This is a genomic window from Pseudovibrio sp. JE062 (assembly GCF_000156235.1).
Lineage (GTDB): Bacteria > Pseudomonadota > Alphaproteobacteria > Rhizobiales > Stappiaceae > Pseudovibrio.
The window spans coordinates 397047-452207 of the sequence record NZ_DS996810.1 but is presented as its reverse complement, the minus strand read 5'-3'; the positions used below and the strand labels follow the sequence as shown (position 1 = coordinate 452207).

Here is a 55161-nt window from a genome sequence, read left to right as displayed (position 1 = left end):
AAAGGCACTCACCAATACGAGAAGCTGGTTCGCCCGAAAGAGCTGGAAGCACCACTCAACGAAGCAGGCATGAGCATCTACGAGCGCTGCGGTGTCAGCTTCAATCCGCTAACCGACAGTTGGTCCAGAACGACCGACCTGGATGTAAACTACATGGTAATAGCTCGGAAGCCAGAGTAGCAGCTGGCATCCAATCAAAAAGGAGAATGAAAATGCCAGACACAGCAACAGCAGAAACTGTCGTTTTCATTCCCGGCCTGACCAGCACTGGCGCTTTGTTCGGACCTCAAATCAACTCTCTGAAAGAGCGCCCGATCATCATAGCCGAAACCTGCGGCATGGATTCCATTGAAGCCATGGCAAAGAGATTGCTGGACCATACACCCGAAAAGTTCGCTCTCCTCGGCATGTCCATGGGCGGTTACGTCGCCCTGGAGGTGATTCGACAGGCACCTGAACGTGTCAGCCGCCTTGCGCTGGTCAACACAAACGCCAGAGACGACACCGCGGCTCAAACGCAGCTTCGCCATACACAAATGGAAATTGCAAAAAAGGGAGGCTTTCACAAGATCGCCTCCATGCAATACCCGCAGCTCGTCCACCCTGCCCGCCATGACGACACCGCCCTTAGACAAGTGGTTTTCGATATGGCTGCTGAGATCGGTCCTGAGGATTTCCTGAAGCAGCAAACCGCCATCATCAATCGCCCCGATCAAAGGCCAAACCTCCCGGCAATCCAATGCCCGACCATGATCATCGCTGGCGAAGAGGACAGCCTGCTCCCGCTCGATAGATGCCGCGAAATGCATGACGCAATCGCAAACAGCAAACTGCACATCATCCCGGATTGCGGCCACATGTCGACACTGGAACACCCGGTTCATACAAGCGAGCTCGTACAGGACTGGTTGGCATCATAGCAGCTCCGCAAGGTTAACGAGTCCTTCAGAAAAAAGCCGCTGAAATCCCTTAGAATCCAGAATATCCTTTTGCCAATATTAGCGCCTATAAACAGGAGGGTGTACGCGGCGTAAGTTACCGGCAAACGAGCTTCTTCCAAAAACCCTGATCGCTCGAAATTTATTGTCTCAAAACCTAAATCGCCGCCCGAGAACTTGATCGGAGTCCGGAGGAGACACGATGCTGAACATGGACAAAGAGATGAAGGAAGCAATGGACCGCTGGACCGTTGCTACAGATGGAATGCCTTGGCAAGGCTGGTTCTGGGCGCAGGGTGGAGATCAACTATCCAATACGGCTTTGGAGCATGCAATCTCCAACAACAAAGCCATGCTTGAAAGCTATCAGGCAATCATGGCTGCCAACATCGCTTTCTTCAACAAGCGCATGAAAGCCAACACCGATTTCATTCAGGAGATCTGGGACTGCCCAACTGGCATTGAGCTTTCAAAACTTACCAGCGACTTCATGCAGCAAGCTTTCGAAGATTGCCGCCAGGAAGGCGCCCGCCAGATGAACCAGATGTCCTCAACGATGAAGGGCACGGTCTCCAAAACTCAAAAGGCAACCTCGGAAGCGCTCACCAGCATTGATGATCTCAAGGCAATGGCTCAGGCTGCTCCAACAAAGGTACCAGCTAAACCACGTCGTCGAGTGCCTCGCAAATCCACCAGCACCCGGACACGCGCAAAGAATGCGGACAAACCTTCCGCATCCCGAGCCCCGGGCAAAAAAGGCGTTTCAGCCTGATTAAGCGAGAAATAAAAAAGGCGCCCTAAACGAGGCGCCTTTCGTTTATCTGCAATACAGTCTGCAGCCAATCAGTTGCGATCTTCAGGCAAAACAGGAAGCGGCATCAGCTCAATGCCCTCTTCCAAAAGCTCTTTCGCGTCGTCCGGTGTCGTTTCACCGTAAATCCCGCGCTCTTCGCTCTCGCCATAGTGGATCTTGCGTGCCTCTTCAGCAAACTTGTCGCCAACATACTCAGAGTTGGAAACCACCTGCTTACGGAATTCCCGCAGAGCCTCCACCAGCTCCTTTGCTTTTTCAGGAACTTTCTGCAGATCAACATTGGATGCCGACGTCGCTACAGCCTGCTCTGAACTCGCAGGAGCGGCGGCAGCCGGTTGCTGTTCTTTCGCGACCGCAGCGTCCGATGCTTTCGCCTGAGCTGCTGCAACAGCTTTCGCAGCCTGATGTTCAACCTGCGCCTTCTTCTGGCTTCGCGAGGTCGACACATTTGGCGCCATTAAGCGTTTATGGACTTCTGAACTGTCACAGAACGGGCACGTGACCAGCCCCATTTCTTTCTGCTTGTCATAGTCGCCAGAATTCCGAAACCATCCATCAAACTCATGCCCATTGTCACAGGCGAGAGAGTAATTAATCACCTGACCATCTCCCCACTCAGGGAAACCGTGGCCACGGAAAAATCTCGTGCATTCTCAATTGCTGGAATACGGCGACGGGCTTCATCAACTTTTGCCATATCAAGCTCACCAAGCAACACACCTGGTTCATCATGATCCAGTTCTGCAATCACACGGCCCCACGGATCCACCATCAGGCTGTGCCCGTAGGTTTGACGATCATCTTCGTGCGTCCCACCTTGTGCAGCAGTCACAACAAAAGCACCATTTTCAATAGCACGTGATCTTTGCAATACATGCCAATGCGCCTCACCTGTTTGCTTGGTAAAGGCAGCAGGTCCAGTCAACACTTGAGCACCGGCTTTGGACTGCTCACGGAACAGGGCTGGCTGACGAATATCATAGCAGATAGCCATACCAACCTTGGCAACACCAAGATCAACTACTGGAGACACACTGCCAGCACTATAGCTTTCAGATTCACGCCAGCTTTCACCGTTCGGCAAGTCCACATCGAACATATGGATCTTGTCATAACGCGCTACGACCTCACCTCGCGGGGAAATCATAAAACCACGATTGGCCAGCTTGTCATCTTCAAGTCGAATAGCCAGAGACCCGATATGAACCCAGATACTCAACTCATTCGCCAAAATACCCAGACGCTTCAGGAAGGGATCAGCTTCTTCAAAACAGGAGGCAGCAAGTTGTGCTTTGCGGCTACGTTCCAACACATTGGTCATCTCAGGCGTTTGCACATAAACCGCGCCTTCAGCAGCAGCTTCTCTAACCAACGCCTCACAGACATCAAGATTTTCGAGCAGGTCTCGTCCCGTTCTCATCTGGATACATGCAGCCACAAAACTTGTCATCAAATCTCACTTTCAAAGCGTAGTGTGTAATACGCTTCCTAAGCTTCTTTAAATATCAGCACTCAGCAGACCATCCAAGTGGCCACGACGCTCCAGCGCAAACAGGTCATCACAACCACCAATATGCTCGGATCCAATGAAGATCTGCGGGAAGGTGTTCGCACCGTTCGCCTTGGAAATCATTTCCTTACGGATTGTAGGATCTTCGCTGTAGTTGAATTCTTTATAGTCAACACCCTTCTCATCAAGAAGTCTTTTTGCACGAGCACAGTAACCGCACATGTCACGGGTGTAGATAGTAACTTGAGCCATATTTTTGTCCTTTGGATACACAGCGAAGGCCAATAAAATTCAGCCATCAAAACTGAAGTCTATATGGCTCACAGCCAATTAAACCGCAAGTCCACCTCAACTCAAGTTGATCACTTGGTTATATCAAGCATACAAAACGCCGTTTCAACAGCAGCTAAGCATTATAGTCAGACAGATTTTCAGGATCTACCAGCGCAAAAACCAGTACATCAACTTGCTTTGCACCCGCTGCTTTCAAAACACGCGTGCACTCTTCAACAGTTGCACCGGTTGTCAGCACATCATCAACCAACACCACATGCGCACCGGAAACCTTCGCAAGAAAATGCTCTGAAACTTCAAAGGCTCCTTTCACATTCGCTGTCCGTGCTCCCCGCTTAAGCCCCACCTGCTGATTGGTCTTGCGCGTGCGCACCAACCCATCCAGCAAACTCTGCCCATTAAGATGCTTCTGTATCTCGCGAGTAAGCAATGCAGACTGGTTATAAGTCCGCTCTCGTAATCGTGAGCTGTGTAATGGAACAGGGACTAGAAAACTCTCAGCTGAGACCAGTTCTGCCCCTGGGTTCAGCATACAGCCCGCAAGAAACTTGGATAATCGGATCTCACCATAAAACTTGAAGCGCTTCACCAACTCTTGTGCCGGCCCATTATACAAAGCCGCAGCCCGTGCCCGCTCATAATCAGGTGGGTTCACAAGCGCGGCGGCACTCCAAGCATTCGGGCCAAGTTCATAATGTAAAGGCACCCCGAGCCGCTCGCAATATGGCGCCGAAATCAAATCAAGCTTCTGCCAACACGACAGGCACAAGCCTCCCTCGCCCTGCACTAGCTCGCTACAGACCGGACAGCAATGAGGAAACAACGCATCCAAAACAAAACTGAGGCTACGCTTCAAATAAGGAAGCAGCTTGAGATCTTTCAATCTGTGCTTGTCAGGCAGCTCTGCTCTTTCCACTGCATCAGGCAACCATTCTAAAGAAGAAAACTTGTCGCCCATCTATGCTCACCGTATATATCTGCAGATGAATTAGGCTAACAAAGCCTTCCATGGACATCACCCCATGTTCAATGGGGATATAACTTCCAATAGTGCGCACTGCACACTCTGGCCAAAGGCGCCCTCATGAGCGAACATACTCTCTTTGATCGTAACCTCATCGCAAAACGGCGCATGACTGCGTTAAAGAGAGCGCAAGACGGCGCAGACTTTCTAATGAAAGCAGCTGCTACAGATCTTCAGGACCGCCTGGACTTCATCAGCAGAGAGTTTGAAACCGGTATCGACCTAGGTGGACATACCGGACATGTGTTTGAGGTCTTGAAGAGTTCCGGAAAGGTAAAACACCTTCTCCGCGCAGATCTCTTCGCTGCAGACCCGAACCTTTCAGAACCAGACATGATCGTGGATGACGCAGTTCTGCCATTTGCACCAGAAAGCGTGGACCTGATTGTCTCCACTTTGAACCTGCAGATGCTCGACGATCTGCCAGGTACACTCATTCAGATTAAACGAGCCTTGAAGCCTGACGGTCTTTTCCTCGGTCTTCTGTTAGGAACAGATACTCTGGCTGAACTCCGGGACTGCCTCATGCGCGCTGAAATGGAAGTAAGCGAAGGCGTCTCTCCACGCGTGATCCCATTTGCAGATACCAGAGATCTGGGCGGCCTCCTCCAACGCGCAGGCTTCGCCCTTCCGGTGAGCGATGTTGATCGTCTCACAGTTAGATACGACACCATGTTCGACCTGATCAGAGATCTGCGCGCAATGGGTGCAACAAACCCTCTCAAAGAACGCCTGAAGACCCTAACAAGCAAGAAGGTGTTTATGAGAGCTGCGGAGATCTACGCTCAGGATTACTCAGACGCTGACGGCCGCATCCGCGCCACCTTCACCTTCGCATCCCTCTCCGGCTGGGCTCCACACGAATCCCAACAAAAACCATTAAAGCCAGGCTCTGCAAAACACAGCCTGGCCGAAGCATTGGGAACGAAAGAGATAAAGTCCTGATTAGTTAGAAACAACTGAGGCGATTGTATCGGCCACAAACTGGAAGTTATCCGTAATAGTTGCTCCAATAGCAGTCACGGCTGCAACAATTGCAAGAACAATCAAGCCAGCAAGAATGGCGTATTCAACAGCAGCGGCACCGCGCTCGTCTTCGGTCATATGAGCAATCGTAAAACCACATTTCTGATTGTGATACGCTTTCTCACTCAACGCCATTACTGCCTCTTGTTCTCCGTGATCTCCCGCTAATAAGACACAAGGTCGATTAGATGCGGGATCAGCGGCTCATCTGCTGGTGGCATGTCATAATCACGTAAACGAACTGCCCGTACCCATTTCAGGTTCTGCCCCTCTGCCCCATGAGGTGTGCCCGACCATCGCCTACAAACGTAAAGTGGCATCAGCAGATGAAAATCTTCGTAAGTGTGGCTAGCGAAACTAAGGGGAGCAAGGCACTCTTTTTTAACCGTAATTCCGAGCTCCTCGGATAATTCACGGATCAGACAATCCTCTGGCGTTTCCTTGCTTTCAATCTTACCGCCCGGAAACTCCCAGAATCCCGCCATTGATTTCCCTTCGGGACGTTGAGCAAGCAGAATGCGGTTGTCTTCATCAATGAGGGCACACGCCGCGACCATCACAATTTTCATTTATTTTCCCGTTTCACATAGGACCACCCTGAAAACCTTTTGGAAACCATACCAAAGATCCCGAGTGAAATTTTACTGATTTTCTTAAGGCTGGGCGTCGCGGCAGTAGTGATAGGCGTAGGCTTCCCGATATCCAAGGGAATCGTAGAGCTCTACTGCAGGCGCATTCTCAGCAACCACTTGCAGCCACGCTGTCTCTGCCCCGCGTTCGGCTCCAAGACGCTGCACTTCACACATCAACGCATAAGCCAATCCTTGCCGACGGTAGGCTTCTGCTGTGGCAACGCTAAAGATGCCAAGCATATCACCGTCGACAACACCAAGAAGGACTGCTGCGGGAATGCCATCATCAGTTTCCACGATCAGCGCAACCAGCTCAACAGCAACTCTGGAAAGCACATCATGGAGCGCTTGCACCGTAGCATCGAGAGGTGCACCCGGCTGAGCGCCACCAACCAGTGCATACTTCCTGACCCACTCATCAAGAGAGACTTGGCTGAGCTTGTAGCCCTTAGGCACATCAGTATCGCCAAGAACCCAAATGGACCGAGACAGCACAAGCGTTTCATCAAGCCGCGTGTAGTTTTGCTCAGTCAGAACCTGATCCACATCCGCTGGAACCAACGGCGTCCATCGCACATGAAAAGCCACATCACGCTTTTTAAAACGTTGACGAGCGGCAACAAGGCGCTCTTCAGCTTCATCGCCATCGTTAACGTCATAAAAGTTCAGCGAGTTATTGCGGCGAGCACTCCCACCAGGTGAGAGCCGGGAAATCCAGCTCCCATCATGATGTGTCATTAGGCTTGGAAAGCAGTTCAGGTTCGCCTGCTCCAGCTTCAAAACTGTTTCCAGATCGCAGTTTGGTTGGCGAGGTTGAACCCGCTTAGCTTCTGTAGTCACCATTGATTGCCACATACTCCTTGGTGAGATCGCATGTCCACACAGTCGCGCTGCCATTTCCAATGCCAAGATCAACCTTCAGGACGATCTCATCTTCTTTCATGACGGCGGAAGCTTCATCTTCGCTGTAGTCTGGATCTCGTTCACCATCAACTGCTACGCGGATGTCACCAAACCAGATCGCCAATCGATCACGATCTGCAGGTTCGCCAGCTTTACCAACAGCCATAACGACGCGGCCCCAGTTTGCATCCTCACCAGCAAAAGCAGTCTTCATCAATGGAGAGTTTGCAATCGCCATCGCGATCCGTTTGGCAGAAACGTCGCTCTCAGCACCCTCCACCTTCACTTCAACAAACTTGGTTGCCCCTTCCCCGTCACGAACGATCATCTGTGCCAGCTCAAGCATCATGCTGGAGAGAGCCGCGCGGAACTCAGCAAGACGAGGATCCGCAGTATCTTCAATCCACTCATCACCAGCAGAACCAGTCGCCGCTAGCAGCACGGTGTCTGAAGTGGACGTATCACTATCAACCGTAATGGAGTTAAAGGAGCCACCGACACACTCAGAAAGCAAGCTCTGCAAGGCAGGTGCTTTGATTGGGGCGTCAGTGAACAGGAAGCCAAGCATGGTCGCCATATCAGGCGCGATCATACCCGCACCTTTCGCGATACCATTCAAGGTCACAGTCGCCTCACCCAGCTTAACACTCCGGGTGCTCAGCTTTGGATAGGTGTCTGTGGTCATGATCGCTTTAGCAGCATCCATCCACTTGTCGGCAATGGCATCGGCCACAAGGCTATCTGTAACATCTGCAAACTTCTCAGCCGGAAGAGGCTCACCAATCACACCAGTAGAGGCAAGGTACAACTCATCGGCAGCAAAGCCCGTCGCCTTAGACAGGATATCTGCAGACAGCTGAACAGAGGCCAGCCCCTTCTTCCCAGTAAACGCATTCGCATTACCGGAGTTGACCATAATCGCACGAGCAACACCCTTGGAGAGGTTCTGCTTACACCAGTCCACCGGCGCACTGGTACATTTGGATTTTGTGAACACACCGGCAATCTGAGCAGGCTCATCAAACACTGCGAGAAGAACATCAGTACGTCCTTCGTACTTCAAACCAGCTGCAGCCGTCGCCATTCGAACGCCCTTAACTTCCGGAAGCTCAGGATAAGACTTGGGTGCGAGTGGAGAAATAGTCGCGGACATGAAAACCTCCCGAAGATAACAATGCCAATGCATCAAAAAAGTAGCCCCGGAAGGCCTAAGCCATCCGGGGCTACAAAAACAAGATGTTTTATTTCAATAATCAGCAGAGCTAATAAGCAGATGCCTATTACTTGCTTTCTTCAGCCTTCGCTTCATCAGCATCTGCGCCAATGATTTCCACAGTGTTCTTGGCTTTCAGCTCTTCAAGCACTTCACGGAATTTCGCGAGAACCAGCTCCTGACGGATCTGACCTTCAGCAGCTTCCAGAGTTGGCGCTGGCTGAGTGCGGGCTTCCTTGTTCAAAATGACGTGGTAACCGAACTGTGTTTGCACAGGCTCTTTTGTGAACTCACCCGGTTTCAGAGCAAAAGCAGCGGTTTCAAACTCAGGAACCATCTGGCCTTTACCGAAGAAGCCAAGGTCACCACCGTTCGGGCCGGAAGGACCAGTAGACTTCTCTTTTGCAAGCTCAGCAAAGTCCGCACCACCTTCAAGCTGCTTGATGATGTCCTTTGCTTCATCTTCCTTTTCTACAAGGATATGAGCTGCATTGATCTCAGGCGCGCCTTGGTAGTTGGCGTACTCAGCGTCGTAAGCAGCCTTGACTTCGTCTTCAGTAACCGCGCTCTGAATGTACTTCTGGAAGTATGCATTACGCAGCGCACGAGTACGTTCAAATGCCATGAGGCGTTTAAAGTCGTCAGTTTCTGCGAGTTTTTCTTCCTCACCAGCCTCAGCAAGCAGTTTCATCTCCACCAGCACGTCGGTCAAAACCTTGCGCCATTCTGTTGGAGGAACACGCTGCAGCTGCTGCGCATAGTCCTGCGCTGCATAAGCAAGATCTGCTTCGGTAATAACGCTGTTTCCGACCTTGGCAACTGGCTTGTCCAGATCAGGTGCAGTTTCTGCATCCTGTGCCTGAGCAACATTCAGGCTAATGGCCAGTGCAGCAACTGCAACTGAGCTGCCGAGGATCCCTGTAAATTTACGAAGCATAAGATCTCTTTCTTTCCTGTTTATGGAGAGTTTAAAAAGAGTTGCAAAACAACAAAGCTTTATGTTGCGACGGCAACTGCCGTTGACAACCCTTGAGCCCACTCTTATCTCTCTGTCGCCTGCTTTTTTACGCGCAGGTGCTTAATATGCTGTGACTCATGTCAGAACCACAGAGTTTTGACTGGATAGATCACGAATGTGAAGTTTTTTAGGGCCCGGCCGCGACGTGAAACAACCGGCGCGCCCAACAGAGGAAGGACCGCCACATGGTGGGGCTCGGCGCACTCGCTCGAAAAATATTTGGTTCTGCTAACGACCGTCGGATCAAGACACTCAAGCCTAAAGTAGCTGCTATCAATGCTTTAGAGCCAGAAATGGAAGCTCTGACGGATGATCAGCTGAAAGCCAAAACAGACGAGTTCCGTGAGCAGCTTGCAAATGGCGCAAAGCTGGATGATCTCCTCGTCCCTGCTTTTGCTGTTGTGCGTGAAGCGTCTCGCCGTGTTCTTGGCCTTCGTCAGTACGATGTTCAGCTCATCGGCGGCATGGTTCTCCATGCTGGTGAAATCACCGAAATGCGTACCGGTGAAGGTAAAACCCTTGTGGCAACCGCACCAGTATACCTTAACGCATTGAGCGGTAAGGGTGTTCACGTTGTAACCGTGAACGATTACCTCGCCTCTCGTGACGTTGAGTGGATGGGTCAGATCTACCGCTTCCTCGGCCTGACAACAGGTCTCATCGTTCACGGCATTTCCGATGAAGAACGTAAAGCAGCTTATGCCGCTGACGTGACTTACGGTACCAACAACGAATTCGGCTTCGATTACCTTCGTGACAACATGAAGTATGATCGTGAGTCCATGGTGCAGCGTCCGCACCACTTTGCAATCGTGGATGAGGTGGACTCCATTCTCGTCGACGAAGCACGTACACCGCTGATCATCTCCGGTCCTCTGGAAGACCGCACCGATTTCTATAATGCCATCGATGCTTTCATTCCTAAGCTTGTAGATGAAGACTTCGAGATTGATGAGAAAGCTCGCTCCGCTACCTTCACCGAAGCAGGTAACGAGAAGCTGGAGCAACTCTTGTCTGAAGCTGACCTCCTGAAGGGTGATTCGCTTTATGATGTGGAAAACGTCACTGCGGTACACCACCTGCAGCAGGGCCTGAAAGCTCACAAACTGTTCCAGCGCGATAAAGACTACATCGTACGCAACGACGAAGTCGTCATCATTGACGAGTTCACCGGTCGTATGATGCCAGGTCGTCGTTTCTCTGAAGGTCTTCACCAGGCTCTGGAAGCAAAAGAAAAAGTTGCGATCCAGCCAGAGAACCAGACCCTCGCATCCATTACATTCCAGAACTACTTCCGCATGTACGACAAGCTTGCCGGCATGACTGGTACAGCGATGACCGAAGCGGAAGAATTCATGGACATCTACAGCCTGGATGTTGTTGACATTCCAACCAACGTTCCTGTGCAGCGTATTGACGACGACGATGAGGTCTACCGCACCGTCGCTGAGAAATACAACGCGATCATGGAGCTGGTTGACGACTGTCACGAACGCGGTCAGCCGGTTCTGGTTGGCACCACATCCATCGAAAAGTCTGAACTGTTGGCTGAGCTTCTCATGAAGCATGGGTACAAGCAGATCGACGTTTCTGATCCAAAGGCACTTGCTGACTACGCAAAGTCTGCTGGCAAGCAGAAAGTCTTTGCAGTTCTGAACGCGCGCTACCATGAGCAGGAAGCAAGCATCATCGCACAGGCAGGTGTGCCGGGCGCCGTGACCATCGCAACCAACATGGCAGGCCGTGGTACCGACATTCAGCTCGGTGGTAACGTTGAAATGCGCGTTGCGAACGAGCTTGGTGACATGCCTGAAGGCGCAGAGCGCACCGCTAAAGAAGAAGCCATCAAGAAAGAAGTTGAAGAGCTGAAGCAAAAAGCTCTTGAAGCTGGTGGCCTTTACGTTGTTGCAACTGAGCGCCACGAAAGCCGCCGTATCGACAACCAGCTGCGTGGTCGTTCCGGTCGTCAGGGTGACCCTGGACACTCCAAGTTCTTCCTGTCTCTGCAGGATGATCTGATGCGCATCTTCGGTTCTGAACGCATGGACTCCATGCTTCAGAAGCTTGGTCTGCAGGAAGGCGAGGCAATCGTTCACCCTTGGATCAACAAAGCGCTCGAAAAAGCTCAGCAGAAAGTGGAAGCACGCAACTTCGACATTCGTAAGAACCTGCTGAAATTCGATGATGTGATGAACGATCAGCGTAAGGTTGTCTTCGATCAGCGTCTCGAAATGATGGATCCTGAAGTCACTCAGGAAGCAGTTGCGGAAATGCGCGAAGAGTTCGTTGAAGATCTCGTTGCTGCACACATTCCAGAACGTGCCTACCCAGAACAGTGGGATACGGAAGGCCTGAAGGAAGAAGTCCGCACCAAGCTGAACCTCGATCTGCCAATCGTTGATTGGGCAAACGAGGAAGGCATCGCGGACGAAGAAGTGACCACGCGCCTGAAGAAAGAAGCCAACGAAGTGATGGCTGCAAAGGCTGCAAACTACGGTCCTGACATCATGCGTCAGATCGAGCGTGCAGTTCTGCTTCAGACCATTGATAACCTGTGGCGTGAGCATCTGGCGAACCTTGACCATCTGCGTTCAGCAGTTGGCCTGCGCGGTTACGCTCAGCGTGATCCTCTTCAGGAATACAAAACTGAGTCCTTCACTCTCTTCGAAAACATGCTGAGCACTCTGCGCCAGACCACAACAAGCCAGCTGATGCATGTTGAACTGGTTCAGCAGCAAGCACCTGAAACACCTCAGATGCCAGCTCACATGGAAGCACATCACACCAATCCACTGACTGGTGAAGATGAAATGGCTGAAGCTGATCGCCAACTGGCAGAAGCACGCGCCGCATCTGCGCCAGAAGGCCGTGACTCAGACGACCCTGAAACATGGGGCCGCGTGGGCCGCAATGAGCCTTGCCCATGTGGTTCTGGCAAAAAATACAAGCATTGCCACGGCGCACTCGTCTGACCCGGCAATCAATGATTTGAGAAAGGGCTGCTTCGGCGGCCCTTTTTTGTTACCTCAAGCCACTCAATCTTGCTCCAAGGAAATCCGCACCAGAAAGGCGGGAGTATTCCAAAAGCCTGAGAATGCTAATCTACGCGCCTCTCAGCACCAACTTGCAAGATGCGGCAACCATGAACACCACAAGCACGCTCGCCTTTAACAAGGTCCTCCGTCAGCTCACTCCCAAAACCAAACTGGAAAAGACACGAGCATCGGTAGAGGAGCACCTGGGGCAACGTATTGAAGCGTTCTATGCGCCAGCCAAGAATAGCTATCTGGCTCAGCTTTGTGATGTCTACGGCAGCGACAAAGGCACCAACTGTCCGGAAACCACCCAGTTCAACTGGGAGCCTCACACCTACACCGACTTTTACAGCATGATCTTTGACCATTGCCGCGACAAGATCACGAATGTGCTGGAGTGCGGCATCGGCACCAACGACACCAGCTGCCTGTCCAACATGGGCAAAGAAGGAAAACCCGGCGCATCCCTCCGTGTCTGGCGAGATTACTTCCCTAACGCCGAGATCACTGGTGTCGATATCGATGAGAAATGCCTGTTCACCGACAGTCGCATTCAGACCTATCAGGTAGATCAAACCAGTCCCGAAAGCATCGCCAGCTTCAAAAGCAATGCAAAGCCGGAACCTTTTGACCTGATCATCGATGACGGCCTGCATCATTTTGAGGCCGGGATTATCTTCTTTGAGAACATCATAGACCTGCTCGCAAGCAACGGTGTCTATATGATTGAAGATGTGAACCGGCACGACATCCATCGCTATGCTGAGTACTTCCAAAAGCGAGAGAACGAGTTCAACTGCCGCTGCCTCCTCCTCTACCGCCAACACGTAAGCCTCCGCGACAACATGCTGGTTATGGTCACCCGCAAGCACTAACAGCTTCCATCCAGCCAAGTCTCAAAAGCCAAAGATTGACAACTCGGGCGCATATATTCTAGTACTAGAATATAATCTTATTCTAAGGCTAGAATAGTATGTCTGAGAGCCTCACTGACAGCGAACTTCTCGTCCTCGGTCTTGTCTCCGAAATGCCTCGCCACGGCTATGAGCTGGAACAGATTATCGAGCAACGCGGCATGCGCGAATGGACGCAAATCGGCTTCTCTTCCATCTACTTCGTTCTCGGCAAACTGGAAAAGAAAGGCCTCGTCACTGCTGAAAAACCAGCTGGTATGAAAGCGAAGAAAAGCTACCTAATGACAGAGGCTGGCCAACAAGCCCTCATCACCCAAACGCTCTCAGCTCTCACAACGGTCCGTCCAACATACTCATCCCTACTCATGGGCATGATCCACTGGCCTGCCCTACAACGCGAGCAAGCTCTCGATGCCCTAAACCAGCGCGGTAAGGCAATCCAGAAAGAAATCACCCGAATGGAAGGCATCCAACTAGACCAACAACCCTTGCCCGACCACGTCGATGCCCTCTTCGACTACTCCATCGCTCAGCTCAAATCAGAAGCCGACTGGCTTCAAAAAACTCTGGACTACATGACCTGCAAACCATGGAACACATGAGGACACAGCTATGACGACAACCGATTTCAGAGACAGGCTCTATGAACTATATCGCCCACCAAGCGACCATTTTACGTTTGTCGATGTCCCCGACATGCAGTTCGCTGTGATTGATGGCGATGGCAACCCTGAAGGCGAGGTCTATGCCAAGGCAATCAAATGGCTTTTCACCACGATCTATCCCATCAAACAAGATGCAAAGAAGCGGATGGGGAAACGCTTCGCGGAACCACCCTTAGAATGCCTGTGGTGGGCTGATGATATGTCCGACCTGATCAACGGCAATAAAGATAAACTGAAATGGCGTTTGATGATCGTCTTGCCTCACTGGACAGATGACGCCCTCTTCACACAAGGCATTGAAACCGCAATCGGGAGACTGGGAGAAAAGCCCACAACACTGCGCAGAGAAATCATGACAGAAGGTCGCTCAGTCCAAATCCTTCACAAAGGCCCCTATGAGGAACTGGAAGAAATCAACGCCAAGCTCTACCGGGACTTCCTGCCAGAACATGATCTGAAACCCAACGGCTTCCATCATCAGATCTATCTGGACGACCCAACTCGAACCGCCTCACAAATGAGAAAGACCATTATCAGACAACCAGTAGCTTGAGGCACAAGCTCAGTGCAAAATAGAAAACAACCACTCAACCTCCCCTAAGAGCTTCAGTAGAACCGCACAACTCAACTTAAGACTTCCTAGGCGAAACTTTGCTAGGCTCCTGCGAAAACAAAAGAATGGCAGCGCTCCCAACCGCAGCCATCAGGAGCAAGAGATGGCCTCAACTGTCTTGAAAAATGCATCCCGTCAGCTTCTAACACTTATGTTAGTGAGTGGGTTTTCAATAAGCGCACTCACCCTATCGGCTGCAGCTCAATCAGATACGTCGGATGAGCAGGATCAAGCACCTTCTTCCGACACAAGCTCAGACCAGTCCGGCACCGACCAATCCCAACAGGTCCATCCCGGCTACTACAGCCAGGTCGACCAAAGCCTCGGTGCCCTGCTCTCCATCTACGATGCGCCCTCTGAAGAAGCAGCAGTCATCGTACAGTTGCCCGGCGATACGATCCTGAACTCCAGTGGTGAGGAAAAACAGATTGACGACACACGCTGGCAGCATGTCAGCATCGGAGAGATTGAAGGCTGGGTTCATGCAGACAAACTGAAAGCCGCGGTCCCTGTTCCATTCTCAGGCACAGATCTACCTGTTCTTGGCGTATGCGGCGGGACAGAACCATCCTGGAGCATCGAGTGGAACTCTAATGTCGTAACCTACTCCAACATCATCGGCCTGCTCCACCGCGTGCCCTTCCAGTCTGTCACTGCGGAAAATGACAAGAACGCAACGCTTTTAAAAGCAGGCGACAAAGGCATCGAGCTTCAGATGACCATCACCGAAAAGCAGTGCACCTTCACACCATTGGACTCATTCGTCTGGGGCGAAGCCGTTGCCACTGTTACACAGCCGGGACAAAAACCAGTCACTCTTCAAGGCTGCTGTCGCCCCGTTTCAGATGGTTACAAGTAACTGAACCAACCAGCCCAACAAAAAACCCGGGTCGCCCCGGGTTTCATTCGCTTCACATGTCACTCGTGATCAGTTCACGATAACCTTAGCGCCAATGTCCACCTGTTCATACAGGTAGGAAACATCTTCGTTGAACATACGGATGCAGCCTGAAGATACCGCATGGCCGATGCTCCAATCTTCGGTAGTACCATGAATACGATAGATCGTAGCACCTAGATAAAGCGCACGTGCACCCAGCGGATTCTCCGGACCACCCTTCATGTAACGCGGCAGAATGCGACCCTTTTTCGCTTCACGACGGCGCATTTCTTCTGGTGGAGTCCAGCCCGGCCACTTCGCTTTACGGGTGATACGCTCAGTACCATTCCACTCAAAACCTTCACGACCAACGCCGATGCCATAACGCATCGCTTTGCCGTTGTCCTGTACGTGGTAGAGGTAGCGCTTATCGGTATCAATAATGATGGTACCTGGCTTCTCATTTGTGCGGTAGGTAATCAGCTTGCGCTTATATTTACGGCGTGCAGAGCTGGATGCCATGGCAGGAGTATCCGGGAAGATGTCCCATTGGCGTGTATCCGGATTCCACAGCTTGCCTGCGCTTGCTGGTGCCACGAATACAAAGCTAACCAACGTACAAATGACAGCAAATATTCCTTTGCGAAGATGTCCTCGCATCGTCACCCCCTGAAATTGGCAGTAGTCCCTGACCCTGCGGGACTTGTCGAATTTTAAAAATGAATCAGCACCGAGAAAGAATAAACTCTACCAAAAATTTTCTCGGCCCTCTGAGCTTCCATATGTTTCAAACTGAGACTGATTATCAACATCTGATAATCGATATCCAAGCAAAACCTCATTTCCGCGGGTCAATTGTTTCACTTTTTTGAAATTTCGCGAGGCCGAGCAAAATTTTCATCCAAATTCATCAGTCCTTATGCTGATAAAAAAATCCTGCCTTAGCCTAAGTCACAGGTAAACCTCCGAATGAAAGGGGCATATAATACGCTTAATGGGAGGCCTTATATGAATATCGATAGTATCCAAGATGTAACCTGCCTGCCTTTCACGGCCTTTGGTCCTGAAAGCGCAGAACCAATTATTTTCATCCATGGCTTTGGCGGTGACGCCAGCACATGGCGCAATATTCAAGTCCAATTAGAAAACAAACGCCGCACGATAGCCTTCGATCTGCCGGCCCACGGTCGCGCACTTGCAGACTTTGAGCCATGCAACGCTGTTGGTTCTGCCAAAGCGGTCGTGAAGTCTCTTGATGCATTGAAGCTCGATCGTGTCCATTTGGTCGGCCATAGCATGGGCGGCGCAATCGCTGCGCTGATTGCTATGCGCAGTCCAGAACGCATCGCAAGCCTCACTCTACTGGCCCCTGGTGGTTTCGGTCCGGAAATCAACGCCAAGCTCCTGCGCCGCTACGCAGTCGGTCAAACCGAAGCTGAGCAGCAAGTGTTGCTGGAACAGTTCGTTGGTCTGGAGTTCGAGCTTCCTAGAAAACTGGCCGATTACGTTGCCACCCAACGTTCAACTCCAGGCGCAGCTGAGGCCTTGAAAGCGGTTTCCGGGCTTATTCTGGAAGGTGAAAGCCAGGGCGTGCTGCCAACAGACAAGTTGGGCGAACTACCCATGCCGATCAAAGTGGTGTGGGGCACACAGGACAAGATCCTGCCAACGCGCCAATGCCACAAACTGCCGGGCCCAATCGCCTGCCACGTCTTCGATCGTGTTGGCCACATGGTCCATATGGAGATCCCACAGGAAGTTATCCGGCTTATTCTGGAAAACACGCGCTAACAAAAAGCCCCCATCAAAGATGGAGGCTTCGCTCATCAATCAGCGTGCCAGAAAATCTCTGGCACGCTTTTCTATTTCTGAAATTATGCAGGCGGAAGCAGACCTTCCTTCCACTCCTGCCCAATCACACGACGTGCCATCATATGTGAGCGCGGGTGATTGATGCTATCAACTGCGATCAGCTTGCCTTTCTCCAGATACGCCACATAGAAGCTGTCAGCACTGGTATCGCCAACCAGCACAGCCTCATCATAACCATTGGAGAGACCAGCAATCTGCAGCTTGATGTGATGTTGATCGGACCAGAACCACGGCAGTGGATCATAATCATGGCTGTGGTCATTTGCAGGATCCGTCAGGGCAACAGCAACAGCCTTCGCCTGATCAATCGCATTCTGCACGCTCTCCAGTCGAATGCTTCTGCCATAACGCTCTGAGAAGAAGCGCACACAGTCACCGCATGCATAAACATCTTCATGAGATGTCTGCCCTGCCCCATCAACAAGAATGCCATCATCCACATCAAGGCCAGCGGCAGCAGCAAGTTCAGAGTTTGGCACAGCACCAACGGCAGAAAGCACCAGATCACATGGCAGCTCGGTACCATCAGCAAGCTTCACACCTGTAACCTTGCCATCTTCGCCTTCAATGCTGGTCACACCAGTTCCGCAATGCAGTTCAGCGCCACGGCCAGCATGCAAATTATGGAAGAACGAGGATACATCTGGTGAAACCACACGCTTCAACAAACGCTCTTGCGCTTCCAGCACAACAACATCCAGCCCCATGCCTTTTGCAACAGCAGTCACTTCAAGGCCGATGTAACCACCGCCAATAACAACCAGTTTCTTGCCAGGAACAAACAGCTTCTTGATCAGCTCAACATCACCGATGGAGCGCAGCGTCACAACGCCTTCCAGATCAGCGCCCGGCAGCGGCAGATCACGGGCGCGGGTTCCGGTTGCCAGCAGCAGCTTATCCCAGGTTACCGCCTCACCATTTGCCAGAGTGACGCTCTTGTTTTCCAGATCAATACGATCAACTTGTGCATTCAGCTTCAGGTCAATGTTGTTCAGCTCATAAAACGCTTCCGGGCGAATGAACAGAGCATCAGGCTCCACTTCGCCACTCAGAAACTTCTTGGAAAGCGGCGGGCGTTGATAAGGTGGCTGCGGCTCGTTGCCGAGCATCACGAGCTCACCTTCATATCCCTTTTGTCGAAGAGTTTGCGCAGCCTGCACACCTGCCTGTCCAGCGCCCACCACAACAATCTTATTTATCATTCTCAAAACCCGTATTAGCCGCAGAAAGACAGCACCTCACAGCCGTGCCGTCTGCTTTGCTCAACAAACCCGTACCGCAAAAGCAATGTGGCGCTTAGCTCCGGTAAACACCAGAGGCAAGCGCCACATTTAAAATGATAATTTGTGAAGATCTTTAGGCAGCACGCACTTTTTCAAGGAATGCACCAACAGTGTTGTTGATGTGGTCCGCCTGACGAGAAAGCGCATCCGCCAGATCAGAGACCGTACCGCCGGTACTGCGTGCGTTATCAGAGGCATTTTCAACCATCTGCATCGCATTGGCACCCTGCTGAGAGCTCTGTGTCGCATTCGCCACGTTTTCCGTGATCGCTTGAATAGCCGCATTCTGCTGTTCAACTGAAGCAGCAACGGCAGAAGCAATCTGGCTCATCTCGTGAATAACATCGCTCACATCACCAATTGCCCCAACAGCCTCCGCAGAAGCTTCCTGAATGGAGCCCACTTGCTGCGCAATCTCTTCTGTTGCCTGAGATGTTTGATTTGCCAGCATCTTCACTTCAGAGGCCACCACCGCAAAGCCCTTGCCATGTTCACCTGCACGCGCCGCTTCAATGGTCGCATTAAGCGCGAGAAGGTTGGTCTGGTTTGCAATGTCACGAATAAGGCCAACTGCCTCACCAATACGGTTGGCCGCATCACTCAGCAGACTCATAGTCTCAGCAGTTGCCTTGGAACCTTCAACAGCACGGTCAGCAACACGCGTGGACTGCTCGGCCTGCCCAGCAATCTCGTTGATGGACATAGCCAGTTCTTCAGTCGCAGCAGATGCACTGGAAACATTCTCCGCCGCATTCTCAACCGCACGGCCAGCAGATTCAGCTTCCTTCGAAACATTGTCCGCAGCAGATCCCACATCATTGGAAGCTTCACCCAGACCATCAGCAGCGCTGTGCAAGCTGTTCAGGGCCTCAGCAACGGTCTGTTCAAAGCCCATAATGAGCGTATCAACCTGCTCGGCACGTGCCTGCTTCTCAGAGTTTTCGTGATCCTGCTGCTCACGCAGTTTACGGCGCTCTTCAATGTTGTCGCGAAACACTTGCAGCGTCTGCGCCATAGCAGAGATTTCTTTGCCACCTTTATTGAGGGGAATGACTGCAGAAAGGTCGTTCTTCGCCAACAACGCCATGGCATTACGCAGCGCATTCAGATTGCGTAGAATGCCGAAAATCAGCAGCGATCCGAGAATAAACAGCGTCAGCGCAATACCACCAACGGCAAGGCCCAGATAAAGGTTGGTCTGCTGGGTCGTCGCGGTCAAACGCGCCTGCGCATCACTGGCGCCCTGTACAGCAGAGTTCTTCAAATCATTCAAGCGGGGCGGCAGAAGATCGAACAGGTTCGCCAACAGCTCTGAGCTGGTTGCCCGCTTGTCATAAGCCTTGGTGTAAGCCTCAAACGCCTTTTTATAAGCCGCCATGTTGGTTTTGACCTTCTCGGCCACAGCCGGGTCAATCTGTGCTCGGGGAATGGTGCGCTCATAGCGGGAGAACGCCACTTCAAAAGCGCCCTGAGAGTTCTGGCTCCCAGTGATCGTATAATCCAGCTGCGCACGCGCCAGATCACTAAACGTATGCATCAACTTCAGCGTATTGGGGTCTTTGCTGCGTCGATGCTTCTGTTTAACCGCGGCTTCTGCCTGCGAAAGGCTAGCGGAAAGTTCCTTTTGCAAACCTCGGTCTGCGTCGTAACCAAGCGTGGACTGATAACCGTGCAGCATCTCAAATGCGCCACTGATCGCATCAATCGTGTCGCGTGCGTCAGAAATTTCCAGGAAGTAATCCATGGCAACAGGAAGCGCATTCAGCTCCTGCAGTTCCTTCTGCGCTTCGCCAACAAGCTCGTCGAATCGGCTCTTCAGGCTATCGCTCGGCACATTTTCATAATCTTTTTGGGTGGATTGCAGGACGCCCGCCGTAATGGCAATTGCCTGACTCAACTCAGCAAGCTCGGTGTAATCCTTGGACTGCTGGAAGGCGGCTTCCGTTTGCTGCTGGCCCCAAAGATAAACCAGCCCAACACCACCGAAACCGATAAGTGTCAGAATACCCAGAGTAATTGCCCGAAACCGAATACTTGCATTCCGGGTGGACGAGAAAAATCTATTTCCCGTAGATGAAATAGCCCGCTTCCAATCTACTCGCATCGGAGACCCCTGTACCGATAAAATTACTAATAGTATTTTTAATTATTACTCACAGGTATAGGTTCAAATCGTTTAAAGATTACAAATAATGCATCGCACAAATGATTTTGTTGCTCATCCCACCCAGCGTCATGTGCCAAAGACGCTTAAAAATAAGACACACCATTGCTCTCATTCACTAAACTAGTTCCCATTATTTTCGTTTTGCTCTGGTCGACAGGTTTCATCGGCGCGCGCCTTGGCGCTCCATATTCTGAGCCCTTCGCCTTTCTCAGCATGCGCTTTTTGTTGGTTTTACCGTTGATGGGCATCATCGTCTGGCTCTCCGGCAGAAGCTTCGCCCTCACCCGCAGCCAGATAATCCACGCAGTAATCACCGGCATGTTGGTGCACGGCGCATATCTCTCAGGCGTGTTCTGGGCCATCGACAATGGCATGCCAGCAGGCGTCACAGCACTGATCACCGGCCTGCAACCTTTCATCACCGGCACCCTCGCCTATTTTCTGCTGAAGGAAAATGTCACCCCACGCCAATGGGCAGGCCTCGCCGCTGGTTTTGTTGGCATCGTGCTCGTTATCCTGCCAAAGTTGGGAAGCGGCGTCGCGCAAATCCCTCTCTGGACGGTTCCTGCAGCCTTCGCTGCAACTCTCGGCATTGCCTTCGGCACCACATGGCAGAAGCGCCAGCCTATGAACACCGACTTGGTCACAGGCACTTTCTACCAATACTTCGGTGCACTTCTCGTCACGCTTCCGCTTTCCATGACAGAGAGCTGGGAAATCACGTGGTCCGGAGATCTTATCTTCGCGCTGGCCTGGTTGGTGATTGTGCTTTCAGTCGGGGCAGTACTGTTGCTCATGTACCTGCTCCAGCATGGTGCAGCCTCCACCACCGCAACGCTGTTCTATCTCACGCCTGTTGCAGCGGCTATCGAGAGCTACTTCCTCTTCGGTGAAACGCTCAACGCAATCCAGTTGGTAGGCATGGCAATCGTTGTGATCGCAATCGCGGTGTGCCGGCCAAAGCAGAAAGCTTAGTTCTCGTCTTCAGCCTCTAAGCAAGGACCACCCTCAACGCGCTGGTTCACGCGGCGCACTCGCATCAAAGCCGCGTTGAACTCACCGCCCAAGATAAAGATGACGGCTGTCAGATACATGAAGATGATAGCCGTCATGATACCGGCCAGGCCCGCATACAAAGACACGTAGTTCGCCCACCGCGCCAGATAAGCACCGAACGCCGTACCTGCTACAATCCAGAGGATCATCGTCAAGGCAATCCCCGGCAACACTTCAAGGAAGCGGCGACGACCAGCTGGCAGATACATATGCGCAGCCAGCAAGGCAAACAGCAGCAGCAAAGATGTAATGCCATAGCGAACGATATTCGCCTTGTAGCTGAACTTCTCCATCACCGGCGCCAGATGCACCGCCCATTCCCAAGCCAGAGGCCCGAAGACGATCAGGAAGGTGGAAACCATCAGAACCGCCGTTCCAATCAGCACCGCGAGGATGGATTGCGTCCGGCAGAAAAACCAGCTGCGGTTATCTCGTACACGATAGGCACGGTTCAACCCAACCCGCATAGCCTCAACGCCATTGGACGAGAACCACAATGTGACAACCACACCAAAAGTCAGCAAGTCACCGCGCGGCTGAGTCAGAACAGCTTTAATCTCACCAGATACCGGCCCTGCCACGCGCTCGGGCCACACATCAAAGATCAGCTCTGTCGCACTTTGCGCAACTGAGTTCAATCCAAGAAAGCCGGAGAATGCGGCAACAAAAATCAGGAAGGGAAACAGAGCCATCAGAGATGACAGAGCCACATGGCTGGCGACAGCATAGCCATCATCAGAGTTGAAATGCCCGAGAGCATCTGCAAGCACCTGATACGATTTTCCCCAAAGGCCGCGTTTCTTCATAAAACTGATCTGGTCTGTCTCTTCGTGAGTTTCAAGTTAGATAATAGGCCCGACTTCAAGAAATATTCATGAAGAAAGCTCCCACCTTTAGGGCATTGCACAAATACACATCCCATTTAAGTTTGCAGTGCACAATGACCGAATGGATTGAGGGAGGCAAGCTGTGTCGGAAACGGTGAATACACTAGAACAAGCAGACGCACCATCTAAAGAAACCCGTGCTCTGGCGCTTAAATCACTTGAAGCCCTGCTGGGTATCGCACGCAAAAATGTAAAACAGCGCGTACTCAAAGATGGAAGAATTGCCTCCGCACTCATGGAGCAGGAACAGCGCGCCACTCACGGTCTGGCATGGCTCGCAACCTACGTTGAAGCGCTCAAGCAGCTCAACGCCTATGGAGAGCGACTGGCAACGGAGGGCACCTTCGGCGAAGTAGAAAGCCTGATCCTGCGCATCGGCTTTGCAGAGTACACCGCTCAAGTCTTCGGCGGCCTGCCAATGAGCCAGGGCGAGATCCTGCGTTTGTCAGACCTCGGCATCAGCCGACAAGAAGCCAACAGTCATCACACAGATGCAGTGGAAGCCGTAATCGCAGATGGCTCACAGCCAGCCCTGCGCACGCGTCTTGCAGAGCTCATGCAGCATGCAGAAGGCAAGTCCACCATCGGAGCAACCGGTCTGGATGAGACCTACGAGCAAATTCGCGAAGAAATGCGCAAGTTTGCTGAAGCAAAGGTCACCCCGTTTGCGCACGAATGGCATCTGAAAAACGAATATATCCCGCTCGAGATCATCAGCGAAATGGCTGAGATGGGCGTGTTCGGTCTCACAATTCCTGAAGAGTTCGGCGGCATGGGCCTAGGCAAAGAGTCTATGTGCGTGGTCTCTGAGGAACTTTCCCGCGCCTACATCGGCGTCGGCTCTCTCGGCACCCGCTCCGAAATCGCAGCAGAACTCATTCTCGGTGGTGGCACCGAGGACCAAAAAGCCAAGTGGCTCCCTCGCATTGCATCCGGTGAAACCCTGCCGACAGCTGTGTTCACGGAACCGAACACTGGCTCCGACTTGGCGTCACTGAAAACCCGTGCCGTGAAAGAAGGCGACACGTGGAAGGTCTACGGCAACAAAACCTGGATCACCCACCCGGTCCGCGCCGACATTATGACCCTGCTCACCCGCACGAAACCAGAAGAACCGGGCTACAAAGGCCTGTCTATGTTCATCGCGGAAAAGCCACGTGGATCAGACGAAGAGCCATTCCCGGCAGAAGGCATGTCTGGCGGTGAAATCGAAGTCCTCGGTTATCGTGGCATGAAGGAATACGAAATCGCTTTCGACGGATTTGAAGTCAAAGATGAAAACCTGCTGGGTCAGGTAGAAGGTCAGGGCTTCAAACAGCTCATGCAGACTTTCGAGTCCGCCCGCATTCAGACAGCTGCTCGCGCAATCGGCGTTGCTCAGTGCGCTTTGGATCTCGGCCTGCGATACGCTCAGGAACGTATCCAGTTCGGCAAGTCTCTGATCAACTTCCCGCGCGTATCTGATAAGCTGGCCATCATCGCCTGCGAAACCATGATCGCTCGCCAGCTCACCTACTTCTCTGCTTGGGAGAAAGACAGTGGTCGCCGTTGTGATCTGGAAGCAGGCATGGCGAAACTACTCGGCGCACGCGTAGCTTGGGCAGCAGCGGACAACGCCCTGCAAATCCACGGCGGTAACGGCTTTGCGCAGGAGTATCCGATTTCTCGCGTACTCTGCGATGCACGTATTCTCTCAATCTTTGAGGGTGCAGCTGAAATTCAGGCGCAGGTCATTGCTCGTCGTCTGCTGGACGAAACTGAGCTGTAAGACCTGCTCTAACCAAATAAGGAAGCGCGATTACTTGCGTCGCGCTTCTTCATAAACTGAAAGTTCAAGGCGCTTATCCATGAGCGCCTTTCTTATTTCAAAACGCTCGTCACTTTTGGTCGTGGTTTTAAGCTGGTCTTCCAATGTGGAGATCTCACGGCGCAGCGTCAATTCTCCCTGAATGCTACCACCAGCCCCATTCACAACACTCATTTGCGCACTACGAGCAAAGTTTGTCCCGGACCTTCTGGGGATTGGTTTTCCCTCACCTTCAAGGTGATCCATAGAACCATTCATCTGTGATCGGCGTATTTGTTGCTCGATTAGTCGATCTATTCCCATAAAACAGACCTCTATCCTTTGTTTTTATTAGAGCATTCTGTCCGAACACTATGGCTGCAAAGTGGTCATTTGCAATTTTTCTTAATTTTATCGATGAATGCAATTAACTCACAGTCGCACTAAATTATCGATTTTAACTTTATGGTAACAATTACACCATCCACAGTTGCATTATGCAATTTACACGCTACATTTTAGTTAAATTTTTATTTAATTTATATCGAAATGGAGAACGCGATGTTGCGGCCTCTTATTGTTGCAAGTTGTTTCTTAGGGTCAGCATTGGTTTTAGCTGGCAGCACCTGGGCACTCACACAGACCCGTGCCACCGGTCCTGGCCTTACGCAAATCAGCGCTCCTTCTAAAAATGCATTGAAGCCAATTACGGGCGATAGCAAACTAAAGCCCTACCCGGCCAAGTCTGCTCTGAAGCCACTGAAAGCTAAATCCAAGCTCGTGCGTTATGAGCCAAAATCCAAGCTCATCCGCTATCCAGTCAAAACAGCTAGTAAGACCATTCCACCTCAGCCAAAATCACTGACTTACGCGCATGTGACAGGTGTTCTCAGCTATATTCCACGCGAGGAACTGGACGAGCTTCTCGCTTTCCTCAACAAGGACATCTACCAGCTCACAGAAACACACTCAGCAGCAGGGCTGGTGCATCAGACCTCGTGGCGGCTAGAGCAGCAAGGCGACCAGATGATGGAGAAGGTCTCCTCCTACCTGCCATAAGCAGCTCATTTTGCAGAGGCGAGCAACACAAGCACGCCTCTTTACACTCGCACCAGCTGCATCAAGCAGCCAACGGATAGCTCTCCTCCACCAGATACGGCCCGCCACCCACTGCCGCTTTCGCGGAATAGAGCACAAACCGCCCAGCGGTAAACGCAGGCGCAGAAAACTCACCACGCATCTCAAGCCAATGCGCCAATTCTCCGGATGAAGTTCCCCTCAATCGAGCCAGAGTGACATGCGGTGTATATTTGCGACGTTCCGCTTGTAGGCCGAGACGTTGCAAAATGCGCTCTTGCTCGGCTTGCAATTCCGCAAGTTCTTGAGTCGGCTCTACGCGCGCCCAAAGCGCATGAGGCTTGCTTCCCCCAAACGTTCCAAGCCCGGTCAGCTTGATCGTCAGCGGTGCACGATGAACTCGCGCCAGCTCATAGGCAACTTCATCAGCAATGCGATCATCAATGTCGCCAATAAATCGCAATGTGATGTGGTAGTTTTCGGGGTCGACCCAACGAGCGCCGCGCAGTCCTCCGCGCATGAGGCTCAACATCATCCCGGTGCTCGATGGCAGCTCAAGGCCAGTAAAAAGGCGAGGCATATCAGGACCCTCCGCTAATGCAGATGATAAATTAGCTCACGTTTAGCGCCAGAGTACAAGCAGAAAATCACAGCTCTACGAACATCAGGGGATTTTCTATCCAACCCCATTCACAAAAAAGCCGAAGCCCCTCACAGGCTCCGGCTTCCTATTAGTCGTCAGAGAGCGAAAACAGTTGCCTTGTCCATTATGGACAAGGGTTAGTGTACTGCAGGTGGATCTCGTTGATCCGCTTTTCCATCTCTTCTGTGATTTCAAAATCAGCAGCACCAATGTCTGTCGCCAGCTGTTCCATGTTGGTCGCACCGATGATTACGGAGGTCACGAAGGAACGGGAATGCGCAAACGCCAGCGCCATCACGGAAGGATCAATGCCCAGTTCCGCTGCCAGATCGCAATACGCATCAATCGCCTGCTGACCAAAAGCATTCTCATAACGGCCAAGGCGTTTGAACAAGGTCTTGCGCGCACCAGCAGGCAGAGCACCATTGCGGTACTTACCAGTCAGATAACCCTGTGCCAGTGAGGAGTAAGCCAGCAGGCCAACATTCTCACGATGGGCAATCTCAGCGCCACCCACTTCAAACAGGCGGTTCACCAAAGAATATGCATTTTGGATGGACTGAACGCGCGGAAGACCACGAGCTTCAGATTCCTGCACAAACTTCATGGTGCCCCATGGGCTTTCGTTAGAAAGACCGATGTGACGAACCTTACCGGCTTGCACCAGCTCCTGCAGAACCTCAAGGGTTTCATGGATCGCGTTTTCATCTTCAGCCGGTTCCACAGCCTGCCAGATGTTGCTGACAGAACCGAAACCGGAAACATTACGGTCTGGCCAGTGCAGCTGGTACAGGTCGATGTAGTCTGTCTGCAAACGCTTCAGGCTGCCATCAACCGCTTCCATGATCTGCGCGCGGGACAGCTGGCTGGTGGAACCATCCTTACGGTGCCAGTCCTGCACAGAACGGCCAACAACCTTGGTTGCCAGAACGACTTTGTCACGGTTGCCGGATTTCTTGAACCAGGTACCGATAATCTCTTCTGTACGACCCTTTGTCTCCGGCTTAGGCGGAACAGCATAAAGCTCTGCGGTGTCAAAGAAATTGATGCCCTTCTCCAGAGCATAATCCATCTGAGCGTGACCTTCAGCTTCGGTGTTCTGTTCACCCCATGTCATCGTACCAAGACAGATACTGGAGACGTTGAGGTCTGTACGCCCCAATCTACGAAATTCCATATATTCCCCGTTTGCAGCCCAAGGCCGCTTCTTGTTTTTCACGCCCCTCTGCCGGGCGTAGAGGACACTGATCCCGCCTCGTCCAAAGACAAGAGATCACGCCCCGAATTCGCTGCTGAATCTGCCATTGGATGGAGGTCGGCAGAGAAAGAGGCTCAGCGATCATCACCAAGCGCTCTTTGAAAAGTAGGCAGTGTTTTTCCGACAAGAAGGCGCAGTAAGTCAATACTTTAAAGCAGACTCTGCGTACCAGCATTAAGTCGGAGTGCTCTCAGCCTCTCAAGATTTAGTCTGTTCGATGAGCATTTCAACGGAAGGCAGGATCTTTTCGACAATGATCGAAACGCCCTCACCCGTCGGGTGCATGCCATCCCCAAGATTCAGCTTTGGCTCCGCTGCCACACCATCCAGAAAGAACGGATAAAGCAGCGCATCATGCTTTTCAGCCAGATCACCGTAAATGGAGTTGAACTCCTGACCATACCGATCCCCCAGATTTGGCGGTGCCATCATACCGGCAAGCAACACCGGAATATCGCGGGAACTCAAGCGAGCCAGCATTGCATCAAGGTTTTTGCGGGTTGTTGAAGGATCCAGACCACGCAGCGCATCATTGGCACCCAGCTCAAGGATCACACCATCAACATCATCACCGATAGACCAGTCCAACCGGGAAAGGCCGCCTGAGGTGGTATCACCAGAAACACCAGCATTCACAATCGTGATGTTGTAGCCCCGCTCTTGCAGGGCTTTTTCCAGTTTGACAGGAAAGGCATCTTCGGGCGGTAACTGATAGCCAGCGGTCAGACTATCTCCAAACGCAACCAGCTTCACCGGCTCAGCTCCATCCTGCGCCATTCCGGCAGAAGCACTCGTAAGAGCAAGGCCCAGCGCAACAACGGCACCACTGAAAAAACGTAGCACACCAGATTTAGCTTCAACTTTTCGTGATCCAGACATTCAAATACCTTAGATTTTTTAAAACCGAGCTGGACGATGCAATCCACCCTACCCATATGCTTCCCAAGTGCGGCTGCGACAAGAGCAGCCAAGCAATTTATTATAAGATGTAATTCAGGGATTTGCATCGCCTGCACATCAAGGTGGAAGAATGACAGGTAATCCGGCACTAGACTTAAACGGCGTTCATCTTAGCCTGGGCCACGGCGCAGGCCGCACCCATATTCTTAAAGGCATTGATCTTTCTATCAACACTGGCGAAAGCGTTGGCCTCGTCGGCCCATCCGGCTCAGGCAAATCTACCCTGCTTATGGTCATGGCAGGCCTCGAACGAGCTGACAAAGGCACCGTAAAGGCCGCCGGACAAGAACTCGGCGCTATGAGCGAAGACGAGCTTGCCCGCTTCCGTGGCCAGAACGTTGGCATCATCTTCCAGTCCTTCCACCTAGTCCCGAACATGACCGCTCTGGAAAATGTTGCTGTTCCGCTTGAGCTTTCCGGCGACCCCAAAGCCTTTGAGCGTGCGAAAGAAGAGCTTGAAGCTGTTGGCCTTGGTCACCGCCTCAACCACTATCCAACCCAGCTATCAGGTGGTGAGCAGCAGCGCGTCGCCGTTGCCCGCGCTCTCGTCACCAACCCGGAAATCCTCATCGCCGATGAACCAACCGGCAACCTGGACGAAACAACAGGTGAACAGATCATCGAGCTGATGTTCAACGCGCAGGAACGCAAGAACACCACGCTGGTCCTCGTCACCCACGATCCATCTCTGGCAGACCGCTGCCAGCGTAAGATCCGCGTGCATTCCGGCACCATCGATGAAGAAACACCAGCCGTGCGAGAGGTGCGTGCGCGATGAGCCAAACCACCTCCAACGGCTATCAACCCGGCTTTGGCCTTGCAGCCCGCTTCGCCCTGCGCGAAATGCGGGGTGGCCTCAAAGGGTTCTACGTCTTCATCGCCTGTATCGCACTGGGTGTTGCCGCCATCGCTGGCGTTGCCTCCTTCTCCCGTGCATTGACGGAAGGCATCTCCGCAGAAGGTCAGGCTATTCTGGGCGGTGATCTCTCCTTCTCTCTGATCCACCGCGAAGCCACACCAGATCAGCTGGCTCACCTGAACAGACTGGGCACCACCTCCCAGATCTCTAGCCTGCGCGCCATGGCTCGCACAGATTCAGCGGGTAACCAGACTCTTGTAGAACTGAAGGCGGTTGATAATCCCTACCCTCTTATCGGCAATTTTGAGCTCACCTCCGGCAAAGAACTGCAAGAAACCATCAATGGCAGAACCGAGGGCCTGCGCAACGCAGTGGCAGAAGTTGCCCTCCTCGCACGCCTTGGTCTTGAAGTTGGCGACGAGATCTCCGTCGGCAAAACCAACTTCCGCATCGCCGACACCATTGAGCTGGAACCGGACAAACTCTCTTCCGGCATGACGGTAGGCCCACGCCTCCTCATCTCACAGGAAGCTTTGCAGGATACCGGCCTGGTCCAGCCCGGCTCGCTGATCCGCTATATCTACCGCGTCCGCATGGGCTACAACGTGCCAGAAGCGCAGTTGCAGCAAGCCATTGATCAGACAAACACTCTGTTCCCAGATGCAGGCTGGCGCATCCGCTCCAAACTGGAAGCAGCTCCAAGCCTGCAGCGAAACATCCAACGCTTTGCTCAGTTCCTCACACTCATCGGCATCACCTCCCTTGTGGTTGGCGGTGTTGGCGTCGCGAATGCTGTACGCAGCTACATGGACACCCGCCGTGAAGTCATCGCCAGCTTCAAATGCCTTGGCGCCTCAGGCGGATTTGTCTTCAAGGTTTACGTCATCCAGATGATGGTCCTCGCCACCATCGGCATTGTGGTTGGAATGGCGCTGGGAGCCCTGATCCCACTCGTCGCCATGGCAGCCTTGCAATCCATCTTGCCTATCAACGCAGTGCAGGCAGTTTACCCGCTCCAACTGCTGCTTGGCATGGCATACGGTTACCTGACTGCCCTCGCCTTCGCGCTCTGGCCACTTGGCAGAGCCCACGACATCGCGCCGACAGTTCTGTTCCGCGATGAAGTGAGCACCCGTAGCCGCTATCCAAAGCCGCTCTACATCGCAGGGGCTGCGGTCACGCTGGTTCTGCTGGCAGGCCTTGCGCTCGTCATGGCCTACGACAAAACCATCGCCCTCATCTTCATCGGTGCATGTACAGGCACTTATCTATTGTTGCTGGTAGTTGCCCGCCTCATCATGGCAGCAGCCCGCAAAGTGCCAACAGTTCGCTCAACCGAGCTGCGTCTGGCAATCACCAACATCTACCGCCCCGGTGCGTTGACACCTTCGGTCGTGCTCTCTCTCGGCCTTGGCCTGTCTCTGCTCGTTGCACTTGCCCTCATTGATGGCAACCTGCGCCGCGAGCTCAATCAGGCTGCACAGGAACAGGCACCGAGCTTCTTCTTCGTAGACATCCAGAACCACGAAAAAGACGCCTTCCAGTCTCTAATCGCAGAAAAGGCAGCTGGCACAGAGTTCAACGCTGTCCCAATGCTCCGTGGCCACATCGTTTCGCTGAAAGGCATTCCGGCTGCGGACTACCCAGCTCCACCTGAAGCAGAATGGATCCTGCGCGGCGACCGCGGCATTACTTACTCCGAGACGCTGCCAGAAAACTCAGTCATCACGGCTGGTGAATGGTGGCCGAAGGATTATACCGGCGAACCGCTGGTTTCCTTCTCTGATGACAATGCTCGCGAACTGGGCCTGAAGGTCGGCGATACGGTCACTGTGAACGTCCTCGGACGCCAGATCACAGCAAAGATCGCCAACTTCCGCACGGTGGACTGGGAAAGCATGTCCATCAACTTCGTGATGATCTTCTCGCCCAACACCTTTGCAGGCGCACCGCACACCCATCTGGCAACCGTCGGCTGGCCGGGCGAAGCCACCCTGCAACAGGAGCTGGATCTGCTGAAGGAAGTCACACAAGCCTTCCCAACCATCACTTCGATCCGGGTGAAAGACGCCATCGCACAGGTGAATGAGCTTGTTGGTCAGTTGGCATGGGCCATCCGCGGCGCCTCCTCCATCACGCTTCTTGCAAGTGTGCTTGTACTGGCTGGTGCATTGGCCGCAGGACACCAGAGCCGCATCTATGATGCTGTCATCCTGAAAACACTGGGTGCCACACGTGGCCGTCTCATCAAGGCATATATTCTCGAATATCTGATCCTTGGTGGAACCACCGCTATTTTCGCCCTGTTTGCGGGTTCTCTGGCCGCTTACTTCATCATCACCGGCGTGATGGAAGGCACTTTCACCCTGCTGCCGATCACCGCAATTGCGGCCATCATCGGTGCTCTCATCTTCACAGTTGGCTTCGGTCTGCTGGGCACCTGGAGAGTGTTGGGAGAAAAACCTGCACCCGTTTTACGAAATCTGTAAAACTCCGTGGACTGCATCAAGTAAAAAAACGTTGATCGACGCAGATGCAGTCCACATCTCTCAGAATTATTTATTAACAGACCAACTCTTCTATTTTCCGGCTAAGGTCTTGCAGCACCTGCAACATTACAATCGGTTAATAATAGGGTCCGGTTTTACCAAGTTTATACCAAAAGACCTTGTCGTGAGGGCCAATTCTACAAAAATCAGTAGGGTGCACCCTTGTCTTACGCCCTTTTTCCTACCATATTTGCTGATATGTAACTCGGGTCAGTCACCCGTGCTGTTTGGTGCGTCCAACAGCGAATATGTGTTTAACAAGAGAGAGGATCCACATGGCGACCTTCGACCGCAATAATTCTACGCGGTATGGAATGGCTGGCTCTCATGCCAATGCAGCCGCATTTGACGCTGGTCTGCGCGCCTACATGCTTCGCGTTTACAACTACATGGCGATCGGTATCGCAATTACCGGCGTTGTAGCTTATGCAGCCTTCCAGATGGCTGTTTCTAACGGAGCACTGACAGAATTCGGTGTATTGCTGTTCACCAGCCCTCTGCGCTGGGTAGTAATGCTTGCTCCTCTTGGCTTCGTGTTCTTCTTGAGCGCACGTATCCATAAGATGAGCGCATCAGGTGCACAGCTTGCATTCTGGCTCTTTGCTGGCGCGATGGGTCTGTCCTTGTCGTCGATCTTCCTCGTCTACACTGGTAACTCCATTGCTCGTGTATTCTTCATCACCGCAGCTTCCTTTGGCGCGCTGAGCCTGTTCGGCTACACCACCAAGAAAGACCTCTCCGCATGGGGCTCCTTCTTGTTCATGGGCCTGATCGGCATCATCATCGCGTCTCTGGTCAACCTGTTCCTTGCTTCTTCTGCTCTTCAGTTCGCGATCTCCGTGGTTGGCGTTCTGGTGTTCGCAGGCCTCACCGCTTACGACACTCAGCAGATCAAGGAAATGTATGCTGCTGTTGATGACAGCGAAGTAGCAGGCAAGAAAGCCATTATGGGCGCCCTGCGTCTGTACCTGGACTTCATCAACCTGTTCATCATGCTTCTGTCCTTGTTCGGCAACCGCGAGTAATCGCAGCCGCTATCAGGCGTACACTTCAAAGAAAGCCCGAGGCACCCGCCCCGGGCTTTTTTCTTGGCCAAGGACCAACGCAGATATAGGCTTCAACCACACGCCCTCCGATGCCCCACGCAGCAGGACACCAAATGTACGGACCGCTCTCACTCTTCTATTGGTATGAACGCAAAGTCTTCCAGTTCAGAGACTTCCACAAAGCCGACACGACCATCGCCGAGCGCTACTACATGATCGTGGGAATTCTGACCGCCATCGCAGCTATCGCAATCGCCTTCGTTATGCCCGTCATGCTGTTTCTTGCAGGAATTGCCTATGTCCTGCTGCAACCATTTAGCTACATAATCAATCGGGCCAAACAGAAACAAAACAGCGTTTACAACTCAGCTTTCCCGCGGAAGCGGTGGTACGGTGCAGCAAATCAATGGAAACCTAACACTGTGCAATCCGCCTTGGTAAAAGCCGTATTCCCTGATTTATAGCCAGTAAAATGCAGCCAACACGCACAGATAACCACAACGTAACCGCTTAGTTTTCAGGGGTACAACCAAATTTCACTAGCCAAGATCAGTAAGAAGATTTATTTTCTTAACGTAGCGTATCATATGTTTTTCTAAGCAATTTTCTGCTTGTTCCAACAGCATTTGTAGGGGCAAAAAATGCCAAGACATTCGCCTTGTGCCATCGCCAATGAATTTTTAAGACGTCGTGGTAGTCCTACCTACCCTTCCCAGATGTACATTCAAAAGCTGGTGGCGATCGCGAACGGATGGAACCTCGCAATCAACGGCGAGCCTCTAGTCAGCGAAGCACCGCAAGCATGGGTCAACGGCCCGGTCTTCAGGCAGATATGGGACTTTGTGAAGGAAGGCGGCTTCAAGGGGCCAAACAGCGAAATCGTTGACCCCATCACAGGCCAGATCATCACCTCAAAAATAAGCGGCAATGAGGAAGAAATCCTCGATCACGTTTGGAAGAAGTACCGCAACTACACACCACAGCAACTGTCAGATCTCACCCATCAGGCGAATTCTCCATGGGCCTATGCCTATTTTGAAAAGGGGAGAAACGCAGAAATCGATACAGAACGCACCCGGCAATACTACATCAAACTCGCCTTAGCGGGCCGCTCCAATGCAGAACAGGAGCAGGCCCTACAAACAGCGGGTCGGATCAATGCCGCCTAACGACACTTTCGACGACACGCTCGACAAACCTCTCACCGTTGATGACATCGACGCTGCAGCCCTCAAGCTGCCCATAGAGGTCGACCCTCCAGCCAAGATCGGCATGGAGCAGCTGCTGAAAGACCGGCAGGCCCTTTCTGACGACAACACCCAGCTGCAGAACGAGCTCATGGAGCTCAAATCCAAACTCGCCACCAAACGCGAGCTGGACGCTCTTATCAAACCCTACGCAGGCAAAGCCTACTGGTTCATGTGCGTCTATTGCGGCACCGTAGCGCTCATCCTCGTGCTCGCAGGCTTCAAGAACGTCTACGGCAACTCGTTCATTCTGGCAGACAGCGTGCTGGAGTTCCTCGTAGGAAGCACAGCAACCACTGTCATCGGCCTTGTCGGCATGGTCCTCACCGGCATCTTTGTCGGCGCCAGAAAGTAGCGCATCTCCACCAATCAGTGACCGGAAAGCACCAGCACCTTCACAGGGAAGGCAAGCGCCTGGAAGCGTAGGATCAGCGCATGCATGATCGAGGTGGCATCCACCATGTGATAGTAGAGCCCACCCCAGAAGCCGAACTCACCCGCCGCAATCTGCTCACCATAATTGCTGTAAGCATTGGCAATGCACTTACTGCCCGGAGGGATACCCTTCGTATCATCCTCATAAAGCGGCTCCATGATCACCAACAGCGTACCGGGGCGCGAAACATCCTGCGCATCCACCAGCTGATCTGTCGGGCGGAACTGACCGGAGGAGATAAAGTCCTGCGTATCAACCACCACCATGGGGATGACCTCAAAGGGTCGCGACGCACAGGTGATCTCTGCCGCCATCCCAACTTTGATCACAGAGGCCGTAATCTGACCAAACCCAGCCTGAAACCGCCCACGCCCTGTTGAATCCGGCACAAGGATACCAGCTGGGCGCAGAATAGGACTGACAATATCCCCCGGTTGCAGAATGAACTGGGTCACCACACCATCAACACCGGCATACACAAACTTCTTGTGATAGGCCGACTCCGCCTGATGCAGTCTGGCAATCGCACTTGTCCGCTGCGCTGGCAGGCTCACGGTAATTTTCGTCTGCACGATGTCCCGGTTAGCAACAGCCGCATCCAGCTGCCCTTTGCGCACCACCACCTGGTTTTCACGCGTATCAATTTCTTTCTGCGTCACCACATCAGAGTTGCGCCGCTGTAGATCCAACGTCCGCTCCAGCTCACTGACTGCCTGATTGTAGGCACCCTGCGCCTGAGAGATCATAGCTTCCGCGCTGATCAGCTCAGAGTTTGCCAAAGCAATCTCGGCATCAATCTCATCCACTTCACTCTGCGCCGTATCCACCTGCGCCTTCTCCGTGGAGGAATCCAGCGTAAACAGCAGCTGCCCGGCTTTCACCTGCTGATTGTTCTCCACCATCACCAGATCAACTCGTCCGGCAGTTTCCGGCAGAATGGAAACGGTGCGGTACAATGACAGCACATTGGATGTGGTTGGATGATAGAAGAAAACCAACGTGATCAAGGCAATGGTCAGCATCAGCGCACCGGTTATCCCCCAGCGCAGCTCGTACCACACAGTGAAGAACGTAATCTCGTGCCCGATCCGCTTGCCCTGCCGATAACGACGAAACAGATAGTCCGGCAGGATCGTAACAAGCGAGCAAAGAAGAAACTCAATCATCCTGTTTCTTCCCCTTTATCGTCTTGCGCAGAGAGTTGGCGATGGTGTTCAGCGGCGTCTCGTAATCCGGCAGGTTGATCGCAGCCAGCAGCAGCGCGGCAATCCAGAAGTAGTTGTTATGCGTGAACAGCGCGAGCACCGCCAATATGGCCACGATCTGCATATGCGATCGCCCATACTTGTGCGCCATCTTCTCTGGCAAAGCATGAAGAGAAAAGTAAAAGACACCCGCCAGCAACACCGCACCAATAGCAATGAAGATGGTAACCACCATCAAAACATCTGTGCTGCCCGGTGCAGTGATAAAGATTGGAAGGTGCCCAGCGAATTGCTCATGTTCGCCACCAGAAGCCATAGCCAATACCGCTCGTCTCTCAGGGGTTGCATGGTGCCAGCGCAGAACGCAGACGGAATGGAGCATCTTTCATGCCCCGTTCATGGTTACCCTGAGAGAAACAAATCGGGAGAAACTCGGCGAAAATGGAAGGTTTCCGGCCTTAAGGTAAAAGCCCCCTAAGCGAAAACAGGCGAATTCAAATCAAACAGCTGCCAGCTCTTCCCGCGCTTTCAAAAACAGCGGAGCCAGTGCTTGAGACAAGGCAAAACTCTTTTCCGCATCAGCGTCCGTATAGGCATGGTCTGCATCCAACAGGTTCACGGTGCCAATCACCTCGCCCTGCGCCACCACAGGCAGGTTCAGCGTTGCACCTAGCCCCATGGCTGCAATCTTTTCATGATCAGGAAAGTAGTCTTTCACATCCTCAATGGTGTAGCCAAGAAACGGCTTCTGCTGCACCAGCACCCGCTCATACCAGCCACCCTCTTTCTCAATCGGCTTGGTGCCGGATGTGCCGTAGGAATTCTCAGCACTGGAATACAGCCGCACAACATGACTGCCATCCGGATGTGTCACCGTCAGCGTAAAAAGCTTGTAGCCGGGAAACTTGGAAAACAGCACGCCCGCTTTTTGCGCAGCCTCCTGCAAGCTGGAACTTTCTGCCACAGCCTGCACAAATTCATTATGATCAACCACTTCAAATACCCGCAATTGTGAAATGCAGATACTCTAGCGGCTCTCAGAGGCTCATCAAGTCAGTGAAACTCAACAAAGCCTCAATCACGGATCATCCGCGCTTCAGCTCTTTAAGATCATTGTCGTCTGTATGGAACTTGTCATCAATGCAGCACTCAGCACGTAAGAACTGCAGAACTTCATCCAACTGCTCAAACTGCGCAACGCAATAAAGCACTCGCCCCTCACGCCGCTGTTTAATCAACCCGGCAGAGGCCAAACCAGACAAATGATGAGACAGCGTTGAGCCTGGAATTTCCAGTTCTTCCTGCAATGTACCCACGGCAAGGCCCTTATAGCCAGCTTTTACAAGCCGCTTGTAGATTGCAAGCCGTGTCACATGTCCAAGCTCTTTCAAAGCCTTAGCCGTTTTCTCGATATCCATCTCATTCACCAGTCATTCTTATATTTCGATATTACTAGAAATATCTTGACATGAAAAGCTTTCATTCTATTATTTCGATAAATCCGGAAATATCGTAATAAGGATTACATCCAATGTCACTGTCCTCTGAAATGCTCATAAGCAGTCTGGAGATGTTCGCATTCCTTGCTGTTGAACTAACCATCCTCTTTCTGGCAATCAGCTACTTCGTCGGCATCTTGCAGGAGTACATTCCGCCAAGCCGCGTGCAGAAGATCCTCAGCAGCCAAAACGGCAAAGGCTATGTCACAGCAGCAGCACTTGGCGTCATCACCCCATTTTGCTCCTGCTCCACCATTCCGTTCCTGAAGGGTCTGCTCCGCGCCCGCGCAGGTTTCGGCACCATGATGGTTTTCCTATTCGCCAGCCCACTGCTGAACCCGGTCATCATTGGCCTGTTCGCCATCACCTTCGGCATTCAGGTAACTGTGTTCTACTTCACCATCGCATTGGCAGTCTCCGTCATCGCGGGCTACACGCTGGAAAAGCTTGGCTTTGAAAAGTTCGTGAAAGAAGAAGCCTACGCGGCCCCATCCACTTCCTCCTGTGGCAGCAGCTGCGGAGGCAGCGCACCGGTGCAGAGCAAATGGGCAAGAGTTTGGAATTCAACTTGGACAGATTTCAAAAAGGTCCTGCCATACCTCATCGGCGGCATCGCCATTGGCTCCGTCATCTACGGCTTCATGCCGACAGACTTGGTGTCCTCATGGGCAGGAAAAGATAACGTCTTCGCCATTCCGGTCGCAGCCGTCATCGGCATCCCGCTCTACATCCGCGCTGAGGCCGTCATTCCACTCACCGCAGCACTGGCTGGCAAAGGCATGGGACTAGGCGCCATCATGGCCCTCATCATCGGCAGCGCAGGCGCCAGCCTGACAGAGGTGATCTTGCTAAAATCCCTCTTCAAAAACCAGATGATCGCTGCTTTTCTGGTCGTCATTCTGGGAATGGCAGTGAGCGCAGGCGTGCTGTACTCGCTGATCTTTTGATCCCAGAAAGCACCAGAAACGCTGCAACTCATGCAAATCAGCCTTTACTAACATTCACGTTAGTGAGGGCTGATTTCTAATCTCGAATGATCTCCAGGAAGTCTGGACCGAAGCGTTCCAGTTTGGATTCGCCAACACCGGAGATCTCCAGCATCTCTTCAAGTCGCTGTGGGCGTTCCACCGCCATTTCAATCAGAGTCTTATCGTTGAAGATCACATAAGGCGGTACATTCCGCTCTCGCGCCAGCTCCATCCGCCGCGCCCGAAGTTTCTCAAACAGCTCCTGATCCGCAATGTCTTCAATCTGAGCCTTTGCCGGAGCTTTCGCCCGCCGCTCCATCTTAGCTGAGCTGGCAAGCTGATCCACCTTCAGCTCAATGGTCCGGCGTTCCTTCAAGAACTCCATGCCCAGCGCCGTCATCTTCAAAGCCCCATGCGCATCATGGTCCGCAAAGATAAGGCCTGCAGCTAACAGCTGACGGGTAATCGCGTTCCATTTGATTTTGTCGAACTCACCGCCAATGTTGAACGTCGACAGCTGGTCATGCCCGCGTGAGATGATCCGCTCACTCGCATTGCCAAGCAGAACATCAATCACATAATTCGCACCAAAGCTCTGCCCGGTACGCAAAATGCAGGACAGCAGCTTCTGTGCCGCAATAGTCCCATCCATCGTCTTCGGCGGGTTCAAACAAGTATCGCAGTTGCCACAAGGCTCGCACTCATCGCCAAAGTAGCGCAGCAGAACAGAGCGCCGACAGGTCGCCGTCTCACAGTAAGCTAAGAAAGACCGCAGCTTCTGCCGCTCAATCTGCTTCTGGTTCTCTGGGGCTTCACTCCGGTCGATCATCTGGTTCAGGAACACAACATCCTGCATGCCATAGACCAGCCACGCTTCGGACGGTAGCCCATCACGCCCAGCGCGGCCCGTCTCCTGATAATAAGCCTCAATGTTCTTCGGAAGATCCAGATGCGCTACAAACCGCACGTTGGGCTTATCAATACCCATACCAAACGCGACTGTTGCCACCATGATCAGGCCTTCTTCCTTGATGAAGCGATCCTGATTGGCCTCACGCACTGAACTATCAAAGCCCGCATGATAAGGCAGCGCGTCAAAGCCCTCATCAACCAACCATGCAGCCGTCTCCTCCACCTTCTTGCGGGAAAGGCAATAGATGATGCCACTCTCGCCAGCAGGACGCTCTTTGAGGAACCGGCGCAACTGCTGCTTCGGGTTATGCTTGATGCCCACGGTGTAGGTGATGTTAGGACGGTCAAATCCTGAGGAGATCAAACGCGATAGATTGAGCCGCTCCTGAATGTCCTTCCGCGTCGGCTCATCCGCCGTCGCAGTCACTGCCAGACACGGCACACCTTCGAGTTTCGCCCGCACATTGGTCAGCTCACGGTACTCAGGGCGGAAGTCATGGCCCCACTGGCTAATGCAATGCGCCTCATCAATGGCCAGCAGAGCAATCAACCCACGTTGGTTCAGCTCTTCCAGCAAACCAACAAACTCAGACCGCACCAACCGCTCCGGCGCCACATAAAGCAGGTCCAGCTCCCCAGCCCGCAAATCCCGATAGGCAGCCTGAACTTCATCATAGGAAAGAGCGGAGTTGATGGATGTCGCCCGCACGCCAAGTTCGCGCAGTGTCGCAATCTGGTCCTGCATCAGCGCAATCAGTGGAGAAACAACAATGCCCACCCCACGGCGACACAAAGCAGGCACCTGATAACACAGAGACTTCCCCGCCCCTGTCGGCATAAGCACGCAACAGCTCTCTCCAGCCATGACGCTATCAATCACAACCTGCTGATTGCCGCGAAATGCGTCGTAGCCGAATACTTTTTTCAGAACATCATTCGGCGAGGCAACAATATCTTGCGTGGGTGTCATGAGCAGCAGCACTTACCTGAAGAAAATGGAGAGGTAGCCTCTACCTCTACCCTTCTGACCCAACCACGCAAGAACTATCTGCCACTCGGGCACATAAACTTCGGGCCTCTGATCACCGGTACTTGGCTGCGGAGATGAACTCGCCAAAGGTTTCGCACCACACCAGCACGGTGTTGTACTTCTCGATATCAACGCCCTCTGGCACATCCAGCAGGAAACCATCAAAGGTTTTGACATCACCGATCAGAACGGAGTTGTCTTTGACCGGCAGAAATTCATCTTCGTGCTCAACAAACTCAGGAACCAGATAAACCTTGTAATCCGGCCCCGGAGCAAGACGGCCCTGATGCACGATCATGGTTGGAGAAACGCTCACCTTGCCTTCGCCCCAATGCAGGAAGTCACTGCCACGCTGGTCGCGGTTGAACTCCGCAGTGTACTGCGCATTCTGAGCTTTCTGCTCCAGCACAGCAGTTTCAGGAGAGTCCGGCGCTGTCAGGATCGGCAAGAAGTAGACCCCAAGCGCAAAGCCAACAGCCAGCACTACGGTGTGCGAAACGAGCAATGCAACAAAACGGATCATAAGAGTTCTCTCAGTCTACAGGTCAAAATCACTTGATCGCAAAAGCGATCACTTCAATTTGTCTAACAACCATGCGTTGGGAAGGCAACAAACCTACCCCTTTGTAATCAATCCCAAAATCTCAAAACACTGTGAGATGTCGTGAAAGCACTGCTCTCACTCAAAATACGTTCACTTCACATCATTCAGGCGAACCACCGAGCAGAAAAACCGAATAAATACAGTGACTTAAATTTCACAAATTCAACACTTAAAGCCGAAATCTCACTCATTTCAGCCAAATATGCAGACTTAACATTTATCAAGTAGAAATACCTAAATCCTGTTTAATCTCAGCCTTTTAACCCCCTAGGACAAAAGGCCTAATTATGAGTAACAAGACTTTGTACGAACGCCTCGGCGGCTATGACGCAATTTCTGCGGTCGTCGACAACCTGCTCCCTCGCCTTCAGAGCGATGACCTCCTCGCACGGTTCTGGCAGAACCGCGGTGAAGATGGGATCACACGCGAAAAGCAGCTACTGATTGATTATCTCGCCAACAGCGCAGGCGGACCTCTCTATTACACCGGCCGCGACATGGTCCTCACCCACAAAGGCATGGGCATCACCGAAGCTGACTGGGAGGCCTTCCTCGGCCACCTCAAAGCCACTCTGGAATCCTTCAGCCTGCCAGAGGCTGAGTTCAACGACGCAGTTGGGTTCGTCAGCAGCCTGAAAGAAGAAATTCTGGTTTAACAAGCCAAACCATTCTCAAACCAAACATCCCAGCATCTCCCGGTACACAGCCTCATCAGCTCCAGCCGGGCGATGCTTTCTGCACATTTGACTTAGCGGCAGCTTTACCTCACTCTCTAAAGCAACTCATTTTCTGCTTATTGCGACACCCAAAAGTTTCATCATGCCGCTTTCATTGAGTGCCTATCTTATTCTCGGCCTTGCCATTGCAAGCGTCCCCTTCATCACCCAACCAAGGGTGCCACTTGCTTTATTCGCGCTCTCTCTGATTTTAGCGGTGATCGCAGGCATACTAAACACAACAGGCCTCTTGCTCGTCCTCAGCTGGGCCGTGGTCAGTGCCTTCCTCTTCAAGCAAAAACACCCTGTCTGGCTCTATTATGTGATGGTCGCCCTGTTGCTGCTGGCAGGCCACCTCGTGATGAAGCACGAAGCCCCCGGTTTTCACAATCTGCAGGTTCTTTCTGATGTGAAGACCAGCCCAGATGCCGTGCCATACTCGCTGTATCTGAACTTCGATAAGGCCGCGCTCGGCTTCCTGCTGTTCCTCTTCGCCGCCCCGCGCATGCGCTCAGCAAAGGAATGGCTCCGCAGTCTGCGTATTACGCTGCTGTTCTTCATCCCAACAGCAGCCGTCCTCATCGGCGCAACCTATGCCGCCGGACTGGTGGTACTCGACCCGAAACTGGTGTCTTTCCTGCCAGTCTGGATGTTCGCCAACCTGCTGTTCACCTGCGTGGCAGAAGAGGCATTCTTCCGCCAGTTCATCATGGGTCAGATCATGGAGAAGTTGGGCCGCAGTTTCTGGGCAGGCACCGCTGCCTTGGTGATCTCCTCTCTGCACTTCGCCTACTACCATCTGGAAGGCGGCCTGCCATACGCAGCCTTCTCCTTCGTTGCAGGCCTGTTCTACGGGGCCACCTTCTGGAAATCAGGTCGCCTAGAGGCCGCCATCGCCGTCCACTTCCTCGTCAACCTCACCCACATCCTGTTCTTCACCTACCCCATGCTGGCAAAGTAAGGCAGGCCAAACACTACGCTACCTTTTCCGTAAGAGTATGCTGATAAACATTGCTGTGTAACGAGCTCCCCCCTCAAGGAGCAGAGCTATCTCGGCAAAGGGTTGTTGAATGTCCGGATCACAACAGAGGCTGCCACCCCGCTCAATCATCGCAGCAGCGAGTGGCAATGTTCTGGAGTGGTACGACTTCACCGTCTACGGCTTCCTCACCGCCACACTGGCCACCCAGTTCTTCCCGCTAGAAAACCGGGTTGCCTCCGTCCTCTCCACGTTCGCCGTGCTGGCTGTGGGCTATGCGGCACGACCGATCGGCAGTGTCATCTTCGGCCATATCGGAGACCGTGTCGGCAGAAAGGCCGCCATGATGATCTCTGTCCTGTTGATGGGCGGAGGCTCCCTCGCCATTGCGCTGCTGCCCACATTTCATCAGATCGGCATCACCGCAGCAGTTCTTCTCGTCCTGATCAGGATCATCCAGGGCATAGCCGTGGCTGGAGAATACACCGCCTCTGGCGTCCTTCTGGTAGAACAGGCAGAGCCGGAACGCCGTGCACTTACCGGCGCATGGATTGCCTGCGCAATGATCTCCGGCTGTCTCATCGGCTCAGCAGTCCCCGCTGGTATCAGCCTCTTGCTCACTGCAGATCAAATGGCAAACTGGGGATGGCGCGTAGCCTTTGCATTCGGCACACTGGTCGCCCTCTTCAGTGCAATCATCAGGCGGCACATCACTGACACTGTGCTGGTCAAAAACCAGTCAGATCAAGGCTCGCCAGTCTGGCAAAGCCTACGAGATCATTCCGCCTTGATCGGGCAGATGATCTTACTGCTCATCCCAACAGCGGTGATCTATTTCGTGATTTACGTCTATGCAGTGTCGTATCTGAGCGCCGACCCAAACTTTGGTTCATCAGCGGCTCTCAATGTCACAACGCTTAATCTGGTCGTGATGGCTCTGTTCATTCCTGTATGCGGACTTGCTGCTGACCGCTTCGGCTTACGGCCCGCCTTTCTGGCAGGAGCTGTCGCAACGTTCATTCTGGCAGGCCCATGCTGGTGGCTCATGCTCCGCCCAGACACGGCCTCAGTCTTTCTCGGCCAGTTCGGCCTCACCCTGACAAGCACAGTCGGCTGGGCACTCTCCATAACAGCCCTCACTCTGATGGCTCCGGATCATCTGCGATGCAGTGTGGTTGCTCTGGGATATAATCTGAGCATGGCCCTCTTTGGCGGCACCACCCCCATCGTTGCCACCTATCTGGTCAACCAGACCGGCAGGGATTACGCCCCCGTCTACTACATCCTCCTCGCCGTCCTCGTTTCCATCCCCATCATCTGGCGCCTCCCCAAACTCATCGCCACAACACGACTGAAGAACGCTTTGGCATAACGTTCAGCGCCTCGTGATAGAGCGAGCCGCCTATTGAAAAAACCAACGTGTTAAGCTGAAAATACGCTGCTCATCAAAGGGATGCTTTCTCCTATTTGATAGGAAGATAGACAACTCTGTAACGCGTACATTACCATCACTGTAATGACCGTTGAGCCCCCCTCATAAAGGCCAGCATAAACAACATCTCAGTGCGGAACGCGCGCTGATACGATCCAATGGGAGATTCCGCATGACACAACGCACTTCACCAAACATGGGGGAGTTCCTGCATCTGCGCGGTCAGAACCTGTCTAAGGGTGAACCGATTGCGTTACCTCTGGTGCAAAGCTCCATGTACCATCTTCCAGGATTGCCCGAAGACTTCCCAAATTACGGTCGTGTCAGCAACCCGACATGGACCCAGCTGGAACATGCTCTTGCCCATCTCGAAGCAGCGCCGTGCCTTTGCTTTCCATCCGGAATGGCAGCAATTTCAGCAGCCCTCTTCGCAACGCTCAAAGCAGGTGATCGGTTACTGGTCCCGGCAGATGGCTACTATGTGACCCGCATCCTTTCCAGCCAGTTTCTGGCAAAGTTTGGCGTTGAGGTCGTTGAGCGGACCACCGCGGAATTCACGAAAGGCGGCTTTGAGGGGTTTAGCGTTGTATTTCTGGAAACGCCCTCAAATCCGGGCCTCGACCTACTGGATATGTCAGCAGTTGCGTCTGCCGTGCGCGCCGCAGGTGGCATCACTATCTGTGACAACACAACTCTGACGCCGCTTGGCCAGCGTCCACTGGATTACGGGATAGATATCGTTGTTTCCTCAGACACCAAATCCATGGCCGGTCATTCAGACGCTCTCATGGGCCATGTCGCCACTCGAAATCCTGAAATCTTCAATGCTGTCGAAGAGTGGCGCAAGTTTTCCGGCTGCATTCCCGGCCCGCAAGAAGCATGGCTGTTGCATCGTGGTCTGGAAACGCTGGATGTGCGTTATGATCGGATGTGTAACTCTGCGGCCCTTCTTGCAGAACGCCTTGCAAAGCACCCTGCAGTCAAATCCATCCGCTTCCCGGGCTTGGAAAACGACCCAGCCCACGCATTGGCCAAAACTCAACAAATACGATTTGGCTTCCTGATCTCCTTCACCCTTGAGACAGAGGCTCAGGCTGAAGAGTTCATCAACTCATGTGCACTCCTGCGTCCTGCCACCTCCTTTGGTGGAGTTCACAGCTCAGCAGAACGCCGCGCCCGCTGGGGAGACGCAGTAGATCCTGCCTTCATCCGTTTGTCCGTGGGGTGCGAGCCAGTAGAAGAACTCTGGCAAGCCTTCTCAGAAGCCCTTGAGCGTGTCTCAAAAGAGCGGGCAGTCAGTTCATGACGTCAGCCTCTTAGACGGCCCAAACACAATCAGACCTTCGCTGTCAAACGAACCATTCGTAAAAGACAGCGAAGAAACCTCCAATTCAGCCAATGCTGACAGGCGAAATTAAGCACCTACCCCTAATCCAATGCACGAATATCCGGCTGGCGCCATAAAACGAAAATGAGGCCCAGCGCGATGGCGAAGCAGGTGATGCCGGCGATGAATACGCCGTGGATGTTGGCTGTCATCAACGAGGCACCGGCAATAGCAAGGATGAACTGTCCGCCTGTTGAGCTTGAAATGGTGATACCCATAATCCAGCCCTGCTCGCTTTCATCAACAGCAGCAGAAAACAGAGAAAACATAAGCGGCAGGGTCAATGCAAAGGCCGCAACGATGGGCACTGTCAGGAAGTAAGACAGCCACGCCACGTCGTTCACGGTAAAGACCAGCAGCCCGACACCCATCACAGTCACGCTCACAACAATGGTCGCCACCTTCGAAAAGCGCTGCGATATCGGCCCCACCAAAAGCGAACTGACAAGCGCCAGAACAGATCCGAAAATAATCATGAGAATGCTGTTCTGCAGGGTATCGAACCCAAAGCGCAGCACCATGTAGTTGTTAAGGTAGATGTAAAAGGCACTCAGCCCCACCTCGACAAAGAGAAACACAGCACACAACTTCAGGATTGTTGGCCTTGAATGCGCCCGCCAAAGAACGAGGAACACCTCCGACAGGCCAAAATCTATCTTGCGCCGCGTCTGATTTGTCTCCTCAAAGAAAATAATGATCAGAACAATGTTGATCAGGATCAGCACCAGCGCTGCATAAAACGGTAGTTCAAGCGACGCATAACTGCCCATGATCGAAGGATCACTGAGCGTTCCTGCAAACAGCGGCCCAATGATCAAGCCAAGGGCAATGGCCGCCGTCACATAGCCCATATTGCGGTTTCTCTCTGCACTTGTGGTGCTGAGATCAACAAGAGCCGCCTGCGCAATTGGCTGATTGCCAGCAGAGAAACCAGTGATCGCACGCGCCAGCACCAGCAAAGCCAGATTGGACCAAAGCAGCGCAACAACAGCCAGCCCGTATCCGAACAAAGCGCCAAACAGGCAAACAAGAATGGCCTTCTTACGCCCGATGTAGTCTGAAAGCTTGGAGATATAAGCGCCGCCAAAAAACCAGCTGATGTAGAACGCCGCCGTCAAAAGGCTGAAATCAATCTCCCGGATAGCTAGGGAATCTCCACGGGGAACAAAGGTACTGCCCGGCACCATCACGAGGGTGTTGACGATCGGAAAGATCATCCCTTGCCCCATAACATCCACGAGGACAAGGAGAAGCAATGCAAATCGAGACCAACCCATCGCTTCACGCCTTTCGCGCTTCACATCAGCAACTGCTCACCGGCGACACCAGCATCCTCAGACAGCAGAACCGTAGATCACTCCACCACACGCAAATGCTTTTTCTTTTCAAGCACTTTGAGCACGTTGGCCAGATCGTGGCCGCGCTTGAGGATCATGCCGCCGGCGCCAACAACGCAGTAGGCGCCTTGTTTGCGGGCAAGTTTGGGGTCTTTTTCAATTCGGTAAAGCGGCATTTCGCTGGAGCGGCGGAAGATGGCGAAGATCGCCTTGTCTGTTCCGTGGCCAATGGCGTAATCGCGCCACTCGCCACTGGCAACCATGCGTCCGTATAGCCTGAGGATCTGATCGAGTTCCGTTCGATGAAAAGCAACTATCGGTTTCGGGAGGTTCGGTTTTCGTTTAACGGCAGTGCTGTTTGAGCCACCATCAAGAGAGCGAACGCTCCCCGACACTATTGCAATATCATCCCCTTCACTCATGAAGGCCTCCCGCGTTCAGATCCTGTGGTCAGGCACCCGCTGGAAAGACGAAGCTCAGCTCCCTCATCCGCGTTTGCACCGGGGCAATCTGGCTGAACACGCAGCGTGATTTTGGAAATCAGCGACATACTTCAAGCCATCGACAAACCCATTTTACCACATAATCCGTCCATCCTGCGGCAAAGCCTGAAAGAACGCAAGTCAGGCACTTTTTGTTGCCCGGCAAAGGTACCCCTCAGAATTAGGAGTACACGCTAAAATTGTCACAGTAGTTTCTCTATTTTGCCCCAATTGGGTCATTGAGGAGCCACGAATGCCAGCCAAATTATCGTTGTTGCCCAAGCAGGTTCGGTTCTGTGGAGCTGTGGTGATGACTCTCACCCCTACCCCCCATTGACCCACTCGTCACAGTGCTGAAGGAGAACCGAACCGCTTCCCCCTACAACTTATTGCTGCGAGAAATCGCGGGGTCTTATTCAGTGAGGCCGAGGGAAAGACCACCACCTCCAAGTAGTTTCGGCTGGCTTGTACAATCCCATATGCCCGCCAGAAGTCCGGCAGCATCGCGCGCCAGCTTGTTCGCATCCTTGGCAGAGCGCGCATCCACGTAGCCGATGTGGCAAGTCTTGCCCTGCCCCAACTGCGTAATCACCAGCACCTGCCCGCGATAAAACCCATCCGCATCCGCTTTTTCAGCACCTGCAACATCCGCCGGAATATCCGTGTGCCACCGCAAAATAGTCGCCACAGGCTCGCCGCCCTCCAGCACCCACTCGATGGTAGTGCCGAGCCGGTTCCACGGGCTCAGGCCCTGCGTGGCCGCAGGCTCGTCCTGCGCCGTATCACCAAAACTGACGAAGAACCGCAGGTCGCCTTCAGCCACATACACGGGGATACCGTTATACCCCTGACACATCCACACAGCAGAGCCTTCTGCAGTATCAGAGGTCACTTCCTGAAGCTCGCAAGTCTCATTCAAATCAAGGGTGGAATAAACACTCTCAGCCCAAGCCTGACTGCACATAAAAATTCCGGTCATGGCAACAATGAGGAACTGAAAATTCTTCAACATTAAGCACCCACTTATCCCAGAGTTATTCGTCAGAAATTACTTGGACGAATTACGCAAGCTCAACAGCGAAATATATCTTGCAAGACGCCGGTGCCCCTGTAATACAGGCAGCAAATGAAATTGGAGTATACATAAATGCGTATCGATCGTATTCCCGTCGGTAAGAACCCGCCTGAGGACATCAATGTTATTATTGAAGTTCCGGTTGGCGGTGAGCCGATCAAATACGAGATGGAAAAAGAATCCGGCGCAATGTACGTCGATCGCTTCCTCTACACCCCTATGCGTTATCCAGGCAACTACGGCTTCGTCCCACACACCCTGTGCGGTGATGGCGACCCAATCGACGTTGTTGTTGTGAACCAGCGTCCAATCGTTCCAGGCGCTGTCATGAGCTGCCGTCCGATCGGCGTTCTGATCATGGAAGACGAGTCCGGCCAGGATGAAAAGATCATTGCTGTCCCAAGCAGCAAGCTGACCCGTCGTTACGAGTCCGTACACACCATCGAAGACCTGCCTGAAATCACCATCAAGCAGATCGAACACTTCTTCGAGCACTACAAAGATCTGGAGCCGAACAAGTGGGTGAAGATCACCGGCATTCACGGTGCTGAAGAGGCAAAGCGCCTCATCGTAGAAAGCATCGAGCGCTACGGTAAAGAAGAAGGCTAAGCCCTCTTTCTTTCAAGCCTACAAAAAAGCCCGGGGTTGCGTAGAGCCCCGGGCTTTTTTCATATCATCAGTACGCTGAAACTTACTGCTTGCGTGGCAGCACCAGACCGCACACGGCAATGATGCTCATGGCAGTCGCGTAAATCACGTTCAGGCCAGCAAACGACAGGCCGAAGATGCGGAACTGTGCAACAGAGCAGCTCACCACTTTAGTAGTTGCAAGGCTCTGCAGCATATTCGCAGCGGAACCCAGCTCCATGCTGCCGCCAGCTGCACAGTCGTTCGGGCCAAGCCAAAGTTCCCACTCTGCGCCAGCCTGATAGAAGCCAACACCGCCGCCATACAGGAAGCCACCAGTCGCACCCAGCAGCGCCAGCACGGAAACCCAGCGCAGCTTCTCGGTACGGGTGAAGATCAGCGCCAGAATACCCAGCACCAGACCAGCATAATAAGGGTTACGCTGAATGAGACACAGCGGGCATGGCTTGAAGCCACCAATAAGCTCAAAACCCCACGCAGTTGCCAATGCAGTAGCACTTCCCAGTGTCACCAGCGCAGCACCAGAGGTGAGCGGGTCTTTCAGAAGCAGCGCAAAAAAGCGTCCTAGCATTTCCAGTTAACCTCTCCGGCAAGCTTCCGAAAACCCTCTGTCTCCGGCAAACCCGCACGATCACAACGAACAAGGCGGCTGTTGCGTCTCACAAAAACGCCAGCGGCCTAGATAAACTTTATCAGAGCGAAGCCACCCAGCAGCAGCACCACAAACACAGTGAACACCAGCGCAAGCCGCTTCTCGATGAAATCCCGAATAGCCGGGCCAAACAGGTACAGCAATCCTGCAACCACAAAGAAACGGATACCGCGCGAGACGATGCTCGCCACGATGAACACTGGAAGATTCAGAGCAAAAACGCCACTCGCAATAGTAATTACTTTGTACGGAAATGGCGTCAAACCAGCGATAAACACGAACCACCAGCCCCAATCATCAAAGATCTGAGCAAACTGGTCGAATTTATCCATGTAGCCGTAGAATGCGAGGATGGGTTTCGCCACTTCCTCAAACAACACCGCACCAATCAGATACCCCAGCAAACCACCAAGCACGGAAGCAATGGTGCACAGACCGGCATAAAACCACGCCCGATGACGCTTGCTCACGCACATTGGAATAAGCAGCAGATCTGGCGGTAGCGGAAAAACGGAGCTCTCGGCAAAAGCAACTGCGCTCAATGCATGGGGTGCACGCGGTCCGGCAGCAAGAGAAAGGGTCCAGTCATAAAGGCGACGCAGCATAAGTCAGCAGTGCTCCAAACAATCAATCATTCAATCGAAGAATACAGTTCATTTCACCGTGCGGTAACATTCAACAACGGCCCCACGCTGGAGTCCTACCCCAATCAACTGCAGCAATCACAGGAATATGGCTGGAAATGTGATCTCACCCTTTTTATCCCCCGTAAATATATATGATAACAGGTACACAAATGCTGTGGTTAGCTGAATCAAAATATTGACGCCACACCCCATCTCGATATATTTCGCCCTTACCAACCGTTGCCCCTGTGGCGGAACTGGTAGACGCGTCGGATTCAAAATCCGATTTCTTCGGAAGTGCCAGTTCGAGTCTGGCCAGGGGCACCACTCTTCTCTCCCAAAAATTCAGACGCTTTTATTCAACGCCACACGTGCGTGTTGTGACGAGTTTTCGCCTACAGCACAATCTCCATGTTCCTGTGTTTGATATCTGCCTCAACATACTCAGCGCCATAAGGCTTGAAGCCCAACTTCTCATAGAAGCCAAGCGCATGTACCTGGGAACCTAAACGTACACGTTCTGCATCACCGCTTTCACGTACAGACTCAACGATATACTTGATAAGATGGGTGTGAACATTTTGAAATTAAAGAGCCTTATGCCTCTTCAAGCTTCTGCGCTTTCATAGATGGCCGGAACTCTGTCACCGTATAGGTAGCAACTGACTGCTGGTAGAATGGGTCTTTGGTCAGAAGCTCTTCAAGCAATTCACGGCTTTCAGCCGTGGCGATAATCACTCCACCAGATCTGGGAACTTTAGGACCAGAGGCGATAAACCGCCCGGCTTTGTATTGCTCCTCTAAGAACGCCACATGGCCTTCTAGCAATGGTTCAATTTGATCAATGTTCGCTGTGTAATGAAGGTCAACAACAAAGACATTCTGACTATTCGGAATTAAAGGCATAGCTCACTCAATAATTAATTTTTGCGTATTGTAGGGCTTGGTCAGATATCACTCACGCCAACGGATGATGGTCTTCCACGAGCTTTTGCAGGCGCTCTTCCAGGACGTGGGTGTAGATCTGGGTGGTGGAGATATCTGCGTGGCCGAGCAGTTGTTGCACCACGCGAAGGTCTGCACCGTTCTGTAACAGATGCGACGCAAAGGCGTGACGCAGCACGTGGGGGGAAACCTTGTTGCGGTCGATGTCCGCTTCCAAAGCCAGCGCTTTCAGATCACGCCCAAACGCCTGTCGCGTAAAATGTCCGCTCTCACCGTGGGACGGAAACAGCCACACACTGTCTGCATACGCGCCAACTGCAGCACGCAAGCGCACATACTCAACCATGGCAGACTGCGCCCGGGGGGATAGCGGAACAGCGCGTTCCTTTCCGCCCTTGCCTTTCACGGTGATCAGACGGCTGTCACGGATCGCAGCAGAAACTGGCAGAGAAACAAGCTCGGAAACGCGAAGCCCTGTGGCGTACAAAACTTCCAGCAGAGTGTAGATGCGCGCAGCTCTGATCTGCTTGGCATCACTATCATGCGTGATATTAGCTAACTCTTCGGCCTTACCAATCAGCCGATCCACCTCTTCCTCGCTCAAAACACTCGGCAAAGTCGCGGCTTTCCGCGGAGAAGCAACAGTTCGCGTCGGATCATCATCGCGAATATCCTCCGCATAGCAGAACTGATAGAACTGGCGCAGAGCAGAAAGACGACGCGCCTGAGAGGACGCAGCAAACCCGCGATCTGTCAGATCAGAGAGGTAGGCGCGAACATCTGTCACCTGCACAGCGAGCAGATCAACACCTTGCGTAGTCAGGAAACTATCAAAATCTTCCAGATCGGTTCGGTAGCTTTCCAGCGTGTTGAACGCACTCACGCGCTCAACGCTTAGCATTTCAAAAAAGCGTTCAGTCTCAAGAGTTCGACGCATAAAAAGCCTATTCGAAGCCTTCCTTTTGAATTTCGACGATAATTTCGCGTGGCTCCGGCTCAACATAGCTGACGAGCAGGTACATGCTCAGCACAGCGCCCGTAACGATCAAACCTATGATAGACAGCAATCGCGTCAATGTTGGCATGGCAGAACCGGATGCTCCCGTATAACTTGACCGCGCATCTCCGAAAAGTGGTCGCCGGTTTTCGGATAAAGCTACGCGACACGATAAGGTTTTGAAGCATTTCACTCTCATGCTTCAAGTCACCCCGAAAGAGGTGGGGTGTAGCAGTATACTTTACAATCAAAAATAGACCGTTTCACTGTGCAGGTTCAACCCAAAGGCACTCCGTGTACCGCCTATTTCGCGATATCCTCTCAGTGCAGGATCCACACCCCGCACATTCTGTAGAAAAGTAACCGTTAAATCCTATCAAACACACTTAGCCTAGAACCTTGACAGGACACTGTGTGATAATGTCAAAGCGTAAGTAAGAGTAGATGAATCGGCGAGGGCGTGGCGTGACTTCAAACGACACAAAGTCAGACAAAAAACGTCAACGGCAGCAAAATATTTTAATGCGCCTGGGCAATAAGCCGATTGTACTTGTTGGCATTATGGGATGTGGCAAATCCACTGTGGGACGCCGTCTGGCTCAATATCTCTCTCTCAACTTCGTTGATGCAGATTCAGAGATTGAAAAAGCAGCAGATCGTTCTATTTCAGAGATATTCGCTGAACATGGTGAAAGCTATTTTCGGCAAGGTGAAAAGCGTGTCATCGCACGTCTGCTGGACGAAGGACCACAAGTCCTCGCGACAGGCGGCGGTGCCTTCATCAATGAAGAAACACGCTCCCGCATCAAAGAAAAGGGCATCTCCATCTGGATGAAGGCTGAGCTGCCTGTCATCATGACCCGCGTGCGCAAGCGCCCGACCCGGCCATTGCTGCAAACCGCGGATCCTGAGGCAACCATGCAAAAGCTGATGGATGAGCGCTATCCGATCTACGAAGAAGCGGACATGACAATCTGGTCACGCGATGTGACCCATGAAGCTGTGATGGAAGAAATCCTGATCGCTCTTGAAAAAGGACTACCGCCTCTGACCGATGAGGCATCTGAAAATAATGAGGTTGGAAAGTGACAGAAGAGAATAAAGCCACAGTCGTCAATGTTGAACTCGGCGACCGTAGCTATCCAATCCTCATTGGCCGCAATCTGCTTGAACGCGCCGGAGAAGAAATCTCCAATCGCCTCCCCGGCTCCAAAACAGTCATCATCACGGATGAGACCGTAAAGAAGCTCCACCTCAAAACGCTGGAAGAAAGCTTTCAGGCAACAGGTGTTGAGTACAGCACGCTTGTTGTACCAGCGGGTGAAAAAACCAAACGCTTCGAAATCTTCGAGCGCCTCTGTGATGACATCCTCGCTCTGCGTCTTGAGCGCGGCGATGCTGTTGTTGCCTTAGGTGGCGGTGTTGTCGGCGATCTCTCTGGTTTTGTCTCTGGTGTTGTTCGCCGTGGCATGAAGTTTGTGCAGATCCCAACCACACTGCTCGCACAGGTCGACAGTTCCGTTGGCGGCAAAACCGGCATCAACTCCCGCCATGGCAAAAACCTGCTTGGCGTCTTCCACCAGCCCGCTCTGGTTCTAGCGGATACGTCCGTTCTGGACACTCTGAGCCCACGTGATTTCCGCGCAGGCTATGCAGAGGTGGCCAAATACGGCCTGATCAATGATCCGGAGTTCTTCGAATGGCTGGAGAGCAACTGGGAAGGTATCTTCGCTGGTGGGCCTGAACGAGAACACGCAGTCGCACATTCCTGTCGCGCCAAAGCAGCTGTTGTTGCTGCGGACGAACTGGAATCCGGCAACCGGGCACTGCTCAATCTCGGCCACACCTTCGGCCACTCGCTGGAAGGTGCTGTCGCCTATGAGACTGAACGACTGGTGCACGGAGAAGGCGTTTCCATCGGCATGGTACTGGCCCATGAATTTTCTGAGCAGCTTGGCCTGTGCCCGGCAGAAGACACCAAACGTGTCATCGCGCACATGGAAGCTGTTGGCCTGCCAACCCGCATTGATCAAATCCCTGGGCAGTTACCGCCAATTGATACTTTTATGGACCTAATCGCACAGGACAAAAAAGTAAGTCGCGGTCAGCTCACTTTTATCCTTACAAAAGGGATCGGCACTTCCTATGTCGATAAAACTGTAAGCGCGGAACCCCTCCGCGCGTTTCTTGAGGAGAAACTCGGCAAATGACGGACTACGCTTTTTGGGCTTCCGTTGTCGCAATTGCAATTTTGCTCGTCCTATCGGGCTTTTTTTCCGGGTCGGAAACGGCCCTGACCGCTGCATCACGCGCCCGCATGCATGCGCTGGTTAAATCCGGGAATAAAAGAGCGTCCATTGTTGCAGGACTGATCGAGTTCAGAGAGCGCCTCATCGGCGCCCTGCTGCTTGGCAACAACCTGGTCAACATTCTGGCATCCGCACTGGCAACCTCCCTGTTCCTGAAGCTTTTCGGTGACGCAGGTGTAGCTTACGCCACATTGGTCATGACCTTGATGGTTCTGATCTTTTCAGAGGTGCTGCCAAAGACATGGGCGATCGCCAACGCAGAAAAATTCGCACTCAGCGTGTCTCCGGTCGTTCGTGTACTGGTCATCGTCTTCGGGCCGATTGTTGCTGCAATCGAGGTGATTGTTCGTCTCGTTCTGCGCATTTTCGGCATTCGCATCGATGAGTCCACCGCTGTGCTGTCCGCTCACGAAGAGCTGCGCGGCACGCTGGACCTTCAGCATAAAGAAGGCGGATTGATCAAAGCGGACAAAGACCGTATCGGCGGCCTGCTGGATCTGGCGGAGCTTGAAGTCTCTGACGTCATGGTCCACCGCACCAAGCTGTTTGCGCTCAACGCGGACCTGCCACCGGAAGAGCTGGTGGAAGAAGTGCTGGCCAGCCCGTTCACCCGTATTCCGCTGTGGCGCGATGATCCGGACAACATGGTCGGCCTGCTCCACGCCAAAGACGTTCTGCGCGCAATCGCAAACCTCAAAGGCGACATGGCGCGGTTTGAGCTGGACAAGGTCATGAGCCCGCTGTGGTTCGTAC

Annotated in this window: 60 protein-coding genes and 1 tRNA gene (2 of these 61 running past the window's edge); 29 read left to right on the top strand and 32 right to left on the bottom strand. The window is 52.7% G+C overall.

Translation table 11 applies throughout. The features are described 5' to 3' along the window. The 3 genes from ubiG to PJE062_RS16870 all read left to right on the top strand — a co-directional run. Positions 1–180, top strand: partial view of a bifunctional 2-polyprenyl-6-hydroxyphenol methylase/3-demethylubiquinol 3-O-methyltransferase UbiG gene (gene ubiG / locus PJE062_RS16880; protein ID WP_050773940.1) — the 3' portion only. The gene continues 597 nt to the left of window position 1, outside the view; 180 of the gene's 777 nt are visible here — the last part of the coding sequence; its start codon lies beyond the left edge, outside the window; it ends in the stop codon at positions 178–180. Positions 181–212: 32 nt separating this feature from the next. Beyond that, entirely contained in the window at positions 213–920 is a 708-nt protein-coding gene (locus PJE062_RS16875) for an alpha/beta fold hydrolase (protein ID WP_008550312.1), read from the top strand. 220 nt (positions 921–1140) lie between these two features. Further along, entirely contained in the window at positions 1141–1710 is a 570-nt protein-coding gene (locus PJE062_RS16870; protein WP_008550586.1) for a phasin family protein, read from the top strand. A gap of 71 nt (positions 1711–1781) precedes the next feature. Here the strand turns inward: PJE062_RS16870 and PJE062_RS16865 are convergent, their stop codons facing one another. The 4 genes from PJE062_RS16865 to PJE062_RS16850 all read right to left on the bottom strand — a co-directional run bounded on the left by PJE062_RS16865 (position 1782) and on the right by PJE062_RS16850 (position 4514). Then, complete coding sequence (locus PJE062_RS16865; protein ID WP_037037340.1) at positions 1782–2351, bottom strand: DUF1178 family protein; 570 nt, start codon at positions 2349–2351, stop codon at positions 1782–1784. Further along, positions 2348–3202, bottom strand: coding sequence for a carbon-nitrogen hydrolase family protein (locus tag PJE062_RS16860; protein ID WP_008550555.1), 855 nt, complete (start codon positions 3200–3202; stop codon positions 2348–2350). Before PJE062_RS16860 ends, PJE062_RS16865 begins: the two co-directional genes overlap by 4 nt. A 48-nt stretch (positions 3203–3250) precedes the next feature. Next, a complete protein-coding gene (grxC, locus tag PJE062_RS16855) occupies positions 3251–3514 on the bottom strand; it encodes a glutaredoxin 3 (protein ID WP_008550285.1) in 264 nt (87 codons plus the stop codon). Positions 3515–3668: 154 nt separating this feature from the next. Continuing rightward, a complete protein-coding gene (locus tag PJE062_RS16850; RefSeq protein WP_008550458.1) occupies positions 3669–4514 on the bottom strand; it encodes a ComF family protein in 846 nt (281 codons plus the stop codon). A gap of 126 nt (positions 4515–4640) precedes the next feature. Here PJE062_RS16850 and PJE062_RS16845 point away from each other — a divergent pair, with 126 nt between their 5' ends. Then, complete coding sequence (locus PJE062_RS16845) at positions 4641–5525, top strand: methyltransferase domain-containing protein (protein WP_008550670.1); 885 nt, start codon at positions 4641–4643, stop codon at positions 5523–5525. Here PJE062_RS16845 and PJE062_RS16840 read toward each other — a convergent pair whose 3' ends face one another. The 5 genes from PJE062_RS16840 to PJE062_RS16820 form a co-directional block, all read right to left on the bottom strand. After that, on the bottom strand, positions 5526–5741 hold the full coding sequence (locus tag PJE062_RS16840; RefSeq protein ID WP_037037338.1) for a Flp family type IVb pilin: 216 nt from the start codon (positions 5739–5741) through the stop codon (positions 5526–5528). It lies immediately after the preceding gene. 29 nt (positions 5742–5770) lie between these two features. Next, complete coding sequence (gene mutT, locus PJE062_RS16835; protein ID WP_008550295.1) at positions 5771–6175, bottom strand: 8-oxo-dGTP diphosphatase MutT; 405 nt, start codon at positions 6173–6175, stop codon at positions 5771–5773. An 84-nt stretch (positions 6176–6259) separates the two neighbouring features. Beyond that, complete coding sequence (locus PJE062_RS16830) at positions 6260–7081, bottom strand: GNAT family N-acetyltransferase (protein ID WP_008550349.1); 822 nt, start codon at positions 7079–7081, stop codon at positions 6260–6262. Continuing rightward, complete coding sequence (gene argJ, locus PJE062_RS16825; RefSeq protein ID WP_008550650.1) at positions 7062–8294, bottom strand: bifunctional glutamate N-acetyltransferase/amino-acid acetyltransferase ArgJ; 1233 nt, start codon at positions 8292–8294, stop codon at positions 7062–7064. The genes PJE062_RS16830 and argJ overlap by 20 nt, the downstream gene beginning before the upstream one ends. A gap of 127 nt (positions 8295–8421) precedes the next feature. After that, on the bottom strand, positions 8422–9291 hold the full coding sequence (locus PJE062_RS16820) for a peptidylprolyl isomerase (RefSeq protein WP_008550671.1): 870 nt from the start codon (positions 9289–9291) through the stop codon (positions 8422–8424). Between the two features lie 266 nt (positions 9292–9557). Here PJE062_RS16820 and secA point away from each other — a divergent pair, with 266 nt between their 5' ends. The 5 genes from secA (at position 9558) to PJE062_RS16795 (ending at position 15458) form a co-directional block, all read left to right on the top strand. Further along, entirely contained in the window at positions 9558–12344 is a 2787-nt protein-coding gene (secA, locus tag PJE062_RS16815) for a preprotein translocase subunit SecA (protein ID WP_008550736.1), read from the top strand. A gap of 170 nt (positions 12345–12514) precedes the next feature. Next, positions 12515–13282 carry a methyltransferase domain-containing protein gene (locus tag PJE062_RS16810; protein WP_208982360.1) on the top strand — a complete coding sequence of 256 codons (768 nt, stop codon included), beginning with the start codon at positions 12515–12517 and terminating at the stop codon, positions 13280–13282. A gap of 98 nt (positions 13283–13380) precedes the next feature. Continuing rightward, positions 13381–13923, top strand: coding sequence for a PadR family transcriptional regulator (locus PJE062_RS16805; RefSeq protein ID WP_008550218.1), 543 nt, complete (start codon positions 13381–13383; stop codon positions 13921–13923). Positions 13924–13933: 10 nt separating this feature from the next. Next, positions 13934–14539: a GyrI-like domain-containing protein gene (locus PJE062_RS16800; protein ID WP_008550459.1), complete on the top strand. Its 606-nt coding sequence runs from the start codon at positions 13934–13936 to the stop codon at positions 14537–14539. A gap of 163 nt (positions 14540–14702) precedes the next feature. Further along, positions 14703–15458, top strand: a complete 756-nt coding sequence (locus tag PJE062_RS16795) for an SH3 domain-containing protein (protein WP_008550255.1) — start codon at positions 14703–14705, stop codon at positions 15456–15458. A gap of 69 nt (positions 15459–15527) precedes the next feature. Here PJE062_RS16795 and PJE062_RS16790 read toward each other — a convergent pair whose 3' ends face one another. Further along, positions 15528–16139: a L,D-transpeptidase gene (locus PJE062_RS16790; RefSeq protein ID WP_008550486.1), complete on the bottom strand. Its 612-nt coding sequence runs from the start codon at positions 16137–16139 to the stop codon at positions 15528–15530. A 348-nt stretch (positions 16140–16487) separates the two neighbouring features. On the opposite strand from PJE062_RS16790, the gene PJE062_RS16785 reads away from it, so the two are divergent. Then, on the top strand, positions 16488–17270 hold the full coding sequence (locus tag PJE062_RS16785; RefSeq protein WP_008550137.1) for an alpha/beta fold hydrolase: 783 nt from the start codon (positions 16488–16490) through the stop codon (positions 17268–17270). Positions 17271–17353: 83 nt separating this feature from the next. Here the strand turns inward: PJE062_RS16785 and PJE062_RS16780 are convergent, their stop codons facing one another. Beyond that, entirely contained in the window at positions 17354–18553 is a 1200-nt protein-coding gene (locus PJE062_RS16780; protein WP_008550499.1) for an NAD(P)/FAD-dependent oxidoreductase, read from the bottom strand. Positions 18554–18707: 154 nt separating this feature from the next. Next, on the bottom strand, positions 18708–20738 hold the full coding sequence (locus PJE062_RS16775; protein WP_008550363.1) for a methyl-accepting chemotaxis protein: 2031 nt from the start codon (positions 20736–20738) through the stop codon (positions 18708–18710). A gap of 204 nt (positions 20739–20942) precedes the next feature. On the opposite strand from PJE062_RS16775, the gene PJE062_RS16770 reads away from it, so the two are divergent. Further along, positions 20943–21776, top strand: a complete 834-nt coding sequence (locus PJE062_RS16770) for a DMT family transporter (RefSeq protein ID WP_008550125.1) — start codon at positions 20943–20945, stop codon at positions 21774–21776. On the opposite strand, the gene PJE062_RS16765 is transcribed toward PJE062_RS16770, so the two are convergent. Then, positions 21773–22663, bottom strand: a complete 891-nt coding sequence (locus tag PJE062_RS16765; protein ID WP_008550676.1) for a YihY/virulence factor BrkB family protein — start codon at positions 22661–22663, stop codon at positions 21773–21775. The genes PJE062_RS16770 and PJE062_RS16765 overlap by 4 nt on opposite strands. Positions 22664–22838: 175 nt before the next feature. Between PJE062_RS16765 and PJE062_RS16760 the strand changes: the two genes are divergently transcribed. After that, positions 22839–24512 (top strand): acyl-CoA dehydrogenase family protein, encoded by a 1674-nt coding sequence (locus PJE062_RS16760; RefSeq protein ID WP_037037428.1) that lies wholly within the window; start codon positions 22839–22841, stop codon positions 24510–24512. Between the two features lie 30 nt (positions 24513–24542). On the opposite strand, the gene PJE062_RS16755 is transcribed toward PJE062_RS16760, so the two are convergent. Next, entirely contained in the window at positions 24543–24854 is a 312-nt protein-coding gene (locus PJE062_RS16755; protein ID WP_083416766.1) for a DnaJ family domain-containing protein, read from the bottom strand. A gap of 237 nt (positions 24855–25091) precedes the next feature. On the opposite strand from PJE062_RS16755, the gene PJE062_RS16750 reads away from it, so the two are divergent. Continuing rightward, a complete protein-coding gene (locus tag PJE062_RS16750; RefSeq protein WP_008550264.1) occupies positions 25092–25589 on the top strand; it encodes a hypothetical protein in 498 nt (165 codons plus the stop codon). Between the two features lie 61 nt (positions 25590–25650). Here PJE062_RS16750 and thpR read toward each other — a convergent pair whose 3' ends face one another. From thpR to PJE062_RS16735, 3 genes are all read right to left on the bottom strand, one after another. Further along, a complete protein-coding gene (gene thpR, locus PJE062_RS16745; RefSeq protein ID WP_008550734.1) occupies positions 25651–26187 on the bottom strand; it encodes an RNA 2',3'-cyclic phosphodiesterase in 537 nt (178 codons plus the stop codon). 187 nt (positions 26188–26374) lie between these two features. Further along, on the bottom strand, positions 26375–27427 hold the full coding sequence (locus PJE062_RS16740; protein WP_037037424.1) for an aldo/keto reductase: 1053 nt from the start codon (positions 27425–27427) through the stop codon (positions 26375–26377). A gap of 279 nt (positions 27428–27706) precedes the next feature. Then, the gene (locus tag PJE062_RS16735; protein ID WP_008550302.1) at positions 27707–28387 is read right to left on the bottom strand and encodes an arylesterase; all 681 of its coding nucleotides are present in this window, start codon (positions 28385–28387) and stop codon (positions 27707–27709) included. A 151-nt stretch (positions 28388–28538) separates the two neighbouring features. Between PJE062_RS16735 and PJE062_RS16730 the strand changes: the two genes are divergently transcribed. From PJE062_RS16730 to PJE062_RS16705, 6 genes are all read left to right on the top strand, one after another. Further along, positions 28539–29246: an ABC transporter ATP-binding protein gene (locus PJE062_RS16730; RefSeq protein WP_008550455.1), complete on the top strand. Its 708-nt coding sequence runs from the start codon at positions 28539–28541 to the stop codon at positions 29244–29246. Further along, on the top strand, positions 29243–31816 hold the full coding sequence (locus tag PJE062_RS16725) for an ABC transporter permease (RefSeq protein ID WP_008550135.1): 2574 nt from the start codon (positions 29243–29245) through the stop codon (positions 31814–31816). The genes PJE062_RS16730 and PJE062_RS16725 overlap by 4 nt, the downstream gene beginning before the upstream one ends. Positions 31817–32151: 335 nt before the next feature. Beyond that, complete coding sequence (locus tag PJE062_RS16720; protein WP_008550595.1) at positions 32152–32901, top strand: Bax inhibitor-1/YccA family protein; 750 nt, start codon at positions 32152–32154, stop codon at positions 32899–32901. Between the two features lie 134 nt (positions 32902–33035). Further along, positions 33036–33386 (top strand): hypothetical protein, encoded by a 351-nt coding sequence (locus PJE062_RS16715; protein ID WP_008550492.1) that lies wholly within the window; start codon positions 33036–33038, stop codon positions 33384–33386. Between the two features lie 177 nt (positions 33387–33563). Then, a complete protein-coding gene (locus tag PJE062_RS16710; protein WP_128647485.1) occupies positions 33564–34091 on the top strand; it encodes a Panacea domain-containing protein in 528 nt (175 codons plus the stop codon). Further along, positions 34081–34524, top strand: coding sequence for a hypothetical protein (locus PJE062_RS16705; protein ID WP_008550420.1), 444 nt, complete (start codon positions 34081–34083; stop codon positions 34522–34524). The genes PJE062_RS16710 and PJE062_RS16705 overlap by 11 nt, the downstream gene beginning before the upstream one ends. A gap of 14 nt (positions 34525–34538) precedes the next feature. Here PJE062_RS16705 and PJE062_RS16700 read toward each other — a convergent pair whose 3' ends face one another. The 4 genes from PJE062_RS16700 to PJE062_RS16685 form a co-directional block, all read right to left on the bottom strand. Then, entirely contained in the window at positions 34539–35771 is a 1233-nt protein-coding gene (locus tag PJE062_RS16700) for an HlyD family secretion protein (protein WP_008550426.1), read from the bottom strand. Then, positions 35764–36126 (bottom strand): hypothetical protein, encoded by a 363-nt coding sequence (locus tag PJE062_RS16695; RefSeq protein ID WP_008550375.1) that lies wholly within the window; start codon positions 36124–36126, stop codon positions 35764–35766. The genes PJE062_RS16700 and PJE062_RS16695 overlap by 8 nt, the downstream gene beginning before the upstream one ends. Before the next feature lie 183 nt (positions 36127–36309). Beyond that, positions 36310–36804 carry a GAF domain-containing protein gene (locus PJE062_RS16690; RefSeq protein ID WP_208982358.1) on the bottom strand — a complete coding sequence of 165 codons (495 nt, stop codon included), beginning with the start codon at positions 36802–36804 and terminating at the stop codon, positions 36310–36312. Between the two features lie 91 nt (positions 36805–36895). Next, the gene (locus PJE062_RS16685; protein ID WP_037037331.1) at positions 36896–37228 is read right to left on the bottom strand and encodes a helix-turn-helix transcriptional regulator; all 333 of its coding nucleotides are present in this window, start codon (positions 37226–37228) and stop codon (positions 36896–36898) included. A 113-nt stretch (positions 37229–37341) separates the two neighbouring features. On the opposite strand from PJE062_RS16685, the gene PJE062_RS16680 reads away from it, so the two are divergent. Next, entirely contained in the window at positions 37342–38256 is a 915-nt protein-coding gene (locus PJE062_RS16680) for a permease (protein WP_008550427.1), read from the top strand. A gap of 76 nt (positions 38257–38332) precedes the next feature. On the opposite strand, the gene recQ is transcribed toward PJE062_RS16680, so the two are convergent. Next, a complete protein-coding gene (recQ, locus tag PJE062_RS16675; protein ID WP_208982357.1) occupies positions 38333–40159 on the bottom strand; it encodes a DNA helicase RecQ in 1827 nt (608 codons plus the stop codon). A gap of 112 nt (positions 40160–40271) precedes the next feature. Beyond that, the gene (locus PJE062_RS16670) at positions 40272–40742 is read right to left on the bottom strand and encodes a DM13 domain-containing protein (protein WP_008550249.1); all 471 of its coding nucleotides are present in this window, start codon (positions 40740–40742) and stop codon (positions 40272–40274) included. Positions 40743–41110: 368 nt separating this feature from the next. On the opposite strand from PJE062_RS16670, the gene PJE062_RS16665 reads away from it, so the two are divergent. The 4 genes from PJE062_RS16665 to PJE062_RS16650 all read left to right on the top strand — a co-directional run bounded on the left by PJE062_RS16665 (position 41111) and on the right by PJE062_RS16650 (position 45256). Further along, complete coding sequence (locus PJE062_RS16665) at positions 41111–41479, top strand: group 1 truncated hemoglobin (RefSeq protein ID WP_008550142.1); 369 nt, start codon at positions 41111–41113, stop codon at positions 41477–41479. Between the two features lie 163 nt (positions 41480–41642). Beyond that, complete coding sequence (locus PJE062_RS16660; RefSeq protein ID WP_008550713.1) at positions 41643–42500, top strand: CPBP family intramembrane glutamic endopeptidase; 858 nt, start codon at positions 41643–41645, stop codon at positions 42498–42500. Between the two features lie 109 nt (positions 42501–42609). Next, positions 42610–43890: an MFS transporter gene (locus PJE062_RS16655; RefSeq protein ID WP_008550563.1), complete on the top strand. Its 1281-nt coding sequence runs from the start codon at positions 42610–42612 to the stop codon at positions 43888–43890. A gap of 232 nt (positions 43891–44122) precedes the next feature. Further along, on the top strand, positions 44123–45256 hold the full coding sequence (locus PJE062_RS16650; RefSeq protein WP_008550133.1) for a cystathionine gamma-lyase: 1134 nt from the start codon (positions 44123–44125) through the stop codon (positions 45254–45256). 122 nt (positions 45257–45378) lie between these two features. On the opposite strand, the gene PJE062_RS16645 is transcribed toward PJE062_RS16650, so the two are convergent. From PJE062_RS16645 to PJE062_RS16635, 3 genes are all read right to left on the bottom strand, one after another. Continuing rightward, a complete protein-coding gene (locus PJE062_RS16645; RefSeq protein ID WP_008550366.1) occupies positions 45379–46614 on the bottom strand; it encodes an MFS transporter in 1236 nt (411 codons plus the stop codon). A 77-nt stretch (positions 46615–46691) separates the two neighbouring features. Continuing rightward, complete coding sequence (locus PJE062_RS16640) at positions 46692–47096, bottom strand: DUF2794 domain-containing protein (RefSeq protein WP_037037327.1); 405 nt, start codon at positions 47094–47096, stop codon at positions 46692–46694. 472 nt (positions 47097–47568) lie between these two features. Then, complete coding sequence (locus tag PJE062_RS16635; RefSeq protein ID WP_008550526.1) at positions 47569–48168, bottom strand: hypothetical protein; 600 nt, start codon at positions 48166–48168, stop codon at positions 47569–47571. Positions 48169–48303: 135 nt separating this feature from the next. On the opposite strand from PJE062_RS16635, the gene ppa reads away from it, so the two are divergent. After that, the gene (gene ppa, locus PJE062_RS16630; protein ID WP_008550487.1) at positions 48304–48840 is read left to right on the top strand and encodes an inorganic diphosphatase; all 537 of its coding nucleotides are present in this window, start codon (positions 48304–48306) and stop codon (positions 48838–48840) included. An 82-nt stretch (positions 48841–48922) separates the two neighbouring features. Here the strand turns inward: ppa and PJE062_RS16625 are convergent, their stop codons facing one another. Then, a complete protein-coding gene (locus PJE062_RS16625; RefSeq protein WP_008550367.1) occupies positions 48923–49450 on the bottom strand; it encodes a disulfide bond formation protein B in 528 nt (175 codons plus the stop codon). 107 nt (positions 49451–49557) lie between these two features. Then, complete coding sequence (locus PJE062_RS16620) at positions 49558–50136, bottom strand: YqaA family protein (protein WP_008550684.1); 579 nt, start codon at positions 50134–50136, stop codon at positions 49558–49560. Positions 50137–50399: 263 nt separating this feature from the next. On the opposite strand from PJE062_RS16620, the gene PJE062_RS16615 reads away from it, so the two are divergent. Then, positions 50400–50484, top strand: a tRNA-Leu gene (locus PJE062_RS16615). 68 nt (positions 50485–50552) lie between these two features. On the opposite strand, the gene PJE062_RS27100 is transcribed toward PJE062_RS16615, so the two are convergent. From PJE062_RS27100 to PJE062_RS26565, 4 genes are read right to left on the bottom strand one after another with little or no spacing between them, the layout of a single operon-like run. Beyond that, the gene (locus tag PJE062_RS27100) at positions 50553–50720 is read right to left on the bottom strand and encodes a GNAT family N-acetyltransferase (protein ID WP_083793272.1); all 168 of its coding nucleotides are present in this window, start codon (positions 50718–50720) and stop codon (positions 50553–50555) included. A 34-nt stretch (positions 50721–50754) separates the two neighbouring features. Further along, positions 50755–51063: a YciI family protein gene (locus PJE062_RS16610; protein ID WP_008550331.1), complete on the bottom strand. Its 309-nt coding sequence runs from the start codon at positions 51061–51063 to the stop codon at positions 50755–50757. A gap of 52 nt (positions 51064–51115) precedes the next feature. Beyond that, the gene (locus PJE062_RS16605) at positions 51116–52039 is read right to left on the bottom strand and encodes a site-specific tyrosine recombinase XerD (RefSeq protein WP_037037324.1); all 924 of its coding nucleotides are present in this window, start codon (positions 52037–52039) and stop codon (positions 51116–51118) included. A gap of 7 nt (positions 52040–52046) precedes the next feature. Further along, positions 52047–52187: a hypothetical protein gene (locus PJE062_RS26565; protein WP_008550317.1), complete on the bottom strand. Its 141-nt coding sequence runs from the start codon at positions 52185–52187 to the stop codon at positions 52047–52049. A gap of 434 nt (positions 52188–52621) precedes the next feature. Between PJE062_RS26565 and PJE062_RS16600 the strand changes: the two genes are divergently transcribed. The 3 genes in view from PJE062_RS16600 to PJE062_RS16590 are tightly spaced (each overlapping or abutting the next) and all read left to right on the top strand, a layout consistent with a single transcriptional unit that may run on beyond the window. Beyond that, positions 52622–53188: a shikimate kinase gene (locus PJE062_RS16600; RefSeq protein ID WP_247643128.1), complete on the top strand. Its 567-nt coding sequence runs from the start codon at positions 52622–52624 to the stop codon at positions 53186–53188. After that, positions 53185–54309: a 3-dehydroquinate synthase gene (aroB, locus tag PJE062_RS16595; protein WP_008550535.1), complete on the top strand. Its 1125-nt coding sequence runs from the start codon at positions 53185–53187 to the stop codon at positions 54307–54309. The genes PJE062_RS16600 and aroB overlap by 4 nt, the downstream gene beginning before the upstream one ends. Further along, a protein-coding gene (locus PJE062_RS16590; protein WP_008550296.1) for an HlyC/CorC family transporter crosses the window boundary here: on the top strand, positions 54306–55161 show its 5' portion. It continues 443 nt past the right edge of the window; 856 of the gene's 1299 nt are visible here — the first part of the coding sequence; its start codon is at positions 54306–54308; its stop codon lies beyond the right edge, outside the window. Before aroB ends, PJE062_RS16590 begins: the two co-directional genes overlap by 4 nt.

Bases quoted from the DNA above. Each gene is read 5' to 3' on its own strand.
- PJE062_RS16875 (WP_008550312.1), top strand. From the start codon at position 213: ATGCCAGACACAGCAACAGCAGAAACTGTCGTTTTCATTCCCGGCCTG.
- PJE062_RS16870 (WP_008550586.1), top strand. From the start codon at position 1,141: ATGCTGAACATGGACAAAGAGATGAAGGAAGCAATGGACCGCTGGACC.
- PJE062_RS16860 (WP_008550555.1), bottom strand. From the start codon at position 3,202: ATGACAAGTTTTGTGGCTGCATGTATCCAGATGAGAACGGGACGAGAC.
- grxC (WP_008550285.1), bottom strand. From the start codon at position 3,514: ATGGCTCAAGTTACTATCTACACCCGTGACATGTGCGGTTACTGTGCT.
- PJE062_RS16850 (WP_008550458.1), bottom strand. From the start codon at position 4,514: ATGGGCGACAAGTTTTCTTCTTTAGAATGGTTGCCTGATGCAGTGGAA.
- PJE062_RS16845 (WP_008550670.1), top strand. From the start codon at position 4,641: ATGAGCGAACATACTCTCTTTGATCGTAACCTCATCGCAAAACGGCGC.
- PJE062_RS16840 (WP_037037338.1), bottom strand. From the start codon at position 5,741: ATGGCGTTGAGTGAGAAAGCGTATCACAATCAGAAATGTGGTTTTACG.
- mutT (WP_008550295.1), bottom strand. From the start codon at position 6,175: ATGAAAATTGTGATGGTCGCGGCGTGTGCCCTCATTGATGAAGACAAC.
- PJE062_RS16830 (WP_008550349.1), bottom strand. From the start codon at position 7,081: ATGGTGACTACAGAAGCTAAGCGGGTTCAACCTCGCCAACCAAACTGC.
- argJ (WP_008550650.1), bottom strand. From the start codon at position 8,294: ATGTCCGCGACTATTTCTCCACTCGCACCCAAGTCTTATCCTGAGCTT.
- PJE062_RS16820 (WP_008550671.1), bottom strand. From the start codon at position 9,291: ATGCTTCGTAAATTTACAGGGATCCTCGGCAGCTCAGTTGCAGTTGCT.
- secA (WP_008550736.1), top strand. From the start codon at position 9,558: ATGGTGGGGCTCGGCGCACTCGCTCGAAAAATATTTGGTTCTGCTAAC.
- PJE062_RS16810 (WP_208982360.1), top strand. From the start codon at position 12,515: ATGAACACCACAAGCACGCTCGCCTTTAACAAGGTCCTCCGTCAGCTC.
- PJE062_RS16805 (WP_008550218.1), top strand. From the start codon at position 13,381: ATGTCTGAGAGCCTCACTGACAGCGAACTTCTCGTCCTCGGTCTTGTC.
- PJE062_RS16800 (WP_008550459.1), top strand. From the start codon at position 13,934: ATGACGACAACCGATTTCAGAGACAGGCTCTATGAACTATATCGCCCA.
- PJE062_RS16795 (WP_008550255.1), top strand. From the start codon at position 14,703: ATGGCCTCAACTGTCTTGAAAAATGCATCCCGTCAGCTTCTAACACTT.
- PJE062_RS16790 (WP_008550486.1), bottom strand. From the start codon at position 16,139: ATGCGAGGACATCTTCGCAAAGGAATATTTGCTGTCATTTGTACGTTG.
- PJE062_RS16785 (WP_008550137.1), top strand. From the start codon at position 16,488: ATGAATATCGATAGTATCCAAGATGTAACCTGCCTGCCTTTCACGGCC.
- PJE062_RS16780 (WP_008550499.1), bottom strand. From the start codon at position 18,553: ATGATAAATAAGATTGTTGTGGTGGGCGCTGGACAGGCAGGTGTGCAG.
- PJE062_RS16775 (WP_008550363.1), bottom strand. From the start codon at position 20,738: ATGCGAGTAGATTGGAAGCGGGCTATTTCATCTACGGGAAATAGATTT.
- PJE062_RS16765 (WP_008550676.1), bottom strand. From the start codon at position 22,663: ATGAAGAAACGCGGCCTTTGGGGAAAATCGTATCAGGTGCTTGCAGAT.
- PJE062_RS16755 (WP_083416766.1), bottom strand. From the start codon at position 24,854: ATGGGAATAGATCGACTAATCGAGCAACAAATACGCCGATCACAGATG.
- PJE062_RS16750 (WP_008550264.1), top strand. From the start codon at position 25,092: ATGTTGCGGCCTCTTATTGTTGCAAGTTGTTTCTTAGGGTCAGCATTG.
- thpR (WP_008550734.1), bottom strand. From the start codon at position 26,187: ATGCCTCGCCTTTTTACTGGCCTTGAGCTGCCATCGAGCACCGGGATG.
- PJE062_RS16740 (WP_037037424.1), bottom strand. From the start codon at position 27,427: ATGGAATTTCGTAGATTGGGGCGTACAGACCTCAACGTCTCCAGTATC.
- PJE062_RS16735 (WP_008550302.1), bottom strand. From the start codon at position 28,387: ATGTCTGGATCACGAAAAGTTGAAGCTAAATCTGGTGTGCTACGTTTT.
- PJE062_RS16730 (WP_008550455.1), top strand. From the start codon at position 28,539: ATGACAGGTAATCCGGCACTAGACTTAAACGGCGTTCATCTTAGCCTG.
- PJE062_RS16725 (WP_008550135.1), top strand. From the start codon at position 29,243: ATGAGCCAAACCACCTCCAACGGCTATCAACCCGGCTTTGGCCTTGCA.
- PJE062_RS16720 (WP_008550595.1), top strand. From the start codon at position 32,152: ATGGCGACCTTCGACCGCAATAATTCTACGCGGTATGGAATGGCTGGC.
- PJE062_RS16715 (WP_008550492.1), top strand. From the start codon at position 33,036: ATGTACGGACCGCTCTCACTCTTCTATTGGTATGAACGCAAAGTCTTC.
- PJE062_RS16710 (WP_128647485.1), top strand. From the start codon at position 33,564: ATGCCAAGACATTCGCCTTGTGCCATCGCCAATGAATTTTTAAGACGT.
- PJE062_RS16705 (WP_008550420.1), top strand. From the start codon at position 34,081: ATGCCGCCTAACGACACTTTCGACGACACGCTCGACAAACCTCTCACC.
- PJE062_RS16700 (WP_008550426.1), bottom strand. From the start codon at position 35,771: ATGATTGAGTTTCTTCTTTGCTCGCTTGTTACGATCCTGCCGGACTAT.
- PJE062_RS16695 (WP_008550375.1), bottom strand. From the start codon at position 36,126: ATGGCTTCTGGTGGCGAACATGAGCAATTCGCTGGGCACCTTCCAATC.
- PJE062_RS16685 (WP_037037331.1), bottom strand. From the start codon at position 37,228: ATGGATATCGAGAAAACGGCTAAGGCTTTGAAAGAGCTTGGACATGTG.
- PJE062_RS16680 (WP_008550427.1), top strand. From the start codon at position 37,342: ATGTCACTGTCCTCTGAAATGCTCATAAGCAGTCTGGAGATGTTCGCA.
- recQ (WP_208982357.1), bottom strand. From the start codon at position 40,159: ATGACACCCACGCAAGATATTGTTGCCTCGCCGAATGATGTTCTGAAA.
- PJE062_RS16670 (WP_008550249.1), bottom strand. From the start codon at position 40,742: ATGATCCGTTTTGTTGCATTGCTCGTTTCGCACACCGTAGTGCTGGCT.
- PJE062_RS16665 (WP_008550142.1), top strand. From the start codon at position 41,111: ATGAGTAACAAGACTTTGTACGAACGCCTCGGCGGCTATGACGCAATT.
- PJE062_RS16660 (WP_008550713.1), top strand. From the start codon at position 41,643: ATGCCGCTTTCATTGAGTGCCTATCTTATTCTCGGCCTTGCCATTGCA.
- PJE062_RS16655 (WP_008550563.1), top strand. From the start codon at position 42,610: ATGTCCGGATCACAACAGAGGCTGCCACCCCGCTCAATCATCGCAGCA.
- PJE062_RS16650 (WP_008550133.1), top strand. From the start codon at position 44,123: ATGACACAACGCACTTCACCAAACATGGGGGAGTTCCTGCATCTGCGC.
- PJE062_RS16645 (WP_008550366.1), bottom strand. From the start codon at position 46,614: ATGGGTTGGTCTCGATTTGCATTGCTTCTCCTTGTCCTCGTGGATGTT.
- PJE062_RS16640 (WP_037037327.1), bottom strand. From the start codon at position 47,096: ATGAGTGAAGGGGATGATATTGCAATAGTGTCGGGGAGCGTTCGCTCT.
- PJE062_RS16635 (WP_008550526.1), bottom strand. From the start codon at position 48,168: ATGTTGAAGAATTTTCAGTTCCTCATTGTTGCCATGACCGGAATTTTT.
- ppa (WP_008550487.1), top strand. From the start codon at position 48,304: ATGCGTATCGATCGTATTCCCGTCGGTAAGAACCCGCCTGAGGACATC.
- PJE062_RS16625 (WP_008550367.1), bottom strand. From the start codon at position 49,450: ATGCTAGGACGCTTTTTTGCGCTGCTTCTGAAAGACCCGCTCACCTCT.
- PJE062_RS16620 (WP_008550684.1), bottom strand. From the start codon at position 50,136: ATGCTGCGTCGCCTTTATGACTGGACCCTTTCTCTTGCTGCCGGACCG.
- PJE062_RS16610 (WP_008550331.1), bottom strand. From the start codon at position 51,063: ATGCCTTTAATTCCGAATAGTCAGAATGTCTTTGTTGTTGACCTTCAT.
- PJE062_RS16605 (WP_037037324.1), bottom strand. From the start codon at position 52,039: ATGCGTCGAACTCTTGAGACTGAACGCTTTTTTGAAATGCTAAGCGTT.
- PJE062_RS26565 (WP_008550317.1), bottom strand. From the start codon at position 52,187: ATGCCAACATTGACGCGATTGCTGTCTATCATAGGTTTGATCGTTACG.
- PJE062_RS16600 (WP_247643128.1), top strand. From the start codon at position 52,622: ATGCGCCTGGGCAATAAGCCGATTGTACTTGTTGGCATTATGGGATGT.